Here is a 57671-nt window from a genome sequence, read left to right on the forward strand (position 1 = left end):
TTATTAAATATTTTAGTTCTGTATAATGGTTTATTATTAAATATTTTAGTTCTGTATAATGGTTTATTATTAAATATTTTAGTTCTGTATAATGGTTTATTATATATTATTTCTTGTTTTAAAATTTATTTTTTTTTTTAGAAATTTTTAAAAAAATTATATCATATTTATTTGAAAAGTCAATATAATTTGATTTTTTTTTTTATTTTCTAAACAATTTAGAAAAATTTTTTATTGTATTAAATAATTAAATTTATCTAGTATGTTTATTAGATTTAATTAATAAAAGGTATTGTATGAATTGTAAATATAATTATTTTGATGTGATTGTAGTAGGTGGTGGGCATGCAGGTATTGAAGCTGCTTTAGCATCATCACGAATGGGTTATAAAATTTTGTTATTAACTCAATCAATGAATGATTTAGGAACCTTATCTTGTAATCCTGCTATTGGGGGAATTGGGAAAAGTCATTTGGTTAAAGAAATAGATGCGTTAGGTGGTATGATGGCTATTGCAGCTGATTATTCTGGCATTCAGTTTCGTACTTTAAATGCTTCGAAAGGTCCTTCAGTTCGTTCGACCAGAGCACAGGTTGATCGCACAATTTATAAAAAATTTGTTATTAATACTCTAATGAATCAAAAAAATATATTTCTTATTTTAGAAGAAGTACATGATTTAATTATAAAAAATGATACTATTTTAGGTGTACAAACAATAAATAATAATTTTTTTTACTCTTCTGCAGTAATATTAACAACTGGTACTTTTTTAGGTGGTAAAATCTATTTAGGTTTAAAAAAATATTCTGGTGGTAGAATAAATGATAAATCATCTATTAAATTATCTGATAGGTTAAAAGAATTACCTTTAAAGATTGGAAGATTAAAAACAGGTACACCTCCTCGAATTGATATTCGTACTATTAATTTTCAACTTTTAACTAAACAATGTGGGGATTCTTTAGAATCAGTATTTTCTTTTATTGGTAATAAATATCATCATCCTCCACAAATATCTTGTTATTTAACTCATACTAATGAAAAAACACATAATATTATTAAAAAAAATCTTCAATATAGTCCTATGTATTCCGGTATTATATCTGGTATTGGTCCTAGATATTGTCCTTCTATTGAAGATAAGATTATCAGATTTCCAGACAAAAAATCTCATCAAATTTTTATTGAACCAGAGGGTTTGAATTGTATAGAAGTTTATCCAAATGGTATTTCAACAAGTTTACCTATTAATGTACAACAACAATTAGTTAATTCTATTAAAGGTTTAGAATATGCTAAGATTATTAAACCTGGTTATGCTGTAGAATATGATTTTATAGACCCTACTGGATTAAAGTTGACTTTAGAAAGTAAATTTGTTAGTGGATTATTTTTAGCTGGTCAAATTAATGGTACTACTGGGTATGAAGAGGCTGCTTCTCAAGGATTATTAGCAGGATTAAACGCTTCTTTATATGTTTCTAATATGGATGGTTGGTATCCAAGAAGAAATCAAGCTTATTTAGGTGTTTTGATTGATGATCTATGTACTAAAGGTACTAGTGAACCATATCGTATGTTTACAGCTAGAGCAGAATACCGTTTATTATTAAGAGAAGATAATGCTGATTTAAGATTAACAAAAATTGCGAGAAATTTTGGATTAATTAATAATTTAAGGTGGGAAATATATAATAAAAAAATTCTTAATATTCGTAAATTAAAAAAAAAAATAAAAGATTTTTTTATTTATCCTAATAGTCAAATTTCTAATGTACTGAATGATGTTTTTCATATTAAAATACACAAGAAAACTTATATATCTGATGTAATTAAGCGTCCTGAAATGAATTTTTTAGACATTTTAAAATCAGAAATTTTTTCTATTTTTCATACCAATTATGATGCATTATATGAAGTTATTACACAAATAAAATATCAAGGTTATATTTTAAAACAAAAAAAAGAAATTATTAAACATATAAAAAATGAACATAGTATTTTACCTATTTCATTTGATTATAGTAAAATAATAGGATTATCCAATGAGGTAATTGTACAATTAAATTTATATCAACCGTATTCTATTGGGCAAGCTACTCGAATTCCAGGAATTACTCCCGCAGCAATATCTATTTTATTAATTTATTTTAAAAAACATCATCTATTAAATTATTGTATTTAATGTTTTTGCTTTGATGAAAATATTTGTATAATAGGAAATTATTTTAGTATTTCATATTAAGACAAAAATATTTTATTTTTTTTTATACTGTGTTATTGTAATAGATAAAGGTAATTATTATTATGTTTTTAAAAGAAATTTTTGATTCTGGAAAATATATTAGTCATCATTTACATCATTTACAATTTGATATTAAGCATTGTACATTTGTACATACACCACATATTTTCAATTATTGGGTGATAAATTTAGATTCTATTTTTTTTTCCTGTACTTTAGGTGTTTTATTTTTATTTTTTTTTTATACAATATCTAAAACATTATCTATTGATAAGCCTAATAATTATCAAATTTTTATTGAATTAATAGTAGATTTTGTCAATCAAAATGTAAAAGATATATATAAATCTAATAGTATATTAATTGCTCCATTATCTTTAACAATTTTTATTTGGATTGTGTTAATGAATTCTATGGATTTAATTCCGATAGATTTCATACCTTATTTTTTAAGATTAATATTTGGAATTAATTTTGTTCGAGTTGTTCCTTCAGCAGATATTAATATTACTATTTCTATTGCTTTATCAGTATTTGTATTAATTATCTATTATTCTATTACAGTTAAAGGTATTTTAGTTCTGATAAAAGAATTATTTACAATTCCATTTAATAGTATTTTTTTTTATCCAATTAATTTTTTATTAGAATTAATATCTTTATTATCTAAACCCACTTCTTTAGCATTACGTTTATTTGGAAATATGTATGCAGGAGAAATGATTTTTATTTTAATTGCTGGTTTTGTACCATGGTGGTTACAGTGGGTTTTAAGTGTTCCTTGGGCTATTTTCCATATTTTTATTATTTTATTGCAAGCTTTTATTTTTATGATTTTAACTATTGTTTATTTATCTTCTGCTTCAAGCAAACATTAATGTTAAAATTTATTATTAATAATTTTAATAAGTGAATATATTATGCATAATTTGAATATTTTATATTTATCAGCTAGTTTATTAATTGGTTTTGCTGCTATTGGTGCAGCTGTTGGGATTGGTATTCTAGGTGGAAAATTTTTAGATGGTGCAGCTCGTCAACCGGATTTGATTCCTATTTTACGTGCTCAGTTTTTTATTGTTATGGGTTTAGTAGATGCTATTCCTATGATCGCTGTAGGTATAGGTTTATATATGATTTTTGGATTATCTAAATAATAATATTGTTTTTTTGAATTATTGTATATTGATATGTAAGGATAAAGATTTTATGGATTTAAATGCAACTATATTAGGTCAATGTATTTCTTTTATTTTGTTTGTTTGGTTTTGTATGAAATATATTTGGCCGAAAATTATTTATGTTATCGAGTGTAGAAAAAAACAAATTATACAAATACATTCTAATTTAGAAAAAGTCAAACAAGATATAAAATTAGCGAAATTAAAATCATTAAATATTATTAAAAAGTCTAAAAAAAAAGCTGATTTAATTATACAAGATGCAGAACAGAATAAATATTTACTTTTAGAAGAAGCTAAAAGACATGCTCAAGAAGAAAGAAAACGTATTTTAGAATATACATTATCTGAAATTAATATACAAAAAGAAAAAATTAAAAATGAATTAATTGATCAAACGAATCATTTAGCTATTGAAATAGCTAATAAAATTATTAAGCATTCTTTTAAATATAAAGATTATGATGGTGATTTTTTTAATAAATTAGTAAATAATTTTTAACTATGGGAGATAAAATTGAGTGCAACAAGATATAATGATTATATCTAGATCGTATGCTAAAGCTATATTTGAATTTTCATTACAATATAATACTTGTAATGAATGGAAAATATTTCTTAAAAAATTTGATAACTTTGTGCATGATAAAAGAATGCAAATATTTTTTTATGGTATTTATTCGGAAAAAACAATATTAAATTTATTTATAATATATGCTAAATGTAAAATTAATGTATATGAAAAAAATTTAATTAAATTATTAATTTTTTATAAAAGATTTAAAATTATAAAGTATATTTTTATGTTTTTTATGGAATTATATAATAATTATTTCAATATTATGAATATTGAAATAATTTTTTCTAGAACAATCAGTATAAATAATATTAAGAAAATTTGTTTACTTTTACAAAATATATGTCATAAAAAAATTCATTTAACATATAAAATAAAACCATCTATTATTGATGGAATAATAATTCGTTCTAATGATGTTATAATTGACGACTGTATTTTAAGTCGTATAAATGAATTATCTACCTATCTATTATCTTGAGAGAGAAAATAAATAAGATATGCAATTAAATTCTATTGAAATTAGTGAATTAATTAAACAAAGAATAAAGAAATTTAATGTTATAAAAAAAATATCTAATCAAGGAGTAATTATTTCTGTCAGTGATGGTATTATACGTATTCATGGTATTAATCAAGCGATGTTAGGAGAAATGATTTTTATATCAGAAAACTTATATGCTTTAGCTTTAAACTTAGAAAGAGATGTGATTAGTGCAGTAGTTATGGGTGTATATATCAATCTTGTTGAAGGGATGTTTGTTTATTCTACTGGTAGAATCCTCGAAGTTCCTGTTGGATTATGTCTCTTGGGTCGTGTTGTTAATGCTTTAGGTGAATCTATTGATGGCAAGAATAAAATTGTTCCGAAACAATTTTTTCCTATAGAACAAGATGCTCCAGGTGTAATTGAACGTATTTCTGTTTCTGAACCTATGCAAACAGGTTATAAAGCAATTGATGCTATGATTCCTATTGGTAGAGGTCAAAGAGAATTAATTATAGGGGATCGTCAAACTGGTAAAACAGCATTAGCAATAGATACAATTATTAATCAAAAACAATCGGGTATTTTTTGTATTTATGTAGCTATTGGGCAAAAACAATCTACAATTTTACATATTATTAATAAGTTAGAACAGTATAATGCTTTATCTAATACTATTATAGTTGTTGCATCAGCTTCCGAATCTCCTGTAATGCAATATATTGCTCCTTATGCCGGTTGTGCCATGGGTGAATATTTTCGTGATCGTGGAGAAAATGCACTAATAGTATATGATGATTTATCAAAACATGCTATTGCATATCGCCAAATTTCTTTATTATTACGTAGACCTCCTGGAAGAGAAGCTTTTCCTGGTGATATTTTTTACCTCCATTCAAGGTTGTTAGAGAGAGCTTCAAGAATTAATGTAGAAAGTGTTAAAAAACGTACTAATGGATCAATATGTAATAAAACTGGTTCTTTAACTGCTATACCTATTATAGAAACACAATCTGGAGATGTTTCTTCTTTTATACCTACAAATGTTATTTCTATTACTGATGGTCAAATTTTTTTAGAATCTAATTTGTTTAATAAAGGTATTCGTCCTGCTATTAATCCTGGTATATCAGTATCTAGAGTAGGTGGATCTGCACAAACTGATATTATTAAAAAACTATCTTCTAAAATTAGAACATCTTTAGCACAATATCGTGAATTAGCTGTATTTTCTCAATTTTCCTCTGATTTAGATCAAATTACTAAAAAACAATTAAATCATGGGGAAAAAATTACTGAACTTTTAAAACAAAAACAATATTTTCCAATGTCTGTAGCAGAACAAGTATTAATTTTATTTTCAGCAGAATATGGTTTTATTGAGGATATTGCTTTAAATGATCTTCTTGTTTTTGAGCAAAAGATTATCAATTATTTTAATAAATATCATAGTGATTTAATAGAAGAAATTAATAATTGTATTAACTATAATGATATTTTGAAAATGAAATTACAAAATAGTATAATTGAATTTAAAAAAAAATATTATTAAGAAATAAAATATATATTTTATTAATATTGATTAAGGTTCTAATATGTCTAATATTAGATTGATAAAGAATAAAATTGAAAGTATTATGAGTACAAAAAAAATTACACGTACTATGGAAATGATTGCCATTTCTAAAATGCGTAAAGCGAAAAGTAGATTATTATCTAGTCAACCATATTTAACTATTACTAAAAAAATATTTTTTAATATTATGCAAGCAAATTCTAAATATCAACATTTCATTTTTAAAAATAGAATAATTATTAAACATGTTGCGATTATAGTTATTTCTTCCAATAAAGGATTATGTGGAAATTTAAATAACCATATATTTCATGAAGTAGTTAATATGGTGCATGATTATAATATTAAAAATATTCAATGTAGTTTATATATTTTTGGTTTAAAAGGTTTTTTATTTTTTCGCAATAAGAATTTATTTTGTAAAAAAAAATATATTAATCTTCATGAGGAAATTAAACATGATGAATTAGTAGATTTTGTTAATAATTTATTAAAAAAATATAAAAATACCAAAATTGATAAATTATTTATATTAAATAATTTACTATATACAACAGCAGATAAAAAGATTAATATTTTACAATTATTGCCTATTTCTACACAAGATTTAAATAATCACACAAATCTTTATTATAAAAAGTGGGATTATTTATATGAACCTGATTCTGTATTAGTCATTAATATATTATTAAAAAAATATATTTTATTTCAGATTTTTCAATGTATATTAGAAAATATCACATGTGAACAATCTACTCGTATGATAATTATGAAAAATGCTACAGAAAATAGCACATCTGTCATTCAAGAATTGAATCTTATATATAATAAAACACGTCAATTCAATATTACACAAGAATTAATTGAAATTATATCAGGATCTTCTGTAGTGTAGTATAATATATATTAAATTTAGATTATGATATTAAGGAATGTATATGCATACTGGGAAAATTATACAAATTATTGGAGCTGTAATTGATGTTGAGTTTAATAAAAAATATATACCTAAAATATATTATGCTTTAGAAGTACAGTTATTGAATAAAAAGGTATTAATTTTAGAAGTACAACAACAATTAGGATCAGGGATTGTACGAACTATTGCTATGGGTTCATCAAATGGATTGCAAAGAGGATTATCAGTAATTAATTTAGGTACTTATATTAAGGTACCAGTTGGCAGTGCTACTTTAGGTCGTATTATAAATGTGTTAGGTGAACCTATTGATATGAAAGGTATGATTCAAAATAAAAACGGATCAAAAGTAGAATATTGGCCTATACACAGAGCAGTTCCTACATTTCAAGAACAGTGTAATTCACAAACAATTTTAGAAACTGGAATTAAAGTTATTGATTTAATTTGTCCTTTTATCAAAGGGGGGAAAGTTGGATTATTTGGTGGTGCTGGTGTAGGTAAAACAGTAAATATGATGGAGTTAATACGTAATATTGCGGTACAACATTCTGGTTATTCTGTTTTTACTGGTGTGGGTGAGCGAACAAGAGAAGGTAATGATTTTTATTATGAAATGCAATCTTCTAACGTGTTAGATAAAGTTTCTTTAGTGTATGGGCAAATGAATGAACCTCCAGGGAATAGATTACGTGTTGCTTTTACTGGATTAACTTTAGCAGAAAAATTTCGAGAAGAAGGAAAAGATGTATTATTATTTATTGATAATATATATCGGTATATATTAGCTGGTACAGAAGTTTCTGCTTTATTAGGCAGAATACCTTCTGCTGTTGGATATCAACCAACATTATCAGAAGAAATGGGAATACTACAAGAACGGATCACTTCTACTAAGTCTGGTTCTATTACTTCAATACAAGCAGTATATGTTCCAGCGGATGATTTAACTGATCCAGCACCAGCAATTACTTTTTCTCATTTAGATTCTACAATTACATTAAGTAGACAAATAGCTTCTTTAGGAATTTATCCAGCAGTTGATCCTTTAAATTCTAATAGTAGGCATTTAGATATTTCTTTAGTAGGAGAAGAACATTATAATACAGCTAGGAAAGTACAATTTATATTACAAAAATATCAGGAATTAAAAGATATAATAGCTATTTTGGGTATGGATGAGTTATCTGAAAATGATAAATTGTTAGTTTCTAGAGCTCGAAAAATACAAAGATTTTTATCACAGCCTTTTTTTGTTGCAGAGGTGTTTACTGGATTTCCTGGGAAATATGTTTCTTTAAAAGATAATATTAAAGGATTTAAAGGTATTGTAGAAGGTTTATATGATGATCTTCCAGAACAAGCATTTTATATGAATGGAACTATTGAAGAAGTAATACAAAAATCTAAAAAATTATAGTTTTTCCATTTAGTATATTGATATAGGGTATTTTATGAAATGTTTTTTATATGTTGTAAATATTGAGAAATATGTTTTTCAAGGATATATGAAAAAAATTTTTGTACACGGTATTGAAGGTATGTTAAATATTTATCCTGGACATTCTCCTTTATTAACATTAATTAAACCAGGCCTTTTACATATTACGACTGAAGATATGAATGATATTTTTTTTTATATATCTAATGGTATTTTAGAAGTACAACCTGATATAGTTCATGTATTATCTGATATTATTATTCATACAAATGATTTAAATTATTTAAGTATGATTCGAGAAAAAAAAAAAATCATCAAAAAAATGGATTTGTGTACTTCTATTGTAGAAAAAAAATTTTTGAAAAATCAATTATTACAAATTTCGCAAAAGATACGAATTAGTAAAATAATAAATAGTAAACCATAAATATAAATAAATATTATTTTATATTATATTAAAAATAGACATTTTCTACCATTAATGCATGATCTTCAATAAATTTTTTTCTTGGTTCAACTAAATCACCCATCAGGGTATTAAATAATTTATCTGCAGTAATAGCGTCTTTTATTGTGATTTGTAACATATTTCTAGTTTTTGGGTTCATAGTAGTTTCCCATAGTTGTTTTGGATTCATTTCTCCTAATCCTTTATATCTTTGAATATGTATTTCTTTTTGAGCTTCTTGTACTAACCAATCAATAATTAATTGTAAGTTATTTGTACTATGTACTGTATTATTTATTTTTAGAAAATATTTTATGTTAGTTATATTTTCCCATTTTTTTTTTATTTTTTGTATTTTTTGATATGTATTACTTGTTAAAAACTTTCTTGTAATATAATAACTATTTTTTTTTGCATTCCATTGATCACATTTAATAATTATTATTTGAAGTATTTGATTGTTTGTATTTTTTATTATTGTATACGAATATTTGATATATTTATTATTTTTATTTAAATTATTTATAATTTGGTCTATCCATTTTTTTATTTTGTTTATTGTATCATTTATGCAAATACTGTTTTGGTATATTAGTTGGTGAATAATTTGATTAGAAAAATTGTATTTTTTTTTTTTTAAGGTTTGTTTAATATTTATATATTTTAAAATAAGTGTTTTAATATTTTTTAATTTTTTTGTATCATGATTGTTGTTTTCAGTATAAAAATGTAATTTTTTTAAACCAATAGTGATTTGTTTGTGGTACAATGCTTCATAATTTTGAATATAAGTTTCTTTTGTTCCTTGTGTAATTTTATATAAAGGAGGTTGTGCTATATATATATGTCCTCTTTCAATAATTTCCGGCATTTGTCTATAAAAAAATGTTAATAGTAGTGTACGGATATGTGATCCATCAATATCTGCATCAGTCATAATAATAATATTATGATATCTTAACTTATCTGGATTATAGTCTGTTTTTTTAATTCCACAACCTAATGCAGTAACTATGGTTTTTATTTCTTTTGATGAAATAATTTTATCAAATTGTGCTTTTTCAACATTTAATATTTTACCTTTTAATGGCAAAATTGCTTGATTTTTACGATTTCTCCCTTGTTTAGCAGACCCCCCAGCTGAATCTCCTTCTACTAAATATATTTCAGATAATTTTGGATTTTTTTCTTGACAATCTGATAATTTACCAGGTAATCCATTTAAGTCAAATAATGCTTTTTTTTTAATGATATCTCTAATTTTTCTTGCTGATTCTCTAATTTTAGTAGCTTGAATAATTTTAGTAATAATGAGTTTACTATCTTGTGGGTTTTCAAGTAAAAAATTATACAAGTATTCTGTTATGACAGATTCTATAACTGGTTTAATTTCTGAAGAGATTAATTTTTCTTTTGTTTGAGAGGAAAATTTTGGATTGGGCATTTTAATAGATATAATTGATGTTAATCCTTCTCTAATATCATCTCCATTGGTTTGAATTTTATGTTTTTTATTATATCCTTCTTTATTTAAGAAATTATTTACTGTACGAGTGAGAGCGCTTCTAAAACTTGATAAATGTGTTCCTCCATTGGTTTGAGGTATATTATTTGTAAAACAATAAATTCTTTCTTTAAAAGAATTATTCCAATGCATAGCAATTTCTACTGTAATATAATTTTTGGTAGTATAAAAGTATATAATTTTTTTATGAATTTTAGGTTGATTGATGGTTAAAAAGTTAATAAATTCTTTTATACCTCCTGTATAATTATATTTATTGTATATGTTTTTTATTTTATTTTTAAGTGATATAGTAATATTCGGATTTAAAAAAGATAGTTCTTGTAATCTTGTAGATAATATGTCGTATTGAAAATGAATTATATTTTTAAAAATTGTATAACTTGGTAAAAATTGAATTTTTGTTCCTGTTCGATGAGTTTTTCCGATAATTTGCAATTGATTAGTAGGTTTTCCATTAGAATATGTTTGTTGGTATATTTTTCCATTTCGGTATACTGTCAATGTTAATTTTTGAGATAATGCATTTACTACAGAAATACCTACTCCATGTAATCCACCTGATATTTTATATGTGTTATTGTCAAATTTACCCCCAGCATGTAACATAGTTAAAATTACTTCTGCTGCCGAGATCCCTTCTTCTGGATGTATATCAACAGGTATACCTCTTCCATCATCTTTGATAGATATTGAATGATCTGTATGGAGAACAACTTTAATTTTTTTACAGTACCCTGCTAATGATTCATCTATTGCGTTATCTATTACTTCAAATACCATATGATGTAATCCAGTTCCATCTTCTGTATTCCCTATATACATTCCCGGTCTTTTACGAACAGCATCTAACCCTTTGAGGATTTTTATATTAGATGAATTATAAGAATTCAAAATTTTTATTTCCTTATATAAATATTATATGTTGATATATTATTTGGAATTGAAAAAAAGTATTTATTTTTTTTATATTTTATCAATACTATATTTTATAAAATTAGAGGCATGATAATATATAATGAATGAGCTTCTTGATTATTTTCTATATATATACTAGATTTATATTTTGATAATGAAATTTTTATAGTATCGTTTTTAATCATTTTAATAACATCTAATATGTAGTTAATATTTAATGTTAATTCTATAGGTGTATGATAATAATTGATTGAGAATTTTTCTCTTACTTGATCATTATTTTCGTTATTTGTACTAATGGTACACTGTCCGTTATTAAGATATAATTTTATTCCTTGAAATTTTTTATGTACAAGTATAGAAGCTCTATTTAATGCTTGATATAGTAAATCACGGTTGATTTGTATAATAGTATGAAATTTTTTAATTAATAGATTTTTATAGTTTGGAAATTCGTTATCAATTAATTTACTTGATATAATATATTGATTAATATAAAATTTTATTGTTTTTTTTCCAATGATGATGTGTAATACTTTATCAGTATTATCTAATAATTTTATTAATTCAAGAATTGTTTTTTTTGGTATAATTATTGTCGGAATGTTGTTTATTGTTGGGATTTTGATTTTAGATATTGCCATTCTATAGCCATCTGTTGCTACTGCATAAATTTTATTTTTTTTAATTTTAATATATATTCCATTTAAGTAATTCCTAATATCTTGATTTGCAATACAAAAATGTGTATTATAAATAATATTTTTAAATTTTTGATGCGAGATATGAAAATTTATTGTTTCTTTTTCTTTTTTAAAAATAGGAAAATGTTTTGCATTAAAAATATTTAATATAAAATAAATATTTTTATAAAATATACGGATATGATTATTATTAATAGAAACTTGAATTTCAGAATTATTAGGAAAGCTATGAATAATATGTAATAGTTTTTTCCCGGGTATCACTGCTTTTCCATTTTGATATATTTTTATACATGTAATTTTTGTGATAAATTCTATTTCTAAGTTTGTACTGATTAAAAATACATTATTTTCTTTAATTATTAATAAAATATTATTTATAATAGGTTTTTCATGATTAATAGAAATAATATGGTTTAATTTTTGTACTGGTTGTAGAAAATTTATTTTTTTTATTATAAAGTTCATTTTTCAATAAATATACTATTAATTATTTTTTTAATCTTGGTATAATAATCATATTAATAAAAATTTTTTCAAAAAAAATTTATTTTATTATAAATATTTTTTTTTAAATATGATATATTAATTTTTTATTTAATAAATATTTGTTTATATAATTAAATTTTAATATTTTTATATTATTTATGATATAAATAATATTTATGATATTAGAACATAAAAAAATTTTTATAAATTGTATATTATATTATTTTTTAATTATAACATTATTATTTATGAATAAATTTTATATTATAAGGGTGGAACAATATGAAACGTACCTTTCAACCATCTCGATTAAAAAGAAGTCGAGTACATGGATTTAGAAAGAGAATGTCTACTAAAAATGGTCGTAATATTATTGCACGTAGAAGAAATAAATTAAGAATTCGTTTAACTGTTGCTAGTTATTAATTTTACTATGGATCGTAGGTTTTTTTTTAAAAAAAAAATGCGTTTATCAAATACAGATTTTATGAAATTGTTTAAAAAATCTACTAAATTTGAAAATAATCAATTAATTGTTTTGAGCTGTTTAAATAGTTTGTCTTTTGCGAGGTTAGGAATAATAGTTTCAAAAAAGGTTTCTAAACATGCATATAAACGTAATTTAATTAAAAGGATTATTAGAGAAAGTTTTAGATGTGTGAATTATAATTTATTATACATGGATTTCATTATAATAGTAAAATATATCGTTTCCAAGTTGGATAAAACCAGAATGCATAAAATATTTCAACATGTATGGATGCGTTATTGTAAGTAATATTTTGATATTTGTATATATTTTTTAATAATATTTAAATAAATTTTTAAAAAAATTTTCATGTGTTGTACAATGAAAAACAAATGACATAGAATATTTATAATGATTTGGAAACGTATTTTTCTATTTTTTATATTTTCTTTATTTGCTTGTGTAATATGTAAAAGTATTTTTTTATATTATAGTGAATTAAATTCTGTGCAAATGCTTTTACAAAACAATGAAAATGTAAGGTATATTGCAAAACAATATAATCAAGATATTATTAATGTTAAAACCGATACTTTAGATGTTGTAATTAATTTACATAATGGAGAGATTGAACAAACAAAATTATTAAAATATAAAAATAAATTAAGTAGTTTTAAAAAATTAACATTATTTAGTAAATATGATAACTCAGGATCTATGCATAGTGGAATAGTTCAAAAAAATGATATAAATCATATACATATTAAGAATAAAATACATTTTTTTACTTATAAAAAATATTTTGAATTAATTAACGGGGAAAAGATATTATATGTTCCAATTTTTTCTAATCAAAATAATGGAATTCGTTTAATTAAAACTTTTGTTTTTAAAAAAGGTGCTTATGATATTGGAGTTGAATATAATATTAAAAATATGAGCTCAAAAAAAGAATCTTTTTATCTGGTTGGTTCGTTAAAACATCAAAATATGCCTTATAATATATTTCAGATGTTCAATAGGAATATTACCAAAGATAATTTTCATGATGTTGCATATTCTTGTGATAATTGTAAATATCATAAATTATCTTTTAATTCTATCTCAAATAAGAAAAATTTATCTTTTCATTCATATACTGGATGGATTTCTATGATGCAAAAATATTTTACAATTGCATTCATATTAAATCATTCTATTCATAATACTATTCATATTTATAAAAATCATGATAATCAAATAGTAATTGGATATAAGTCATCTGCTTTTACTATTTTACCACATCAGGAAAAAGTTTTAAGAACTACTTTATGGATTGGTCCAAAAATACAACAAGATATGTTATTAGTGGCACCTTCTTTAAATTTAACTGTAGATTATGGATTATTTTTTTGGCTATCTGAATTTTTTTTTAGAATGTTAAATATTTTACATATATTATTAGGAAATTGGGGTTTTTCTATTATTTTTATTATATGTTTAGTACGTTTTATAACATATCCTTTAACTAAAATGCAATATATTGCAACTGTTAAAACAAAAATGTTACAACCTACAGTAAATAATATAAAAGAAAAATTTAAAGGAGATAAGAAAAGAATTAATGCAGAAATATTAAAATTATATAATAAAAATAATATTAGTCCATTAGGTGGTTTAATTCCTATTTTAATTCAAATGCCTATTTTTCTATCTTTATATTATATGTTGGTTAATGCTGTTGAATTAAGACATGCTCCATTTATATTTTGGATTGATGATTTATCGAGTCCAGATCCTTTATGTATTTTACCAATTTTAATGGGAATTAGTGGTTTTTTAATACAAAGAACATTACCATCATACCATTATTCTAGTTCTTTAAAAGATATTATCATTAATTTTACCCCTCTAGTATTTACTTTATTTTTTTTATGGTTTCCTTCTGGTTTAGTACTTTATTATATTTTTAGTAACATCGTAACAATAATACAGCAGTTAATTATTTTTTATGATTTTAAAATAATAGACTAATATAATATAACATTATTGATTATTTTTAAAAAAAATTATAATAAGTATATTATATGATTAATGATACTATTGTTGCACAAGCTACTCCTTACGGGCGATCAGGAGTAGGTATACTTAGAATATCGGGTTCTAAAGTTAAAAATATTGCTATGAAAATATTAGGGATTTTACCTAAACCAAGGTATGCTTCCTATTGTTCTTTTTTAGATAATAAAGGGTGTGTTATTGATATAGGGATAGCCTTATTTTTTCCAAAACCACATTCTTTGACTGGAGAAGATGTATTAGAATTGCAAGGACATGGTAATCCGATTATTTTAGATTTGCTTATTAAATCTATTTTATCTATTAACCATGTTCGGATTGCTCACCCTGGAGAGTTTTCTGAACGTGCTTTTTTAAATGGTAAAATAGATTTAATACAAGCAGAATCTATCATGCAATTAATATCTGCTAACTCTGAAATAGGAGTTAAATCTTCTATTAGATCATTACAGGGTTTATTTTCAAAACAGATTAAAAATTTAATTAGTAAAATTATTAATATTAGGTCTATTATAGAATTAATAATTAATTTTCCAGAAGAAGATATTGATTATAATCTAGATAAAATAGGAAAAGAATTATATAAAATTAAAGATCTTACAGATATTATTGATAACACAGCTAAATTAGGTTGTATATTATATGATGGTATTAAAGTTGTTTTAGTTGGTCCCTCTAATTCTGGAAAATCAAGTTTATTTAATAAATTATTATTTAATAATTCTGCTATAGTTACTAATATTGAAGGAACAACTCGTGATTTATTACATGAAAGTATTTATATTGATGGTATGTTATTTACTTTAACTGATACAGCAGGTTTTCGATCTACTAATGATGTTATTGAGAAAATAGGAATTAGAAAAACTTGGGAACAAATTAATATAGCTGATCATATTTTATTAATTATTGATGATAGTCTATTGTTTTCTCATAAACAAAAAATAATTTATAATTATATATCTCAGTTTCCCAAGAAAACGAGAGTGACAATATTATTTAATAAAATAGATATTTCTGGTAATAAATTAGGAATAAAAAAAAACGAATCAGGACATACTTGTATTAACATTTCTACAAATACCGGAGTGGGTGTACAATTATTAAAAAAACATCTACAAGAATCGGCTATAGGCAAAGAAAATTATGATGTTGAACCTGTATTTTTAGCTCGTAATCGTCATATAAATATTTTAAGTTTAATAATAAAAAGATTAAATATTTGTATAAAACAATGGAATGTAAGTAAAAATATTGAATTTTTATCAGCAGATTTACAAATTATACAAGATTTATTAAATACAATAGTTGGTGCAGTGACTTCGGATACTATATTAGATAATATTTTTTCTAATTTTTGTATTGGAAAATAATTTTTTATAGGAAAACAATATATTATGCCCGAAGGCGGAATTGAACCACCGACACGGGGATTTTCAGTCCCCTGCTCTACCGACTGAGCTATTCGGGCATAGTTACTAATATTAAAACATATAATCTTATTTTATGTCAAATATTTTATGAAATAAATTGTTTATATGCATTAGTTTTATAAGATTATTGAATTAATTAATTATATTATGCTTATTATTTATTCTTGAATATTTTTATATATATCCATATAATTAAAAATGTACTTCAATAGAACGTTTTTTTGCTTGCAATAAATTAATTTTTATCAAATATTGTTTTTAAAGAAATTCATGTATAATGAATTTGCGAGGTATTATAATATGAAAATTCGTCCTTTGCATGATAGAATCATTGTAAAAAAACAAGAGGTAGAAGCAAAATCAGCGGGTGGTATTGTTTTAACTGGTTCGGCAGCTGGTAAATCAACTCGTGGAATAGTTCTTGCTATTGGTAATGGTCGCATTTTAGATAATGGAAAAATTCGAGCATTAGATGTAAAAATTGGCGATGTAGTGATTTTTAATGAAGGCTATGGTGCGAAAACAGAGAAAATTGATAATGAAGAAGTATTAATTTTAACAGAAAGTGATATATTAGCAATTGTTGAAAATTAATGTATTTTTATTATATGATAACAATATCTTTATATTTTAAGGAAGGATAACCATGGTAGCGAAAGATGTAAAATTTGGAAATGAAGCACGTGTTAAAATGCTTAGAGGTGTCAATGTATTAGCAGATGCTGTTAAAGTTACTTTAGGCCCCAAAGGGAGAAATGTTATTTTAGATAAATCCTTTGGAGCACCTAGTATTACTAAAGATGGTGTTTCTGTTGCAAGAGAAATAGAATTAGAAGATAAGTTTGAAAATATGGGTGCACAAATGGTAAAAGAAGTAGCTTCAAAAGCGAATGATGCTGCTGGTGATGGTACTACTACTGCTACTTTATTAGCACAATCTATTGTAAATGAAGGATTAAAAGCTGTTGCTGCTGGTATGAATCCTATGGATTTAAAGAGAGGGATTGATAAAGCTGTTATTCAAGCAGTAAAAGAATTAAAAAATATGTCTGTACCTTGTTCTGATTCTAAAGCAATTACTCAAGTTGGTACTATTTCTGCTAATGCCGATGAAACTGTTGGTACATTAATTGCTGAAGCAATGGAAAAAGTTGGAAATGATGGGGTGATTACTGTTGAAGAGGGTACTGGGTTACAAGATGAATTAGAAGTTGTGAAAGGTATGCAATTTGATCGTGGTTATTTATCTCCATATTTTATTAATAAATCCGAAACGGGTTTAGTAGAATTAGATAATCCTTATGTTTTAATGGTAGATAAAAAAATTTCTAACATTCGTGAATTATTACCAATTTTAGAATCTGTTGCAAAATCTAGTAAACCTTTATTAATTATTTCTGAAGATCTTGAAGGGGAAGCTTTAGCTACTTTAGTAGTGAATTCCATGAGAGGTATAGTAAAAGTTGCTGCTGTAAAAGCTCCAGGTTTTGGTGATAGAAGAAAAGCTATGTTACAAGATATTGCTATATTAACTTCTGGAACAGTAATTTCTGAAGAATTAGCAATGGATTTAGAAAAATCTACTTTAAATGATTTAGGTCAAGCTAAAAAAGTAGTAATTACTAAAGACACAACCACGATTATTGGTGGATTTGGTAATAAATTAGAAATTAAAAATAGAATACAACAAATTAGACAACAAATGCAAGATGCATCCTCAGAATATGATAAAGAAAAATTAAATGAAAGATTAGCAAAATTATCTGGCGGAGTTGCAGTTTTAAAAGTTGGTGCTGCTACAGAAGTAGAGATGAAAGAAAAGAAAGCTAGAGTAGAAGATGCATTACATGCTACTAGAGCTGCTGTAGAAGAAGGAGTAGTTGCTGGAGGGGGTGTGGCTTTAGTAAGAGTAGCTGGTAAAATTGCTAATTTAGTTGGTCAGAATGAAGATCAAAATGTTGGTATCAGAGTAGCTTTAAAAGCAATGGAAGCTCCTTTACGTCAAATAGTTGCAAATTCCGGAGAAGAACCATCAGTAGTAACAAATAATGTTAAAGATGGTATAGGGAATTATGGATATAATGCAGCTACTGATCAGTATGGAGATATGATTCATTTCGGTATATTAGATCCTACTAAAGTCACTCGATCAGCTTTACAATATGCTGCTTCTGTTGCTGGATTAATGATTACAACAGAATGTATGGTGACAGATCTTCCAAAAGATGAAAAAAATGATTTAAATACTCCAGCACCAGGAGGTATGGGTGGTATGGGTGGAATGATGTAAGGTTATATTAATTTTATCTCGGATGACGAGGTATATATTAATAATTACCCCGAAAAATTTTTCCTTTGGTGTAGGGGTAATTATTAAAATATATTTATTATTAATGAAATGTGAATAAAATTTTTATGAATATGTATTATAGTAATGATTTTAAAGTAGGATTGAAAATCCTATTTGAAAAAAAACCATTTTGTATAGAGTCAGTAGAATTTGTTAAACCAGGGAAAGGAAGAGCTTTCTCTAGAGTCAAATTGAGAAATTTATTGAATAATCAATTAATAGAAAAAACATTTCGTACTACAGATTATTTATTGAGTGCTGATGTTATAGATGTAAAATTAACGTATATTTATCATGATAGTCAATATTGGTATTTTATGGATCCGGTGTATTTTAATCAATTTGTATTAAATAAGTTTATTATGGGGGAGAAATACAAATGGATTATAGAAGGAAAGAATTACTTAATTACTTTATGGAATAATCTTCCAATATCAATTATATTAGATAATTTTGTTGTTTTTAAAGTTATTAGTATTCTTTCAGAAAAAGAGTTAAGTAATAATTTATTTATTGATAATAAATATAATTTTTGTAAATTACATACTGGAACAATATTAAAAGTACCAGTATTTATTAAAATTGGAGATATGATTAAAGTAGACACTAGAACAGGGGAGTATGATTCTCGATTTAAAAAATAGATTATGATGAATAATATTTTCTATAACTCTTCCAATTGAAATGTAACCATAGTGTATTTTTTAAATTAATTCTATCCATAATTCTCCTTCCTAACAATTGATAAATTGATTGAGTATTTAAATTAGATAGTATACCAGTTGATTTATTAGAAGAGTATCTTTTATCTATAATTTGATGTAGTATCATTTTTTCATATTGTGATTTAGTTTGTATTCCAATTTCATCTAATATTAGTAAATCAATATTACTAAGGTAATGGATAAATTTTTTTTCTGTTATTTTATTATTTGTATTTTTAAATGTAGATTTTATTTTTAACATTAATTCTGATATTGTGATAATACATACTTTTTTTTTTTGTGATATTAAATATTTTGCTATAGCTGTTGCAAGATGATTTTTACCTGTTCCGGGTAGACCTAAAAATACAAAGTTGGATTGATTTTTATTAAAATTTTTTGCATATTGTATAGATTTATTTAATACATATTTTTGTTCTTTATATTTTAAGTTATAATTACGAAATGAACAATTTATATGTAATGTTTGAATGCCAGAGTTTTTGATAAGATTGTTTTTTTTTATTGTATTGTTTTTTTGAATAATATTTTTAGATGATAACTGCCCTTGTTGTTGATTCCATTTTAGTAACTCTGTATCTTTAGTAAATTTGGGTTTTATATGATGTGGGATAATTTTTTTTAATCTTTTTAATATATACATATTATTTATATTTTATGAAGACGAAATATGAATTATATTATATTATTTTTTAATAATGTTATTTATTGATCAAATATATGGAAAAATTAATATTTTTTGTGTTTTTATTTTTATATAGAGTCCAATTTGGTGGATATTGAATATTATTTTTTTTATATGTCTCAATATATATATATCCATTTTTTTTAAGTAAATTGTTTTTATTAATTAAATAAATGGTTTTTTGTAGAATATTTGCATGATAAGGTGGATCTATAAAAATAATATCATATTGATATTGATTTTTTTTTAACCACATTAATGTATTCGTATGAATAATATGTATATTTTTTATATTTAATCTAGTAATATTTTTTTTTAGATGTCGTATAATGTAATAGTTTTTTTCTAATGAAACAACATATTTTGCATACCTTGATATTGCTTCAATACTAATTGATCCACTTCCAGCAAAACAATCTAAGCATTTGGCATTATGTACTTTATTTGATACCCAATTAAATAATGTTTCTCGAATTCGATGTAGTGTTGGTTTTAATTTGTTACTTTGAACAATATTAATTATTTGACCTTTTAAATATCCAGATATTATTTTAGTACTATTTTTTTTTTTGCTTTTTATATTATTAATTTTCATTAATTCATTATTATCTTTTATGATTGTAGTACATATTGTGTTTTTAAAATTTTTAGGAATTGTATTTTGTGTACAAAACATAGTATAGTATATTTTTTAAATCAAAAAAGTAATGATACTTTATATTTTCCTATTAATTCATTAAATGATATCAAGAAATACGATAATAATTTTATCATACCAGGTAATTCGGAAATTAAATTCGTAAAAAACATTTTTGTAAATAATTACTTTAGCTCTATAAGTTTAATAAAAAATTTTCAAACAAAATTGTTACAAAAGAAAAAAAATTTTTTTGGTAAAATAAAAAATTTTTTTTTAAAAAATAAAATTGATGATATTTTTTTTCAAAAATTAGAAAAAAATTTATTAATGTATGATTTTGGTTTAGAAACAACTAATAAAATTGTTAATCATCTAATATGGAAATATAAAAATAATTTTTTTAAAAATGAAAGTGATGTGTATTGTGAATTAAAAAAATTTTTATTATCAATATTAAATATACCATCCTCAAAGATATCAAATATAACAACCGATTATCCTTATATTATTTTTGTTACAGGAGTGAATGGAGTTGGTAAAACAACTACTATTGCTAAATTAGCATATTTATATAAAAATATGGGGAAATCAGTAGTGTTATGTGCTAGTGATACTTTTAGAGCTGCTGCAATTGAGCAATTGAAGATATTAGGGGAACAAATTTCAGTACCAGTAGTGACTGGTGTTTATGGAACTGATCCATCAGCTGTTATTTTTGATGCTATACAATATGTACAGTCTAGAAATTATGATATTTTATTAATTGATACTGCTGGTCGTTTACATAATCAATTACACTTGATGGAAGAATTAAAGAAAAATTTAAGTGTAATTAAGAAACAAGTATTATATGCCCCTCATGAAATACTATTAGTGTTAGATTCTTGTAATGGTCAAAATTCTTTTGTACAAACAAAATTATTTTATAAATATTTAGGGGAAATTCATGGTTTAGTATTAACTAAATTAGATAGTACTGCAAAAGGAGGAGTAATTTTTTCTATATCAGATAAATTATCTATTCCAATAAAATATATAGGTGTAGGAGAAAATTTAATCGATTTATATTTATTTGATCCTCAAAAGTTTATACTAGATATTTTTCCTTAAATACTTAGTATTATTTTATTTTTTAATTTTTTTTTATTGTATAATATTTTTTTTACATAAATGGTATTATGATATATTCTATTTGGTTAAGTATAGATGAGCACTTGAAAAAGTATTAATTTTATAAGGAAAGAAATGTTTTATAATATACAATGTTTAAAAAAAATTTTTTTAAAAGATGTATCATCTTATATACGTAGTGTTAATGCATTTAGTATATTATCTGATGTAGAAGAAAAAATATTAGCTAAAAGAGTATATTATCACTCTGATGTTTTTGCTGCTCGCCATCTTGTTATATCACATTTACGATTTGTTGTACATATTACTCGTACTTATTCTGGTTATGGTTTACCTCGGTCAGATTTAATACAGGAAGGAAATATTGGATTAATGAAATCTATTTTTCGTTTTAATCCAAATATTAATGTTCGTTTTATATCATTTGCTGTATATTGGATTAAATCAGAAATTCATGAGTATATATTAAAAAATTGGAGAATGATTAAAATTGCTACTACCAAATCACATAGAAAATTATTTTTTAATTTAAAAAAAAAAAAAACACACATAGGATGGTTTAATGAACATGAAGTAAAATTAGTAGCGAAATCATTAGGTGTAACTAATTATGATGTCAAGAATATGGAATCAAGAATGTTATCGCAAGATATTAGTTTATTTTCGATTTCTAATGTAGAAAAAGATGGTATACAAGAAAGGAATGTTAAGGATTATAAATCAGATTTTTCGATGTATTTTGAATTATATAATTGGGATAAATATAGTTTAGATAAATTAAATAATGCAATATTAGATTTAGATCCTAGAAGTCGTTACATTGTACGATGTAGATGGTTATATTGTAAAAAAAAAATTAAATTAGAAATCCTTGCAAAAAATTATGGTCTTTCTTCTGAGAGAGTTAGGCAAATTGAACAAAGAGCAATAAAAAAATTAAAATTGCAATATAAATTGTGAATGTGTTAGAAAAAAGTTAATCGTTATTTTATTTATACATCGAGATAGTTATTTTTTTATTTTTATCAATGCTATTGTATATATTATGTAATTTATATAATTATATTTTTTAAATATTTCAATATTTAATTATATCATATTATATTAATTAAATGTTATATTATATAATAGAATGATATTTTTTATTTTGGAATATATTATATAAATTATTAATGTTTAATAATAGTATAAATATTTTTATGATTTTTATATAATTAATAAAAAACATTATATAATTTGATCATGTAGATCATAATATTTATTGAATATTTAGGATGTATTTATGACTATTTTTAATCACACGTTAGGATTTCCTAGAATTGGTGCACATCGAGAATTAAAATATGCTCAGGAAAGTTATTGGTCTGGTATGATTTCACAAGAGCAAATATTAAAAATAGGATCAAAATTACGTTTTAAACACTGGAAACAACAACACGATTTAGGAATTAATTTTATTCCTGTTGGTGATTTTGCTTGGTATGATCATGTTTTATCAACTAGTATGTTAATAGGAAATATCCCAACAAGACATCGTACTGCAAATGGTTCTATAGATTTAGACACTTTATTTTATATAGCAAGAGGAATTGCTCCGAAAAAAAAACCTGTTTTAGCATCTGAAATGACTAAATGGTTTAATACAAATTATCATTATATTGTACCGGAATTTATTGAAAAACAAAATTTTAATTTATCTTGGTTTCAACTGTTTGATGAGATTGATGAAGCGTTAAGTTTAGGTTATAATGTTAAACCTGTGTTATTAGGTCCGTTAACTTATTTATGGTTAGGAAAAGTTAAAGGTAAAAATTTTAATAAATTAGATTTGTTAAGTAAATTAATTATTGTATATAAAAAGATATTATTAAAAATTAAGAATAAGGGTATTAAATGGATTCAAATTGATGAGCCTATTCTATCTCTTGAATTACCTACTCCATGGTTACATGCATTTCAAGTAACTTATAAAGTTTTATCTAATTATAGTAAAGTATTATTAACTACTTTTTTTGATAGCATTAATCATAATTTAAAGACTATTGTTAAATTACCAGTACATGGTATACATATTGATACAGTAGATGGTAAATATAATTTATTTGATTTAAATAATGCTATACCAGAAGATTGGGTATTATCTTTAGGTGTTATTAATGGCCGTAATATTTGGAAAGCAGATTTAAATCATTTGTTTAATATGATTTATCCTATTACTAAATTAAGAAAAAATGTTTGGATTGGTTCTTCTTGTTCTTTATTACATTGTCCGGTTGATTTAGATCTTGAAACAGATATAACTGTAGAAGTGAAAAATTGGTTTTCTTTTGCTTTACAAAAATGTTATGAATTAAATTTATTAACTACTGCTTTAAATAGTAATAAACCGAATATTTTAAATTCTTGGAGTAATTTATTATATACTCATAATTATTCTAATGCAGTACATAATGAGAGTGTTAAAAATTCATTAGACAAGATTACTCATACTGATACTATTAGAAATTCTGAATACATGCATCGTGCTAAATTACAGAAGAATAAATTTAATTTTCCTATTTTACCAACTACTACAATAGGTTCTTTCCCCCAAACTAGTGATATTAGAAAGTTACGTATTGATTATAAAAGTGGTAAAATTACTTCTTGTGACTATAAGAATTATATTAAAGAACATATCAAAAAAGTCATATCTGAACAAGAGTTACTAGATATTGATGTTTTAGTACATGGGGAATGCGAACGAAATGATATGGTTGAATATTTTGGAGAAAATTTAAATGGATTTGTATTTACACGTAGTGGATGGGTACAGAGTTATGGTTCTAGATGCGTTAAGCCACCTATTATTATTGGCGATGTGTATAGATCGAATCCAATTACTATAGAATGGTTAAAATATGCACAGTCTTTAACTAATAAGCCAGTTAAGGCTATGTTAACTGGCCCAGTGACTATTTTATTATGGTCTTTTTTGAGAGAAGATTTATCAAAAAAAAATATCTCTCAACAAATTGCTTTAGCTTTACGGGAAGAAGTATTACATTTAGAGAAAGAAGGGATTCATATTATCCAAATTGACGAACCAGCTCTAAGAGAAGGGTTACCATTAAGAAAATCAGACTGGGATGAATATTTATTATGGTCTACTGAATCTTTTAGATTATCTTCTTCTGGAGTAAATGATACTACTCAAATTCATACACATATGTGTTATTGTGAATTTCAAGATATTATGCATGCTATTGTAAAATTAGATGCTGATGTAATTACTATTGAAACCGCTAGATCGGATATGGAGTTATTAGAATTTTTTAAAAAATTTAAGTATCCAAATGAAATTGGTCCAGGAGTATACGATATACATTCTCCTAACATTCCAAGTGTTGAGGAAATTGAAAAATTATTAGAAGTGGCTATTCAGTATATTCCGATACAGCGTTTATGGGTGAACCCTGATTGTGGATTAAAAACACGTAGTTGGGAAGAAACTAAATTATCTTTACATAATATGATGATTGCAACAAAAAATATTAGAAAAAAATATAGTTAATAATATTTTTAACAAAAGGGATGTTATTTCCCTTTTGTTGTATATTAAGTAATTTTTATATATTTAATGTTTAAATATTCTTTGATTGGTAAAAATCATGCACAAATTATAATCATTTGCTGCTTGTATTACCTCATTATCTCTAATTGATCCACCTGGTTGTATGATACAGGATATATTTTTTATATATGATATTTCATCAATACTGTCTCTAAAAGGAAAAAAAGCATCAGATGCGATAGTTATTTTTTTATTTTTTAAATTTAATATTTTTTTATTATTAAAATATTTTTTATTAGCTATTTTTACAGATTCTATTCTATTTGTTTGCCCGGAACCAATACTAATCGTATTTAATTCATTACTATATACAATAGCGTTTGATTTGACAAATTTAACTATATTCCATGCAAATAATGCGTGTTGTATTTCTAATTGTGTTGGTTTTTTTTCACTGACTACTAACCATGTTTTGGGATTACTATTATTGATATTGGATTCTTGTATTAGTAAACTATGATTAATACTTTTTATTTCTATATTAGAAATATATTTTTTATTATATAATTTACAAATTAATAATTTTATTTTTTTATTTTGTTGTATGATAGATAAGGCTTCTTGAGTGATTTGTGGTCCAATAATTACTTCTACAAATTGATTTTTTATAATTTGTAATATGGTTATTTTATCAATTAATTTATTAAAGCCAATAATTCCACCAAATGCTGAAATTGGATCAGTTCTATAAGCATATAGATACGCATTAAGTATATTAGATGATGTAGATACTCCACAAGGGTTTCCATGTTTTATTATTACACAACTTGGATCATTAAATTGGTTTACACATTCATATGCTATATAAGCATCATATATATTATTATAAGATAATTTTTTTCCATTGAATTGTTGGATAGATTCAAAACAATTGTTATTGTGATTATATTGTTCGGGTATATAAAGAGCTGCTTTTTGGTTTGGATTTTCTCCATATTTTAGGTTTTGTTGTTTTGTATATGTTAAATATAGTTTTTTAGGGAATATATAATTTTGATCATTTTGATCATATTTTTTTTTGTTTAAGTATTTTATTATAGAAATATCATATTGAGTAGTATATTCAAATGCTTTAATAGCCAGTTTTAATTTTTTTTTTTTACTTACATATCCATTAATATTTATTTCATTTAATACATCTTGATAATCATGGTAATCAACTATAACAATAGTATTTTTATAATTTTTAGCTGCTGCTCTTACCATAGCTGGTCCTCCAATATCAATATTATTAGAGATATTGGCATGATTTTTTGTATTAATTGGATAAAAATTTACTATAACTAAATCAATTAAAGTCATATTATATTTTTGAATAGTATGAATATCTTTTTCTTTATTTCCTAATATTCCTCCAAAAATTTTTGGGTGTATAGTTTTAATTTTTCCATTCATAATTTCTGGATATTGAGTCAGTTCTGAAATATTATTGACTTGAATATCATGATTTTTCAATTCTAAAGCTGTATTGGTAGTAGAAAATATTTTAATATTATTTTTTAATAACCCTCTTGCTAATATATCAATATTTTTTTTATTAAAAACACTAATAATAGCATTTTTAATATATTTTTTTTTTATTGTCATATTATACTCATGAAAATTATATTTTAAATATAAATTGTCTTTTTTGTGAGCACATGACATGATTTTTTCAATATGAGTATGTTTTCTTTGTCAGTATTTATTTTTTTATTCATGGTATAATACCAAATACGAATATATTTACTATCAACGTATTATATGAAAATATTTTCATGAGGTTTTACGTGGACAAAAAAATTGAAAAAACCATATATGCTTCTCGTTGGTTAATGTTTCCCGTATATTTTGGGTTATCTTTAGGTTTTGTACTATTAACTTTAAAATTTTTTCAGCAAGCTGTTTCTATTATACCAGAAGTGTTCATGATGTCTGAATCTGGTTTGGTTTTAGTTGTATTATCGTTAATTGATATTGCTTTAGTAGGTGGATTATTAGTTATGGTCATGTTTTCAGGTTATGAAAATTTTATTTCTAGAATGGATGTTAATGATAATAAAGAGCGTTTAAGTTGGATGGGTACAATGGATGTTAATTCGATAAAAAATAAAGTGTCTTCTTCTATTGTTGCGATTTCTTCTGTACATTTATTAAGATTATTTATGGAAGCAGAAAAAGTGTTAGATGATAAAATTATGTGGTGTGTTGTTATTCATTTAACATTTGTAATTTCTGCATTTGGAATGTCTTATATTGATAAAATGTATAAAAAAAACATAAAAAATATATATATTATAAAATAATATTCTATATATGAAAAATATTTTTTATTTAAATTAATATCTTAAATATTATCATAATATGTATTATTATATATATTATATATATTAATATAAATAATAATTATATATTTTTCTTTATATGATTATCATTTTTATTTTTTAATTTTTTTTTTATTTTTTTATTTTGTTTATTATTTATTTTTGATTTTGTTGTGTGATAAATATATCCTGTCCCGGCCGGTATTAATCTTCCAACTATTACATTTTCCTTTAATCCTCGTAAATGATCATGTTTTCCTGATACGGCAGCTTCTGTTAATACTCTAGTAGTTTCTTGAAATGAAGCAGCAGATATAAATGATTCAGTTGCTAAAGATGCTTTTGTAATACCTAATAAATTGTGTGAAAATGTAGCTTGTTTTTGATTTAATTTTTTGAGTTTTTTGTTTTGTGTTTTGATTCGTGAGTATTCTACTTGTTCTCCAATTAAAAAATTAGAATTCCCTGGATCTACAATAGTTACTTTCCTCAACATTTGTTTGACAATAACTTCAATATGTTTGTCATTAATTTTTACTCCTTGTAATCTATATACTTCTTGTACTTCACGTACTATAAATTCTGTTACAGGTCCTATTCCTCTTAATCTTAATATATCATGTGGTGATTCTAATCCTTCTGATATTATATCTCCTTTTTCTACTTTTTCTCCTTCAAAAACATTAAATTGTCTATATTTTGGTATCATTTCTTCATATATTTCTTGTTTTTTGTTATTAGGAGTGATAATTAATCTTATTTTCCCTTTTGTCTCTTTTCCAAATGTAATAGTTCCACTAATTTCTGCAAGAATTGCAACTTCTTTAGAAAAACGAGCCTCAAATAAATCTGCTACTCTTGGTAATCCCCCGGTAATGTCTTTAGTTCCTCCTGTACTTTGTGATATTCTTGCAATTATATCTCCGGAATGGATTTTTGCTCCATTATGAAATTGTATTATTGATTGACCTGGTAAAAAATATTGAGCTGGAATATTTGTATCTGGTATGCACACTTCATTTCCATTAGAATCTACTATATATATTGTAGGTCTTAATTCTTTCCCTGTATTTGTACGTTCTGATGTATCTAGTACGACTATGGATGATAAACCAGTTAATGAATCGTGTTTTTTAATGATATTTTGGCTTTCTATCATATCTGTATATTTTATATATCCACTGACTTCAGTAATAATTGGAATAGTATGTGGATCCCATGTGACTAATGTTTCTCCTATATTGACTTGTTCTCCTTCTATTTTTTTTAATGTAGATCCATAAGGTATTTTATGTTTTTCTTTTATTTTACCAAATTGGTCTATTATATGTAATTGCATTTTTTTTGATATAACAATTTTTTTATTATATTGGTTAATAACAAATTTAGAGTTATTAAATTGTATAATTCCTGTATTTTTTGTGATAATACTAGATTCAGAAACTGATCGAGAAGCAGCTCCACCGATATGAAATGTACGCATAGTTAATTGTGTTCCAGGTTCTCCGATAGATTGTGCTGCTATTACCCCAACTGCTTCTCCCTTATTGATTAATTTTCCTTTTGATAGATCTACCCCGTAGCAGTATGCACATACTCCAAAGTTTGTTTCACAATTTACTACTGATCGTACCTTAACAGAGTCTATAGCATGTTTTTTTAACATGTTATATTGTTCTTCATTAATTAATGTATTTTTTTGTATTAATATTTTTTGAGAATTAGGGTATAAAATATTTTCTGATGTTACTCGTCCTATAATTCTTTCTTGTAATGATTCTTTAACATTACTTCCTTCTATAATTGGATTCATGATAATCCCATTTTTAGTTCCACAATTGTATTCTGTGATTACTAAATCTTGAGCAATATCAACCAGTCTTCTAGTTAAATAACCAGAATTTGCTGTTTTTAATGCAGTATCTGCTAATCCTTTTCTAGCCCCATGAGTAGAAATAAAGTATTGTAATACATTTAATCCTTCTCTAAAATTTGCTGTAATTGGTGTTTCTATAATAGATCCATCAGGTTTAGCCATCAAACCACGCATACCACCTAATTGTCTTATTTGAGCTGCAGAACCTCGCGCTCCAGAGTCCGCCATCATAAATATATTATTAAATGATTTTTGTGTTTTTATGTTGTTTTGATTGTTTTCTATATTTTCTATAGATAAAGTTTGCATCATTAATTTGGATAGTTCTTCATTAGTATTAGACCATATATCTATTATTTTATTATATCTTTCTCCATCTGTAACTAGCCCTAATTGAAATTGTTCTTGTATTTTAGATACTTTTTTTTCTGATTCGGTAATAATAACATTTTTTTGCTTTGGTATGATCATATCTTCAATCCCCACTGATGTTCCAGATAATGTAGAGTATTTAAAACCAGTATACATAATTTGATCTGCAAACAATACTGTTGCTTCGATACCCAAATTTTGTGCTATAAAGTTTAATATATTTAAAATATTTTGTTTTTTTAATGTAGTATTAAACATTTTAAATGGTAATCCTTGAGGGGTGATTAACCATAATATTGCTCTTCCAACACTAGTTTTTATTACTGTTTCTTTTGCTATAAACTCATTTTTTTTATTTTTCATGTATTCTGTAATTTTTACGTGTACTAAAGAATGTAAATCGACTAAATCCAACTGGTATGCTTTTTCTGCTTCTTTGGGATTTTTAAAAATCATACCTTCTCCCTTTCCATTGATTTTAGTGCGTGTCATATAATATATACCTAGTACAACGTCTTGTGAAGGTGCAATAATAGGTTCACCATTTGCTGGAGATAATATATTACTTGTAGACATCATTAAAGTACGTGCTTCTAATTGTGATTCGTTCGTTAGAGGTATGTGTACAGCCATTTGATCTCCATCAAAGTCTGCATTATATGCTGCACATACTAATGGGTGTAGTTGAATAGATTTTCCTTCTATTAATATAGGTTCAAAAGCTTGTATACCTAATCTATGTAATGTGGGTGCTCTATTCAATAGAATAGGATGATTATATACAATGTCTTCTAATATATCCCATACAATTGCTTCTTCTTTTTCGACTATTTTTTTTGCTGTTTTAATTGTTGTGGCAAATCCTTTAATTTCCAATTGTCCATATATAAATGGTTTAAATAATTCTAATGCCATTTTTTTTGGTAATCCACATTGGTGTAATTTTAAATAAGGGCCTACAGTAATGACTGAACGTCCAGAATAGTCTACTCTTTTACCAAGTAAATTTTGCCTAAATCTACCTTGTTTTCCTTTTATCATATCTGCAAGAGATTTCAGTGGTCTTTTATTTGATCCTACAATTGCTTTTCCTCTTCTTCCATTATCTAATAATGCATCTACTGCTTCTTGTAGCATTCTTTTTTCATTTCTGATAATTATATCTGGAGCAAATAATTCTAATAATCTTTTTAATCTATTGTTTCTATTTATGACTCTTCTATATAGGTCGTTGAGATCTGAAGTAGCAAATCTACCTCCATCTAATGGTACTAGTGGTCTTAAATCAGGTGGTAAAATTGGTAAAATAGTTAAAATCATCCATTCTGGTTTATTTTTAGATACGATAAAAGATTCTATAATTTTTATTCTTTTAATGATTTTTTTTTTTTTAGTTATAGAATGTACTTCTTGTAATGTAGTATGTAATTTTTCATGTTGCTCAGATAAATCAATTTCTTTTAATAATAATTGAATTGCTTCAGCTCCCATTTTAGCTATAAATTCATCACCAAATTCTTGGAAAGCATTTAAATATTCTTCTTCTGTTAATATTTGTTTTTTTTCTAAGTTTGTTAAACCGGGTTCGAGTACTATATATGATTCAAAATATAATATTTTTTCTATGTCTTTTAATGGCATATTTAATAGTAAACTAATTTTTGATGGTAATGATTTTAAAAACCAAATATGGGCAGTAGGGGCTGCAAGTTCTATATGCCCCATTCTATCTCTTCGTACTCGACTTTGTGTAACTTCTACTCCGCATTTTTCACAAATTACTCCTCTATGTTTTAATCTTTTATATTTTCCGCATAAACATTCATAATCTTTTGTTGGTCCAAAAATTTTTGAGCAAAATAATCCATCTCTTTCTGGTTTAAATGTTCTATAGTTTATAGTTTCTGGTTTTTTAACTTCTCCATATGACCATGATTTAATAGTTTCAGGAGATGCTAATCCTATTTTAATTGAATTAAATTCCTTATGTTTATTATTGTGTTTAAGAAAATCAATTAAATCTTTCATTAATAACCTCATAATGTAGAAATTTTTTATTATAAATTTATAAAAAATATTTGTGTGTTAGATGGATAAATTTAATTATTCATTAAATTCTATATTAATCCCTAGTGACCGAATTTCTCTTAATAATACATTAAATGATTCGGGCATCCCTGGATTCATTTGGTATTTTCCTTTAATAATGTTTTTATATATTTTAGTTCTTCCATTGACATCATCTGATTTTACAGTTAACATTTCTTGAAGTGTATATGCCGCTCCGTATGCTTCTAATGCCCATACTTCCATTTCTCCAAATCTTTGTCCTCCAAATTGTGCTTTTCCTCCTAATGGTTGTTGGGTAATTAAACTATATGATCCAGTTGATCGAGCGTGCATTTTATCATCAACTAAATGATTTAATTTCAACATATACATATATCCTACTGTAATAGGTCTTTCAAATTTTTTACCTGTTTGTCCATCAAATAATTCTATTTGTCCTGATGCAGGTATTCCGGATAGTGTTAATAAATCTTTAATTTCTTGTTCATTAGCACCATCAAAAACTGGTGATGCGATTGGTAATCCATTTTTATAATTTTTTGCTAATGTCAGAATTTCTTGATCAGAAAAATTATTAAAATTAATATTTTGTGTTATATTATTTCCTAAATTAAATGCTTTTTGTATAAATGATCTTATATGTGATATTTGTTTTTTTCTTTTTAGCATTTTATTAATTTTGTTTCCTAAACCTTTTGCAGCCATTCCTAAATGTGTTTCTAATATTTGACCAATGTTCATACGAGACGGAACTCCTAATGGATTAAGGACGATATCAATTGGTATTCCGTATTTATCATATGGCATATCTTCTATGGGATTTATTTTTGATATTACTCCTTTATTTCCGTGTCTTCCTGCTATTTTATCTCCAGTTTGAACTTGTCTTTTTACTGCTATGAATACTTTAATTGTTTTTAAAACTCCTGGAGATAAGTCGTCTCCTTGGACAATTTTCTTTTTTTTAAAATCTACTTTTTTTTCAAATTGTTTTTTTAAAATTGTGTATTTTTGAAAAATTTCACATAACTGGTTAGATATTTTATGATTATATAAGTTTATTTTGTGCCATTGTTCTTGCTGTATACTTTTAAGGTGATTTTCAGAAATACCTAATTGTATTAAAATATTTTTAGATCTTTCGAATAAATGCCATTTAAATATTTTAAATTCTTTTATAAGTTCTGTTTTTATTTTCTTAATTTGCATATTTTCTATTGCTAATGTTCTTGTGTCTTTTTCCACACCTTCTCTAGTAAATATTTGAACGTCAATGACTGTTCCTGATATTCCACTCGGTACTCTAAGTGAAGAGTCTTTTATATCAGATGCTTTATCTCCAAAAATAGCGCGTAATAATTTTTCTTCAGGAGTTAATTGATTTTCATTTTTAGGTGTGACTTTACCTACTAATATATCCCCTTCTGTTATTTCTGCCCCGATATACACAATACCTGATTCATCTAATTTGGATAATGATGATTCTGTGATACTTGGTATATCAGCAGTGATTTCTTCAGGTCCTAATTTCGTGTCTTTAGCAATGCAGGATAATTCTTGGATGTGAATGGTAGTAAATTGATCGTTTTGTATAATTTTTTCAGAAATTAATATAGAATCTTCAAAATTATATCCATTCCAAGACATAAATGCTACTCTTAGATTTTGCCCTAAAGCTAATTCTCCTAAATCTGTTGCTGGTCCATCTGCTAATACGTCATTTTTGTTTACTTGTTCACCTAAATTAATACATGGCATTTGATTAATACAAGTATTTTGATTCGATCGAGTATACTTTATTAAGTTATAAATATCAATGCCTGCTTCTGCTGTATGTAATTCTGATTTATTTACTTTAATAATAATTCTGGAAGCGTCAATGTATTGTACTATTCCTCCTCTTTTAGCTAGTATGGTAACACCAGAATCTGTTGCTACCGCTCTTTCCATACCTGTCCCTACTAATGGTTTTTCTGTTTTTAGCATAGGTACAGCTTGTCTTTGCATATTAGCTCCCATTAAAGATCGGTTAGCATCATCGTGTTCTAAGAATGGGATTAGAGAAGCTCCTACAGAAACTATTTGTTGAGCTGAAATATCTATGTAATTTACTTGATTTTTGTTAAATAAATTTGATTCTCCTTTATATCTACATACTACTGAATCATGTATAAAAGATTGTTTTTTATCAATATGTATATTAGCTTGTGCAATAATATTGTTATATTCTTGGTTGGTGGTGAGATAATGAACAGTATCTGTTAATACTCCATTGTTAACTTTGCGATATGGTGTTTCTAAAAAACCATATTTATTTATTTTAGAATATATTGCTAATGAATTAATTAATCCAATATTTGGTCCTTCAGGTGTTTCTATTGGGCAAATTCTTCCATAGTGTGTAGGATGTACATCTCGTACTTCAAAACCAGCTCTTTCTCTTGTTAAACCCCCTAAACCTAACGCAGAAATACGTCTTTTGTGTGTAATTTCAGATAGAGGATTATTTTGATCCATGAATTGTGATAATTGACTAGAGGTAAAAAATTCTTTAATAATTGCTGAAATAGGTTTTGCATTGATAACATCTTGGGGCATAATAGTATCTAAATCCCCTAAAGAGAGTCTTTCTCGAATGGTTTTTTCTACCCTAATAAGTCCTATTTTAAATTGATTTTCTAGCATTTCTCCTACTGATCTAATTCTTCTATTTCCTAAGTTATCAATATCATCGATTGTATCTTTACCATTACGGATATCGAGTAATTTTTTTATTACATCTAAAATATCTTTTTTACTTAATACATTTTCTCCTGTGGGTTTGTTTCTAGATAATGAGTAATTGAATTTCATTCTCCCTACCGGTGATAAATCATATCTTTCTTGTGAAAAGAATAGATTTGCAAAGAAATTTTCTGACGATTCTTTAGTTGGTGGTTCACCTGGTTTCATAATACGGTATATTTCGATTAATGCACTAGTTTGATCAGATGTAGTATCTATTTCTAATGTATCAGAAATATACGATCCGCAATTTTTATCGTTAGTGTAAATAGTTTCTATGTATTTAATATTGTTTTTTTGAATTTTTTGAATGTGTTCAAAAGTAATTTTTGTATTAGTTAATATAATAGGTTTTTTATTTTTAAGATTAATGTAATCTTTATATACAACTTTATTAATTAAATATTTGGCATTTACTTCAATAAATTCTATTTTATTTTTTTGGAAATGTTTGATATGATGAGAAGTAAATTTTTCTCCTTTGTTCATATATAAAATATTATTAATATATATATTACATTGTGCTGTTTCGTGTATTAGATTTTCAGAATTAATTTGAATATATATTTTTTTATTAATAAATTTATATATATTTTTTTGGTAAAAAATATCTAAAATATTTTTCTTGTTATAACCTAAAGCGTATAGCATTGTTGTAACTGGAATTTTTCTACGTCTGTCGATACGTGTGAATAAATGATCTTTATGGTCAAATTCAAAATCAATCCAAGAACCTCTATATGGTATAATTCTTGCGTTATATAAAATTTTTCCTGATGAGTGATTTTTACCTTTATCGCTGTCGAATAAGACTCCTGGACTACGATGTAGTTGAGATACTACAACCCTTTCTGTACCATTGATAATAAATGTTCCATTATTTGTCATTAATGGAATTTCACCCATGTATACTTCTTGTTCTTTAATATTTTTAATACGAAAATTATTGTTTTTATTTTCATAAACGATTAATCTTAATTTAACTCTTAATGATGCTGAATAAGTTGCTCCTCGAATTTGACAGTCTCTTGCGTTAAATAATGGACTTCCTAACCTATAAGTAATGTATCTTAATTCCGCATTATCGTGATAATTTTTAATGGGAAATATTGCTTTTAAAATAGATTCTATTCCTTTTTGTTCTTTTTTATCTTTTTTTATAAACTGCTTAAAAGAATCTATTTGAATAGAAAGAAGATATGGAATATACATTATTTTTGCATATTTGCCAAAATCTTTACGAATTCTCTTTCTTTCAGTCTTAGAGTACACTATAAAGTTCCTAAAACAGGCTGAAATATATCTTTTATAAATTTATAAAAAATATATTAATTGTATGAAATAATTTAGATTATTATATTATATATATTATAATTTATAGATTTATAAAATATAAATTATATAATTTTTATTTTTTATGTTAAACAAAAAATCATTTATTTTGCTGGTGAATTATTATCACCAGCTTATATGTGAATACATGATGTTAATAATTACAAGGGGTTCAAAATAGTTTTATTTCATTTCCACTATAGCGCCAATTTTTTCTAAAGTATCTTTTAAAGATTCAGCATCTTTTTTGTTCATTTTTTCTTTTAATATTGTTGGAGTTGATTCTACTAGATCTTTAGATTCTTTTAAACCTAAGCCAGTAGCACTACGTACAGCTTTTATAACAGCTATTTTATTTTTTCCTATTTCTTTTAGAAATATATCAAATTCTGTTTTTTCTTCTTTTTTTTCTTGTTCTAGGTTTTGATTTGGTATATTGATAGGTGTAGCAGAAACGCCAAATTTTTTTTCCATGTTGGAAATGAGTTCAACGACTTCCATGACAGACATATTTGATATTGCTTCTAATATCTGTTCCTTTGTAATTGACATAATAAAATTATCCTAATAACAATTCACATTATTTTCAGTAAATTGTGTTATATATTATTTATTTTTTTTATTGTTATTTATTGATAATAAAATATTTAATATTTTTCTGATTGTTGCATTATGTATTGTTATCATGAATCTTATTATAGCTTCTTGATAAGTTGGTAAATTTGATAAGTCATTAATTTCTTTTATAGATAATATTTTTTTATTATAACATGCTGTGATAATTTTAAAATTTTTGTTTTTTTTAGAAAATTGTGTAAATAATTTTATAGCACTTTCTGGTGTTTGTATTGAAAATCCAATTAGTATTGGTCCTTTTAATTGTTTATTTAAACATTCTATATTAGTGTTATTAATTGCTATTTTTAATAATGTATTTTTAATCATATATATTATTACATCATTTTTACGACTATTTTTACGTAATTGGTTTAACAAATTAGAACAAATATTTTTTGGGTTTGCGATAATTGCTGAAACAGAAGATTTAGATATTTTACTTATTTTATTAATAATATTTTTTTTACTTTGTACATTTAAAGCCATTATTATTTTCCTGGATATAATTAATTACTTATTATAATATCTAATGATATGTATTTTCAGAACAGATATTTATGTTTCATATATACTATTTATTTTAATTATAATACCGCAACCCATGGTAGTTGATAATATTAATTTTTTTATAAAAATACCTTTTGATGTAGATGGTTTTAATTTTTTAAGTTCTATTAATAATTGTATAATATTTTCTTTTAATTGTTGATTTGTAAAATTTATTTTTCCAATAGCAGTATTGAGAATACCATTTTTATCATTTTTATATGTTATTTGTCCTTTTTTTGCATTTTTTACTGCTTCTTTAATATTTGAAGTTATTGTTCCTGTTTTAGGGTTTGGCATTAATCCTTTTGGTCCTAAAATAGGTCCTAATTTACTTACTATATGCATAGTATCTGGAGATGATATAATGATATCAAAAATTTTTTTTTTATTTTTAAAATAGTGAATTATTTCTGCTCCTCCAGCAATTTCTGCTCCATACTTTTTTGCTATTTTTATATTTTCACCTTGTGTAAATACTGCTATTTTTATTTTTTTACCAGTTCCGTTGGGTAATATTGTAGATCCTCTAATGTTTTGATCAGTTTTTTTTGGATTAATACCTAAATGAATAGATACATCTACACTTTCAGTAAATTTGGTACTTTGAAATTTTTTTAATAAATTAAGAGCAGAATTAATCGTATATTCTTTATGAAGATTTATTTCTTTTTTAATTTGTTTTATTTTTTTTGATATTTTTGGCATTTATTCCTCTATTTTTATACCTATAGAATAAGCTGTTCCTTTAATTGATGATTTTATTTTTTCAATATTTGATCCTGTCATATCTACTTTTTTCATTTTAGCTATTTCTTCTATTTCTTTTGTAGTAATAGTACCAACTATTTCTTTCTTTGGTTTACTAGAACCTTTTTGTATTTTAGAGTATTTTTTTAATAAAAAAGATACTGGAGGTGTTTTTTGAATAAATGTAAATGTTCGATCTTGATATACAGTAATAATAACTGGAATTGGTATTCCTTTTTCTAAATTTTCAGTAGATTTATTAAATGATTTACAAAATTCTACAATATTAATTCCTTTTTGTCCTAAAGCTGGTCCAATAGGGGGGCTTGGGTTTGCCATACCAGCAGGAATTTGTAATTTAATATATGATTGTATTTTTTTATTCATAAATTCTCTTGTTAATATAAAATTATTTGATATATTTTTAAATATTTAGGTATTTTTTTCAATTTGATTAAAATTTAATTCTAATAAAGTTGATCTTCCAAATATTAATACTGAAATTTTTAATCTATTTTTATTATAATCTATTTGTTCTACTGTTCCCTGAAAACCAGAAAATGGACCGTTATTAATTCTTATTCTTTCTCCTATATTAAATAATATTTTCGGTCGAGTTTGGTTTCCAATTTTATTTAATTTATTAATTATTTTATTGATTATTTTTTTGTGCATTGTTTTTGGTCTTTCTGATATTCCTCCAATAAATCCTATTATTTTGGGTGTATTGCGTATTAATTGCCAACTTTTTTCATTCATATACATATTAATTAAAATATAACCTGGGAAAAATTTACATTGGCTTGTTTTTTTTTTTCCATTTTTAATTTCTAATACTTTTTCACTGGGTACTATTATTTCTCCAAAATATTGTATTAAATTACTATTTTTTATATTTTTTTGTATTTTTTTTACTATTTGATTTTCTTGTCCGGATAAGGTTTGCAAAATATACCAATTTTTTTTTATAATATCGTACATTTTAAAACCTTTAATTAATTAAGTGGGATATAATATATAATATTATTTTATCTAAAGTAAATAATGCAATAGATATTAATGTACTAATTATTAGTATAATTATTGTAATTTGTATTGTTTCTTTTTTTTTTGGATATGTGATAGTTTTGATTTCTGATTTAATTTTTTTTTTGCAGAAGATAATTTTTTTTTTAAGTATTTTTATATATTGAATAAAAATAATCAGTGGTTTGAATTTATATAGTATTTTTAGCATTTTTTATATAGGAATTGATTGTTAAGTATTATTTATTTATAATGTAGCATTTTTATTTTTTATATATTATTTAATAATAAAATGTAACAGTTATATTACGTGATTAGTATAATGAAAATATTTTTAATACTTGTGTGCTGATACCCAGAGTTGAACTGGGGACCTCACCCTTACCAAGGGTGTGCTCTACCTAACTGAGCCATATCAGCTCTATTTTAGCGGGCAGTGGGAATCGAACCCACATTATAAGCTTGGAAGGCTAATGTAATAACCATTATACCATGCCCGCTTGATATTATGGTGGAGGAAGGATTCGAACCTTCGAAGTCAATAGACGACAGATTTACAGTCTGCTCCCTTTAGCCACTCGGGAACTCCACCTTATTTTTGCCGGCTACCGGAATCGAACTGGTGACCTACTGATTACAAGTCAGTTGCTCTACCTGCTGAGCTAAGCCGGCTATAATTTAATACTATTCTTTTATATATTACTGTTAGATTATGAATTATGCAACATGAAATTTAAAAAATTTTTTAAAATATAGTTTAATCTTATAAGATATAATATATTTTTTTTAAAATGTATAAATTTTTATTTTTAACATTTATAATATAGAAAACTATAAAATAATGGGAATTGAGAGTATTTATGAATTTTTTATGTGATATTTTAGGTAATATAAAAGAAAATTTATCTATGTTCCGAAATGACATAAATGTTTCTTTTGAATTTTTCCCACCAAAGTCTGTTGATTATGTAAATAGTAATTTTTTAAATTCAATTGAAAAATTAAGTGTTTTTCATCCTAAGTTTATTTCTATTACATGTACTGCTAATTTAGATAGTATACATGATTATACTGCGCAAGCAATAAAAAATATTCCTACAAGATTAAATTTAAATATTGCTCCTCATATTATTTATGTTAATTCTAATAAAAAAAAAATACAAGATTTAGCTCGTATGTATTGGAATAATGGAATTAAAAATATTATTGCTCTTAGGGGGGATATACAAAAAAATAATACTAGTACTCAATTATATGCTTCAGAGTTAATTTTATTATTAAAACAAGTTGCTGATTTTGATATTTCTGTTGCTGCATATCCTGAAGTGCATCCTACATGTCACAATTCTTATATTGATATAATTAATTTAAAAAATAAAATTAATTGTGGAGCCAATCGCGCAATTACACAATTTTTTTTTAATGTAGATCATTACCTGAGATTTAGAGATCGTTGTTTTTGTGTGGGTATAGATAAAGAAATTATTCCCGGTATATTACCTATTACTAATTTTCAACAAATACAAAAGTTTACTAATATGACTAATGTAAACCTTCCGAAATGGATATGTAATCTTTTTTCAAAAATAGAGTGTGATGAAGTTAATATTAGTAAAATGTTTGGCTTATTAATTTGTCTTGATATGGTAAATCAATTATATAAAGAAGGTATTAGGGATTTTCATTTTTATACTTTGAATCAATTTGATATTGTTTATACTCTATGTTGTTACTTAGGTTTAAGTGTTCAAAAATAATTTTTTTATATTTTATAAATATAATTATATAAAATAAATAGATATGAAGGAATGGTTATTATTTTACATTGATATTTGTATTATAAAATATGTTTTATATCAGTATAGATTTTTTATAAAATAGGTAAATATTTATAATGAACATTTTGTAATCATATTTGTCATTTTTTTACATATATAATATGTTTAATATATCATATAATATAAAATATATTTTTTGGAACAATAGAACATTATGGATTTTGTATATATGTAAATTCGTACAATGTTTAAAAAATATTTTTCTTAATAGATATACATTAAAATAAACTTAATAATGGAAATAAAAAATGATATTATTAAAAAATAGAAAGATAGTTGTTTTAGCTTATTCAGGTGGTTTAGATACTTCTGCAATTATACCATGGATTAAAGAACATTATTCTTTAGATGTAATAGCATTTGTCGCTAATATTGGACAATCTAAGTCTGATCTATTCGGTATTGAAGAAAAAGCTATACAATCAGGTGCAAAAAAATGTTATGTTATTGATTTAAGAGAAAAATTTATTAAAAATTATATTTTACCTGTTTTAAGTACTGGTGCATTATATGAAGGTAATTATTTACTAGGAACAGCCATGGCTAGACCTATTATTGCTAAGGAACAAATTAAATTAGCTTTAAAAATTCAAGCACGTGCAATATGTCATGGAGCAACGGGAAAAGGAAATGATCAAGTTCGTTTTGAGACGGCATATGCGGCATTATGTCCAGAATTAAAAGTGATTTCACCTTGGAGAGAGTGGAAATTTTCTTCTCGAGAAGATTTAATTAAGTATTTGCATCAAAAAAACATTCCAACTACTGCTACAATTAAAAAAATATATAGTAGGGATGAAAATATTTGGCATATTTCTACAGAAGGAGGGATTTTAGAAAATCCTTGGAATCAAGCTAGTAAAGATTGTTGGGTGTGGACAACTGATCCCTTGAATGCTCCTAATATAGAAGAGTATGTGAATATATCTTTTAAAGAAGGATATCCTATTTCTGTAAATCATAATAAATTAAATGTATTAGAAATTTTGCAATTATTAAATAAAATTGGTTCTAAACATGGAGTTGGTCGTATTGATATTGTTGAAAATAGGTTAATTGGAATGAAGTCTAGAGGTTGTTATGAAACCCCAGGAGGTACTATTTTAATGAAAGCGATGCGAGCTATAGAGGAGTTAGTACTAGATAGAAATAGTTTTCAATGGAGAGAACAACTTGCATTGTATATGTCTAATTTAGTATATAATGGATTATGGTTTTCTCCAATGCGTAAATCTATACAAAATGCTGCAAGTATATTTTTTAAAATGTTAACTGGAACAGTAGTATTAAAATTATATAAAGGAAATATTACTGTGATCCAAAAAAAATCTGATAATTCTTTATATTCAGAAGAATTTGCTACTTTTGGAAAAGATAGTGTATATAATCATCAAGATGCTCAAGGTTTTATCAATTTATTTTCTTTATCTTCTAAAATTAGATATTTAAATAATAAGAAATGATATTTGTGCATAATTTATTATAATATTTATACTATGTTGTAATATTTTTATAATTATATTTTAATTTTATAAGGTGTTTTATTTATGAATATTGATAATAAATTATGGGGTGGTAGATTTTTAAAAAAATCAAATCAGTTATTTACTAAATTTAATTGTTCATTAAAAATTGATTATCATTTAGTGGAACAAGATATCTTTGGATCTATTGCTTGGTCGAAGTCGTTATTAGAATGTAATGTATTAACTACTAAAGAACAAAAAAAAATTGAACTAGCATTATGTATTTTAAAACAAGATGTTAAAAAAAATAAAGAGAAAATTCTAAATAGTACTTCAGAAGATATTCATAGTTGGGTTGAATCTCAATTAGTAGATATGATTGGACCGTTAGGTAAGAAATTACACACTGGGCGTAGTCGTAATGACCAAGTAACAACAGATTTAAAGTTATGGTGTAAAGATACAATTCCAAATATATTATTTTCTTTAAAAAAGATACAATGTGATTTACTTAGAAAAGCAGAATTGTTATATGATTGTATTATGCCTGGTTATACACATTTACAACAAGCACAACCAATTACTTTTGGATATTGGTGTTTAGCTTATCTACACATGTTTAAGAGAGATACAAATAGATTGTTAGATAGTTTAAAAAGGTTAGATGTTAGTCCTTTAGGATCAGGTGCTTTATCAGGAACTTTTTGTTCTATTGACCGTGATGCATTAGCTAAGAGAATGAATTTTAACAGTTCTACTGAAAATAGTTTAGATGCTGTTTCTGATAGAGATTATGTTTTGGAATTATTATCTGTGGCTTCTATTAGTATGATACATTTATCTAGATTTTCTGAAGATATAATATTTTTTAATTCTGTTGAATGTAATTTTATAGAATTATCTGATTCTATTACTTCTGGTTCTTCTTTAATGCCCCAAAAAAAAAATCCTGATGCTTTAGAATTGATTCGAGGCAAAACAGGTAGAGTACATGGTTACTTGTTAAGTATGTTAACTATATTAAAAGGTTTACCTTTATCATATAATAAGGATATGCAGGAAGACAAATATCTTTTATTTTCTGCTATGAATATTTGGATGAATTGTTTAAATATTACTATTTTAGTATTAAGAAATATGATAGTTAATAAATCCATATGTTTACACTCTGCTAAGAAGGGTTATTCTAATGCTACCGAAATAGCAGATTATTTAGTTAATAAAGGTGTTTCTTTTAGAGAAGCACATTTTATTGCAGGTAAAATTGTTTTAGAAGCAATAAATCAAAAATGTGCTTTAGAAGAATTAAATATTTCCACTTTTAAGAAATATCATTTTATTTTTGAAGAAGATATATATAACAAGTTAAGTTTAAATTCTTGTTTGAATAGTAAAAATTCTAAGGGAGGTGTTTCTTTAAGACAAATTTTACAGTCTATATATAATATTAAAAAAGAATTATATTAATTTAGATCATTAAGTAAATATTTTCAAATTTATAAAAATTGTTAGATAAGCTTCCTAATATTCATTTAAGAAGCTTTTTTTATTATTTTAATATAATGGTGATATTAACTAATCATCTAAAAAATTTTTTAATATTTCAGATCGACTAGGATGTCTTAATTTTTTTAAAGCTTTAGCTTCAATTTGTCTAATTCTTTCTCTGGTAACTGAAAATTTTTTTCCTACTTCTTCTAAAGTATGATCACTGTTCATATCAATTCCAAATCGCATTTTTAATACTTCTTCTTCTCTTGGAGTCAATTCAGATAAAATAACTTTAGTTATTTTTCTTAAGCTTTCTAAAGTTGCAGAATTAATTGGTAATTCTAAACTGACATCTTCTATAAAATCACTTAATTGAGAATCTTCGTCATCTCCTACAGGAGTTTCCATAGAAATTGGTTCTTTAGATATTTTTAGTACTTTTCTAATTTTTTCTTCTGGCATTAACATGCGAGTTGATAATTCTTCTGGTGTGGGTTCTCTTCCAATTTCTTGTAAAATTTGTCTTGATATTCTATTTAGTTTATTAATTGTTTCAATCATATGTACAGGGATTCTAATTGTTCTAGCTTGATCAGCTATGGATCGTGTAATTGCTTGTCTTATCCACCATGTTGCATAAGTTGAAAATTTATATCCTCGTTTATATTCAAATTTATCTACTGCTTTCATTAATCCAATATTTCCTTCTTGAATTAAATCTAAAAATTGCAATCCTCTATTAGTATATTTTTTTGCTATAGAAATAACTAGTCTTAAATTAGCTTCAATCATATTTCTTTTTGCATTTTTTGTTTTTGATTCTCCTAATAAAATTGATTTATTAATTTTTTTTATTTCACTGATACTTAATCCAGTTTCTTTTTCAATTTGTTTTAATTGTTGTGTAATTGTGATGATAGTATTTTGTACTTTATATAAATTTCTATTCCATATGGTGTTCATTTTTTTTAATTTATTTAACCATTTTTTATTATTTTCATTTCCAATAAATACTTCCATAAATATTTTTTTTGGTATTTTACAATCAACAGTACATAATTGCATAATTTTTCTTTCTTTTTTTCTGATTCGATAAATTATGTTACGCATATTATTAATGATATTTTCATATTGTTTAGGTACTAATTTGAAACTTTTAAATATTTTAGATAATTTTTCTATTTCAATGATTGCATCTTTATGTGATCTTTTTTTTTTATCTATTATATAAACAGTTTTTAAGTATTGTTGTTTTAATTGTTGAAATTTTTCTTTAACTAATTCTAAATCTATATTATTTTCTGCAGATTTTTTTTTCTTATTTTTTTTTTTATCAAGTATGTCTTCTAATGTATTGGGTGGTTTTTCAATCACAAAACCTGCTATTACATCTGATAATCTTATTTGTCCTGATTGAATTCGAGAATATTGGTTAAGGAGATAAACAATAGATTCTGGGTATTGTGAAATAGATAATTGTACTTGATTAATTCCTTCTTCTATTTCCTTCGCTATATTGATTTCACCTTGTCTGGTTAATAGTTCTACTGTTCCCATTTCTCGCATATACATGCGTATTGGATCTACTGTGCGTCCTAATTCTGTTCCTGTATTTGATATTTGTGTTTCATTATTCAGTTCTTTGTCTTGTATATCTGTATATTTTTTGTTTGCTATTTTTATAGTTCTTTTTTTTTCTATTATTTTAATATCCATTGTACGAAGGATATGAATAATATTTTTTAATTTACTTGTATCAATAATTTTCTTTTTTATTAACTTGTTGATATCAGCATATGTTAAATATCCTTGATTTTGACCACGTTCTATTAAAATATCTATTTGAAAACTAGCATTTTTTTTCATAATTATTCCTGTTTTAATTATATAAATAGATGAATATCATCTAACATTTATTATATAATTTTATTATTATATATGTGATTTTTTTGATAATTGTTGATTAATTTTCCATAATATTTTTTTTTCTGTGATATTTAAACCATAATAACGATCTTTATGAATTAAAGTATTATATTTTTTTTCTAAAGCTATTTGATATATTTTTTTAATTAAATGAATAAATACAATTTTTTTTTTTTTAGTATCAATCATATTATTCCAACTTGCTAATTTGTTAATTATATTAAGTTTTTTTTTTTTTGTTCTATAAAATTCAAGAATTTGTCCAGTATTAATATGATTATATTGTTTACATAGTGAAAATATTTCCATAAATAATGATAGTCCGGGTATATGCATTTTTTTAAATTCGTAAATAGAACATGGAATAATTTGATGTAGGTTTGGTTTTTGTAAAATTAAACTTATTAATATACGCATATTAGTTGGTTTAATATCTAATATATTATAATGATAGTATTTTTTTTCTTGAAACAGTTTATTTAATTCATAATGATCTATAATTCCAATTTGTATTCCTAATTTTTTTTTTAGATGCATTCTGATAAATTTGTCAGGTATTTTGTTAATTAGTGGTATAGCTTTTTTGATTAATTGTATTTTTTTGTATATAGAATCTATTTTATTTTTTTGATTTATTATATTCATTAAAAAAAAATCGAATATATTGACGGAATTTTTTATCCTTTTTTTAAATTTTTTTGTTCCCTCTTTATGTATAATGCTATCGGGGTCTTCTCCTTGAGGTAAAAAAATAAATTTTATACTTCTATAGTTTATAAGGTATGATAATGCTATTTTCAAAGTTCTCCAAGCTGCTTTGATTCCTGCTACATCTCCATCATAACAATATATAATATTATCAGTTTTTTGAAATAGTACTTTAATTTGATTCTTTGTAGTTATCGTACCTAATGATGATACTGTATCTTTAATATTATATTGTACTAATGATATAACATCAAAATATCCTTCTACTACTAGTATATATTTTATTTTATTTTTTTTTTGATAAATTTGGTAAATTCCGTATAAAATATTACTTTTATTAAAAATATATGTATTAGAAGAGTTAATATATTTTGGATTATTAGCATTGATGGTTCTTCCCCCTAAAGCGATAATTTTACCATATTTATTTTGTATAGGAAAAATAATTCTATTTTTAAATCTTTCATATTGTGTATTGTTTGTATTGTTATATAGTATACCTAATTTTATTAAACTATAAATATATTTTTTATTTTTTTTGATTATCGGGTTTGATAATAAAGTATTTATTTGTGCAAATCCAATTTGAAAATATTTAATCATTGCATTGTTTATTTTTCTTTTTTTTAAGTATTTTTGTGCTATGTGAGAGTTTTTATTTTGTAAGTTAAAGTAATATAATTTTGATGCTATTTCTATAATTTTATATAATTTTTTTTTTTTACAGTATTGTTGTTGAATCTTTTCATTAAAAAATTTGTATGGTATGTGAATATTAAATACATTAGAAATTGTTTGAATACTATCTAAAAATGATGATTGGTTGTATTTCATTAAGAAATCTATTATATTTCCGTGCGCATTACATCCAAAACAATGAAAATATTGTTTATTTTCATTAATAGAAAAAGAAGGTGTTTTTTCATTATGAAAAGGGCAAATACTATAGTAATTTTTTCCTATTTTTTGTAATTTAATATACATTTCAATTAATTGAACAATATTTGTTTGATCTAGTATGTTTTTTATAATATCTGGAGGTATGAAATAATTCATAATTTTATTATTTATATATATATGTAAAGTGACCGTGCTGAAAATATTAGTACGGTCTCAAGTTAATATTTTATATTCTTGAATGTGTTTTAATACATTTTGATACGTTTAGTATTTTCTCTTAAAATTTTTTTAGATAATCTTTTAACAGCTGATGCTTTTGCTCTTTTTCGTTGTGTGGTTGGTTTTTCATAAAATTCTCTTCTTCTCATTTCCGATAGTATACCGGATTTTTCACACGCTCGTTTAAATCTTCTTAATGCAACATCAAATGGTTCATTTTCTCTTAATTTAATTATTGGCATATTATATTTTCTCATTATTGAAAACAGTTTAATATATAATTAATTATATATTATATAATTCTTTTATTATAAATATTTAAATATATTATTTTTTTTGTATATATGCGTATATTAGGAATTGAAACTTCATTTGATGATACAGGAGTGGCAGTTTATGATAGTGATTCAGGTTTATTAATAAATGAATTATATAGTCAGTCGATGCATAATCAATATGGAGGAGTGGTACCTGAATTAGCTGCTCGAGATCATGTAAACAAATTAGCTCCTTTAATATTTAGTATTATGGAAAATAAAAAAATATCTTTTAATACTATTAATGCTATTGCTTATACAGCCGGTCCTGGTTTAGCTGGTTCTTTGCTTGTTGGTGCTGCGCTAAGCTGTTCTTTAGCTTATTCTTGTGGTATTCCTGTAATACCAATTAATCATATGGAAGGACATTTATTATCTCCTAGGTTAACGAATAATATTTTTAATTTTCCAGTGGTGGTATTATTAATTTCAGGTAAACATACGCAATTAATTTTTGCTAGTAAATTTGGAAAATATGATTTATTAGGTGAAACTTTAGATGATGCTGTAGGAGAGGTTTTTGATAAGATTGCTAAGGCTTTAAATTTAGGTTATCCAGGAGGATCAAAATTATCGCATTTTGCTAAAAATGGAAGAGGTGGAACATTTCGTTTTCCAACACCAATGAAATATAGTAATAATTTTAATTTTAGTTTTTCTGGTATTAAAACATTTACTTTAAATTTAATTAATAAAAATTTTGGTGATATTAATATATGTTATGATATTGCTTATGGTTTTGAACATGCTATTGTAGATGTATTAATTTATAAATGTCACCAAGCATTAAAAAAAATGGGAGTCAATAGATTAGTGATTGCTGGGGGGGTAAGTGCTAATATGACATTAATAACAAAAATGAAAGATATGTTAAAATTACATAATGGAATCTTGTATGTTCCTGACCCCATTTTTTGTACTGATAATGCTGCTATGATTGCGTATGCTGGTATGTTACGTTTTAAAAAAAAAAAATATACTAATATAGATATTATGGTAAATCCGAATTGGGTAATTACAGATATTTAATGTAAATATGAAATTATTATATTTTATTGTAAATATAATATTAAATCTTCAATTGTTATTATTGGCATTTTATATAATTTAGAAAACTGTATGATTTCTTTATTTTTAGACATGGTACCATTTTTATTTGTTAATTCACAAATAACACTCATAGGTTTGTATCCAGCTAAAATCATTAATGTAATAGATGCTTCTGTGTGCCCCGGTCTGGATAATATCCCGTTTTGATGTGCACATAATGGAAAAATATGTCCAGGTCGATTTAGATCTTGTGGTATTACTGTTTCAGAAGTAGCTGTTTGGATAGTTTTTAATCTGTCTTGTGCAGATACACCACTAGAAACTCCTTGGGCAGATTCAATACTAACAGTAAAACCTGTTTGGTATTTACTGGTATTGTTTTTTACCATCATAGGTAAATGTAATTGTTTTCTTTTTAATTCTGTAATACATAAACATATTATTCCGCTACCATATCGGATTGATAATGCCATTTGCCGTACTGTCATGTTTTCACAACAAAATACTAAATCGCCTTCATTTTCACGATTTTTATTATCTATAATGATAATTCCTTTATTTTTTTTTAATGAATATATTGCTTGTTTAATTCTGTTTTTATAATTTCCATATTTTGATAATATTTTTTTATTCATAAACACCTTTCATTATTAATGCATATCATGTTAATAATGTACTAATTTACAGTATTGGACATATTTTTTATATATATTATTAAAATACTTATTATTCTATAATTGGTTATTTCATATTTTGTTTGTATAAGTATATTTTAAAGAAAATATTATATTTCACGGTACTAAAAGACTAGCACCGTGTGTTATATGTTATTTATTTTATAACTTCCATTATTATTGTTTTTCCAGATATGGTAGTTCCTGAATATTTTTTAATTTTTTTTACTTGATCCATATTAGATATAACAATAGGTGTTATTGTAGATTTTGCATACTTTTGTAAAAATTTTAAGTCGTACTCGATAATTGTTTCGCCCATCGTAATATTCTGATTATCTTGAGCTATTTGTTTAAATCCTTTTCCTTTTAGTAATACTGTATCAATGCCAAAATGTACAAATAATTCAATTCCATCTTTGGTCATGATGGAAAAAGCATGCATGGTTTTAAATATTATTCCAATTTTTCCTGTGATGGGAGCTACGATTCTTTTTCCGTTAGGTTGAATAGCTATTCCATCACCTACTATTCTTTCAGAAAATACTTTATCTGGTACAGAATCAAGCGTGACAATTGTTCCTGATATTGGTGCTATGATATTTGTTTTTTGTTGTGGTGTTTTTTTGAAAAAATTATATAATATATTCATAATATATGATTCATTTGTATATTAATAATAGATTTTTATACATTTTATTGTTTTATAAAATCATTAATAGTTTTTATTATTTGTGTTGATGTTTTTTGGGATAGTACTAATTTTGCTAATTTTTGTGCATATTTAAATTTATTTTCTCTAATAATTTGTTTTATTTCTGGAATTGATGATGGATTCATACTAAATTCATTTAATCCCATACCTAATAGTAAAATAGTAGCTTGTGTATTACTGGCTAATTCACCACACATACCAGTCCATTTATTGTGTGCATGAGAATTATTAATTACTTTTTGAATTAATTTTAAAACTGATGGACTCATGGGATTATATAGGTGAGATATTAAATCATTTCCTCTGTCTACTGCCAAGGTATATTGTGTTAAATCATTTGTTCCAATACTAAAAAAGTCTACTTCTTGTATTAATAGATTAGAAATAATGGCAGATGCTGGTGTTTCTATCATTATTCCTACTTGGATATTTTTATCAAATAATATTTTTTTTTTTTTTAGATTATATTTTATTTTTTCTATTTCTATTTTTAATTTTTGTATTTCTTCTAAAGAAATAATCATAGGAAATAATATTTTTAGTTTTCCAAAAATAGATGCTCTAAGAATTGCTGTTAATTGTGTATGCAAAATTTCTTTTTTCGTCATACTAATTCTAATAGCTCTACAACCAAGGAATGGGTTTTCTTCTTTTGGTAGATTTAAGTATGGAAGATTTTTATCTCCTCCTATATCCATTGTTCTAATAATGATAGATTTGTTTTTCATTATTAGTGCTGCTTGTTTGTATGCTTGAAACTGTTCTTCTTCTGTAGGTAATGTATTGCGTTGCATAAATAAAAATTCTGTACGATATAATCCAATGGATTCTGCTCCGTATTTTTGAGCGTTATTTATATCGTTTATATTACTTACATTTGCACTAATTGTTATTTTGTGATTATCTATAGTAATAGCATGGAATTTTTTTAATTTACATAATTCTTTTTTTTTTAATTCGTATTGTATTTTTTTTTTTTTAAATATTTTAATATTCTCTTGATTTGGATTGATTAATATTTTGTTTTTAATACCATCAAGGATGACATAATCTCCTTTTTTTACTTTTTTTGTAATGTTTCCTGTTCCCACAATAGCAGGAATTTCTAATGATCTTGCTATAATAGAAGTATGAGATGTTTCTCCTCCTAAATCTGTAATAAAACCTAAAATATATTTAAAATTTATTTGAGCAGTTTCGGATGGAGTTAATTCTTTAGTTATTATTATTACTTTTTTTTTTATATTTTGTAAATCTATATTTTGTAAGTTTAATAAATTTTTTAATAATCTATCTTGTATATCTTGCATATCTATAATTCTATTTTTTAGATATGTATCATTTATTTTATTCATTTGTTGGATTTGTTCAGAAAAAATTTTGTGAATTGCAAAATCTGCTGTATGAAGATTGTTTTTTATAAAAAAAATTATTTCTTTTTCTAATTCAATATCTTCTAATATCATAATATGTCCGTAGAAGATATTATTGGTTTTTTTATTTAATATAGTATTTGATTTTTCTTGAATTGTTTTTAGTTGTTTAATTGTTTTATTTTTTGCATGAAGAAATTTTGTTATTTCTTGATGAATATTTTTTTGTATTATTTTTTTTGGATTTATTGTAATCGGTTCTTTTTTTAATAGAAATGTTTCTCCGTAAGCAATACCTGTAGATGCTAAAATACCTGCAATCATAATATTACCTTTAATTTGAGTATTATTTTGTTTTTTAATATGTTTATATTATTAAAATAGAATTTATTAATATATTTATATAATAAATATTTTATGATACATGAATTATTTCATTTGTGAAATAAATTGTATAATTTTTTCTACAGTTTCTTGTTCATCTTCTCCATTGGCAGATATCGTAATAATGGAGTCTTTAGAAATTCCTAATGTTTGTAGTTGGAATAAACTTTTTCCATTTACTGTCTTGTCGTTATATGTAATGTTAATTTCTGACTTAAATTGTTGAGCATATTTTATTAATTGTGCTGCTGGTCTAATATGTAAACCATGTTTACAATTAATTTTGATTTTTTTTTGAAACATTTTTATTTTTCTTAATATAATTATTTAGTTTTTAATATACCATTATTATGGTATTTTTTTAAATATTTTTACAATTTTAGTATTTTGATAATGATGTTATTTAATTGATTTTTTATCAATTTGGTTTTGTGATACTATATATGTATTTTTTATAATTATTGCAATAGTATTTTTTTGATTTTATATAATTAAAATAATATTTAATCAATATCTTGTTATACATTGTATGAAAAAAAAAAAAAAAATTTTTTCTATATTACAAAAAATTATTAGTTATCATGATTATTTGTATTATGTTTTAGATCACCCTTTAATTTCAGATGTAGAATATGATTTTTTAGTAAGTAAATTAAATAAAAAAAAAAAAAATAATTTTTTATTTGTTAAAAATATAAGAAATGATTATGACCGTGATAAATTATTGCAACAATTAAAATGGGGTAATCATTTATATCCTATGTTATCATTAAAAAGTATTTTTCAAATCAATAGTTTTTTAAATTTTTATAATAAGATAACAGAAAGATTAAATCATTATAAAAAAATAAATTTTTTTTGTGATGTTAAATTTGATGGATTAGCATTAAGTTTATTATATAGAAAAGGATTTTTAGTTCGTGCTTTAACTAGAGGGGATGGAATATGTGGAGAGGATGTGACTGAAAATGCTAGAATGATACAAAATATTCCTCAATATTTATTAGGTGATGATTACCCGGAATTATTAGAAGTACGAGGTGAAGTATGTATGTTAAAACAAGATTTTAATAGATTAAATTTATCTCTTAAAAAAAAAAAAAAAAAAACATTTTCTAATTCTAGAAATGCTGCTGCAGGTTCTATACGACAAAAAAATCCTATAGTTACTAAAAAAAGAAAATTATTTTTTTATTGTTATAGTGGTTATATTTTTGATAATACTTTGATTATGTATAATCATTCAGATCAATTAAAATATTTACACCAATGTGGTTTTCATATAAGTAAATATATTTTATTATCTTGCGATTGCAAATCTATATTAGATTTTTATTACTTTATTGAAAAAATTCGTAATCTTCTTGCCTTTCATATTGATGGTATTGTAATTAAATTAGATTCAATAGAATTACAACAATTAATAGGTTATAATACTAAATTTCCTAAATGGGCTATTGCTATAAAATTTATTTCTAAAGAATCGAAAACTCAATTAATATCAGTGCATTATCAAATTGGGAGAACAGGCATTGTTACTCCTGTAGGGTATGTAAAACCTGTTATATTATCTGGTGTGATTATTAAAAAAGTTTCTTTATATAATAAAAATGAACTGAATAAACTAGATTTACATATGTATGATACTGTATTAATAAAACGAGTAGGTGATGTTATACCTAGAATATGTTCTGTTTTTATAAAAAAAAGATTACATAATACTAACAAGATTTGTTTTCCTCAATATTGTACTTCATGTAATTCATTACTACAATATAATAATAATACAAATATTATACAATGTATTGCTGGGGAAAATTGCATATCGCAATGTGTGAAAAATATTGAACATTTTTTTTCTAAAGAAGCTTTATATGTACAAGGATTGGGTTATAAAATTATTAAAAAATTATTTGATAATAAATATATTAAAAATGTTTTAGATTGTTTTAAATTAGATGTGATAATTTTATCTAAATTAAAATTTTTAGGGTATCAATCTGCTATTAAATTAGTTTATGAAATTGAAAAATGTAAGCATACTACTTTAGGTAGATTTATTTATGCTTTAGGTATTGATTCTATTGGTTTAGAGAATGCTACTTTTATTGCTGATTATTTTGGTTCTATAAAAAAAATTATGAATTGTAGTATACATGAATTAAGAGATATTAGAAATATTGGTTCTATTACTGCTAATAATTTTTTACATTTTATTAGAAATAATAAAAAAAAATTATATATTAATCAATTAATTAATGAAATTGGAATTACTTTTCTTAACAAAATAAAAATTGTACACCAGGAAAAAAGTATATTTTTTTTAAATAAAAAAATTGTTTTAACTGGTAAATTTTTAAATTGGTCTAGGAAAGAAATCACTACTCATATAGTTCATTTGGGTGGTATCGTGTGTAGTAGTGTATCTAGTAGAATTAATTATTTAATAGTTGGTCAAAATCCTGGATCTAAAATACAAAAAGCATTAAAATATAATGTTAAGATTATAAAAGAATCTGAAATATTAGATTTAATATTGAAAAAAAAATAATTTTAATATTGGTGGGTCGTGCAGGATTTGAACCTGCGACCAATTGATTAAAAGTCAACTGCTCTACCAACTGAGCTAACGACCCAATGTTTATCATGGGTAATGACGGATTTGAACCGCCGACTTCCTCCGTGTAAAGGAGGCGCTCTACCAACTGAGCTAATCACCCGTAATATTATACTACTTATACTATTGTAAGTATCAAAAAAAACTAGTCAACACTTTTTTTAATAAAAATTTTTATATGTTTGTTTTTAATAACATAACAACTAAAGAATAATTTGATTTATATTAAGATTATAACATTGATTTAAGGAAAATATAAAATATGCATATTAAAACTAGATTTGCTCCTAGCTCGAGTGGGTTATTACATATAGGTAATATACGTACAGCGTTATATTCTTGGTTATTTGCTAAAAAACATGGCGGTTCTTTTGTTTTAAGAATAGAAGATACCGATATAAATCGTTCTAATATTCACTTTATACATGATATTATTAAAACATTAAATTGGTTAGGTATACATTGGGATTGTGGTCCATATTTACAAAGTGAAAGATTATTAATTTATAAAGAAAAAATTGATTCGATGTTAGATTCAGGTCATGCATATAAATGTTATTGTTCTGTAGAACGTTTAGAGAAATTACGTTTGTATCAAATATCTCAAGGTCAGAAACCTCAATATGATAGAGTATGTAGAAATAGTAAAGTACAGAGTATTGGAAAAGATTATGTGATAAGATTTAAAAATCCATTATCTGGTCAAGTATGTTTTCATGATCAAATTAGAGGTAAAATAATATTTAATAATTTGGAATTAGATGATTTAATTATTCAACGTAGAAATGGTATGCCTACGTATAATTTTTGTGTGGTAATTGATGATTTATTAATGGGTATTACTCATGTTATAAGAGGAGAAGATCATATTAACAATACTCCTAGACAAATTAATATTTTAACATCTTTACATGCTTTTATTCCACATTATGCGCATGTTTCTATGGTAATTGATCATGATAAGAATAATTTATCTAAAAGAAAAAGTGCAATGAGTATTTTAAAATATAAAAATAGTGGTTTTTTAAAAGAAGCAATTTTAAATTATGTATTAAAATTAGGTTGGTCATATGGTGATAGAGAAATTTTTAATATTTTAGAGATGAAAAAATTATTTTCTATAAGAAATATTAATAAATCAGCTAGTGAGTTTAATTTTAATAAGTTACTTTGGTTTAATAATTATTATTTAAATAATTTACCGATTAATGATTATTTAATTAATATTTTTAAAAAACGTTTAATACATGATAAAATTTTTTACAAAAATGGTCCTAAATTATCTAGTATTATCAGTTTATTAAGAAGTAGATGTAATACTATCAATGAAATGTCTATTCAATCATTATTTTTTTTCACCAGAATAAAATATTTTCATAATAATTTAATTAAAAAATATTGTATTAAGGAGAATATATTGTTATTAAGTATAATTTATAAAAATTTATTTTTTATAAAAAATTGGAGTGCTGAAAATATTATTTTGATACTAAAAAAAATATCTATTAAATATAACTGTTTAATTAAAAACATATGTATGCCGGTAAGAATTGCAATTACTGGAATGGAGAACACTCCCAGTATTAATCATATTGTTGAAATTATAGGTAAAAAAGAATCATTAATTAGAATAAGAATTTTTTATTCTTTTATTAAAAAGAATTTTTTTTAAGATAATATATTTTGTACAATATTATTTAATTTTTTATTTACATTATTTTATAAATATTTTGTAATATAATAATATTTTATTACTTGATATATTAAAATATATAATATTATTTTTGTGTATTAATAGTACTTAATTTAAATTTTATATGTTATAAAGTTGTAAAAATTTTTTTATTATTTTTTAACTGTTTATATGATTTTTTTATAAAATATTTTATTACGATAGTATAAAATTATTTTTTTTATAAGTAGGAAAATAACATGAGTATAAATTCTATCAAAGATAGTAATACAGAATCAGAGATGAAAAATTATAACTTTAATAATTCATTTTTTAAAAATTTTAGTATGTATTTTATGGTTTTATTTTTTATTATTTTGATAGTAATATTACGTATTTTTTATTTTCCGAATATTAAATATCAATTAATTTGTAATAATTTATCACATAATGATAGTATGTTAATTATATCACATTTATCGGATATGAAAATTGCTTATCGATATAATATGGATACTAGAGAGTTATCTGTTCCAGAAAAGAATATCAGTCAAGTAAATAATATGTTATTATTAGAGGGATTACCTAGAGATAATAATATTGGTTTTGAGTTATTTGATAAAGATCAATTTGGAATGAGTCAATATAATACCAATATAAATTATCAGAGAGCTTTAGAGGGTGAATTAATTAGATTAATTCAAAAAATTCATTTTGTTAAATTTGTTACATTACATATAGTAATTCCTAATTCTTCTATTTTTATGCAGGATCAAATATCTCCTTCTGTTTCAGTAGTATTAGGATGTAAAGATGGAAAAGTTTTAAGTTCGGAACAATGTTTTGCTATTCTGAATTTAATTCGTGCTAGTATTCCAAATCTTCGTTTAGAAAATATAGTGATATTAGATGAAAATGGAAATTATTTAAATCATGTAAATAATGATCATAATAATATTAGTATTACGAAATAATAATATTTTTTAATTTTTTCAGAGTAAATTATGATATTTAAATGGAATATTG

At 24.1% G+C, this 57671-nt stretch carries 47 protein-coding genes and 7 tRNA genes; 27 read left to right on the forward strand and 27 right to left on the reverse strand.

The genetic code is table 11. The annotated features are described in order from the left end of the window. The first annotated feature begins 296 nt into the window (after positions 1 to 296). The 9 genes from mnmG to atpC all read left to right on the forward strand — a co-directional run bounded on the left by mnmG (position 297) and on the right by atpC (position 8857). Positions 297 to 2189 (forward strand): tRNA uridine-5-carboxymethylaminomethyl(34) synthesis enzyme MnmG, encoded by a 1893-nt coding sequence (gene mnmG / locus AB4W54_RS00005; protein WP_367674451.1) that lies wholly within the window; start codon positions 297 to 299, stop codon positions 2187 to 2189. Positions 2190 to 2311: 122 nt separating this feature from the next. Next, positions 2312 to 3127 (forward strand): F0F1 ATP synthase subunit A, encoded by an 816-nt coding sequence (gene atpB, locus AB4W54_RS00010; RefSeq protein ID WP_367674452.1) that lies wholly within the window; start codon positions 2312 to 2314, stop codon positions 3125 to 3127. 42 nt (positions 3128 to 3169) lie between these two features. Beyond that, positions 3170 to 3406, forward strand: coding sequence for a F0F1 ATP synthase subunit C (atpE, locus tag AB4W54_RS00015; protein WP_367674453.1), 237 nt, complete (start codon positions 3170 to 3172; stop codon positions 3404 to 3406). A 52-nt stretch (positions 3407 to 3458) separates the two neighbouring features. After that, positions 3459 to 3932, forward strand: a complete 474-nt coding sequence (gene atpF, locus AB4W54_RS00020) for a F0F1 ATP synthase subunit B (RefSeq protein ID WP_367674454.1) — start codon at positions 3459 to 3461, stop codon at positions 3930 to 3932. A gap of 19 nt (positions 3933 to 3951) precedes the next feature. Next, positions 3952 to 4488 carry an ATP synthase F1 subunit delta gene (gene atpH, locus AB4W54_RS00025; protein ID WP_367674455.1) on the forward strand — a complete coding sequence of 179 codons (537 nt, stop codon included), beginning with the start codon at positions 3952 to 3954 and terminating at the stop codon, positions 4486 to 4488. A 19-nt stretch (positions 4489 to 4507) separates the two neighbouring features. Continuing rightward, positions 4508 to 6046 (forward strand): F0F1 ATP synthase subunit alpha, encoded by a 1539-nt coding sequence (gene atpA / locus AB4W54_RS00030; RefSeq protein WP_367674456.1) that lies wholly within the window; start codon positions 4508 to 4510, stop codon positions 6044 to 6046. Positions 6047 to 6089: 43 nt separating this feature from the next. After that, positions 6090 to 6965 (forward strand): ATP synthase F1 subunit gamma, encoded by an 876-nt coding sequence (gene atpG / locus AB4W54_RS00035; RefSeq protein ID WP_367674457.1) that lies wholly within the window; start codon positions 6090 to 6092, stop codon positions 6963 to 6965. Between the two features lie 43 nt (positions 6966 to 7008). Then, complete coding sequence (gene atpD / locus AB4W54_RS00040; protein WP_367674458.1) at positions 7009 to 8409, forward strand: F0F1 ATP synthase subunit beta; 1401 nt, start codon at positions 7009 to 7011, stop codon at positions 8407 to 8409. A 34-nt stretch (positions 8410 to 8443) separates the two neighbouring features. Then, positions 8444 to 8857, forward strand: coding sequence for an ATP synthase F1 subunit epsilon (gene atpC / locus AB4W54_RS00045; protein WP_367674459.1), 414 nt, complete (start codon positions 8444 to 8446; stop codon positions 8855 to 8857). Between the two features lie 28 nt (positions 8858 to 8885). Here the strand turns inward: atpC and gyrB are convergent, their stop codons facing one another. Together gyrB and dnaN are read right to left on the reverse strand one after the other, a co-directional pair. Then, positions 8886 to 11300, reverse strand: a complete 2415-nt coding sequence (gene gyrB / locus AB4W54_RS00050) for a DNA topoisomerase (ATP-hydrolyzing) subunit B (protein WP_367674635.1) — start codon at positions 11298 to 11300, stop codon at positions 8886 to 8888. A gap of 92 nt (positions 11301 to 11392) precedes the next feature. After that, positions 11393 to 12493 carry a DNA polymerase III subunit beta gene (dnaN, locus tag AB4W54_RS00055; RefSeq protein ID WP_367674460.1) on the reverse strand — a complete coding sequence of 367 codons (1101 nt, stop codon included), beginning with the start codon at positions 12491 to 12493 and terminating at the stop codon, positions 11393 to 11395. Positions 12494 to 12796: 303 nt separating this feature from the next. On the opposite strand from dnaN, the gene rpmH reads away from it, so the two are divergent. The 4 genes from rpmH (at position 12797) to mnmE (ending at position 16414) form a co-directional block, all read left to right on the forward strand. After that, positions 12797 to 12940 (forward strand): 50S ribosomal protein L34, encoded by a 144-nt coding sequence (gene rpmH / locus AB4W54_RS00060; RefSeq protein ID WP_367674461.1) that lies wholly within the window; start codon positions 12797 to 12799, stop codon positions 12938 to 12940. A gap of 7 nt (positions 12941 to 12947) precedes the next feature. Next, complete coding sequence (rnpA, locus tag AB4W54_RS00065) at positions 12948 to 13292, forward strand: ribonuclease P protein component (protein ID WP_367674462.1); 345 nt, start codon at positions 12948 to 12950, stop codon at positions 13290 to 13292. A 102-nt stretch (positions 13293 to 13394) separates the two neighbouring features. Continuing rightward, positions 13395 to 14996 (forward strand): membrane protein insertase YidC, encoded by a 1602-nt coding sequence (yidC, locus tag AB4W54_RS00070; RefSeq protein WP_367674463.1) that lies wholly within the window; start codon positions 13395 to 13397, stop codon positions 14994 to 14996. 53 nt (positions 14997 to 15049) lie between these two features. After that, on the forward strand, positions 15050 to 16414 hold the full coding sequence (mnmE, locus tag AB4W54_RS00075) for a tRNA uridine-5-carboxymethylaminomethyl(34) synthesis GTPase MnmE (RefSeq protein WP_367674464.1): 1365 nt from the start codon (positions 15050 to 15052) through the stop codon (positions 16412 to 16414). Between the two features lie 25 nt (positions 16415 to 16439). Here mnmE and AB4W54_RS00080 read toward each other — a convergent pair. Further along, a tRNA-Phe gene (locus AB4W54_RS00080) sits at positions 16440 to 16512 on the reverse strand. 262 nt (positions 16513 to 16774) lie between these two features. Here AB4W54_RS00080 and AB4W54_RS00085 point away from each other — a divergent pair. The 3 genes from AB4W54_RS00085 to AB4W54_RS00095 all read left to right on the forward strand — a co-directional run bounded on the left by AB4W54_RS00085 (position 16775) and on the right by AB4W54_RS00095 (position 19468). Continuing rightward, the gene (locus AB4W54_RS00085) at positions 16775 to 17068 is read left to right on the forward strand and encodes a co-chaperone GroES (protein ID WP_367674465.1); all 294 of its coding nucleotides are present in this window, start codon (positions 16775 to 16777) and stop codon (positions 17066 to 17068) included. Between the two features lie 52 nt (positions 17069 to 17120). Then, a complete protein-coding gene (gene groL, locus AB4W54_RS00090; RefSeq protein ID WP_367674466.1) occupies positions 17121 to 18764 on the forward strand; it encodes a chaperonin GroEL in 1644 nt (547 codons plus the stop codon). Positions 18765 to 18874: 110 nt separating this feature from the next. Beyond that, on the forward strand, positions 18875 to 19468 hold the full coding sequence (locus AB4W54_RS00095; protein ID WP_367674467.1) for an elongation factor P: 594 nt from the start codon (positions 18875 to 18877) through the stop codon (positions 19466 to 19468). A gap of 1 nt (position 19469) precedes the next feature. Here the strand turns inward: AB4W54_RS00095 and AB4W54_RS00100 are convergent, their stop codons facing one another. Both AB4W54_RS00100 and rsmD read right to left on the reverse strand, forming a co-directional pair. Beyond that, positions 19470 to 20192 (reverse strand): ATP-binding protein, encoded by a 723-nt coding sequence (locus tag AB4W54_RS00100; RefSeq protein ID WP_367674468.1) that lies wholly within the window; start codon positions 20190 to 20192, stop codon positions 19470 to 19472. Positions 20193 to 20250: 58 nt separating this feature from the next. Continuing rightward, positions 20251 to 20829: a 16S rRNA (guanine(966)-N(2))-methyltransferase RsmD gene (gene rsmD / locus AB4W54_RS00105; RefSeq protein ID WP_367674636.1), complete on the reverse strand. Its 579-nt coding sequence runs from the start codon at positions 20827 to 20829 to the stop codon at positions 20251 to 20253. 66 nt (positions 20830 to 20895) lie between these two features. Between rsmD and ftsY the strand changes: the two genes are divergently transcribed. The 3 genes from ftsY (at position 20896) to metE (ending at position 25558) form a co-directional block, all read left to right on the forward strand. Beyond that, positions 20896 to 21984 (forward strand): signal recognition particle-docking protein FtsY, encoded by a 1089-nt coding sequence (gene ftsY / locus AB4W54_RS00110; RefSeq protein WP_367674469.1) that lies wholly within the window; start codon positions 20896 to 20898, stop codon positions 21982 to 21984. A 135-nt stretch (positions 21985 to 22119) separates the two neighbouring features. Continuing rightward, positions 22120 to 22965 carry an RNA polymerase sigma factor RpoH gene (rpoH, locus tag AB4W54_RS00115; RefSeq protein WP_367674470.1) on the forward strand — a complete coding sequence of 282 codons (846 nt, stop codon included), beginning with the start codon at positions 22120 to 22122 and terminating at the stop codon, positions 22963 to 22965. Positions 22966 to 23287: 322 nt separating this feature from the next. Next, complete coding sequence (metE, locus tag AB4W54_RS00120) at positions 23288 to 25558, forward strand: 5-methyltetrahydropteroyltriglutamate--homocysteine S-methyltransferase (protein ID WP_367674471.1); 2271 nt, start codon at positions 23288 to 23290, stop codon at positions 25556 to 25558. Between the two features lie 63 nt (positions 25559 to 25621). On the opposite strand, the gene purH is transcribed toward metE, so the two are convergent. Continuing rightward, entirely contained in the window at positions 25622 to 27205 is a 1584-nt protein-coding gene (purH, locus tag AB4W54_RS00125; protein ID WP_367674472.1) for a bifunctional phosphoribosylaminoimidazolecarboxamide formyltransferase/IMP cyclohydrolase, read from the reverse strand. Positions 27206 to 27387: 182 nt separating this feature from the next. Between purH and AB4W54_RS00130 the strand changes: the two genes are divergently transcribed. After that, the gene (locus AB4W54_RS00130; RefSeq protein ID WP_367674473.1) at positions 27388 to 27903 is read left to right on the forward strand and encodes a TIGR00645 family protein; all 516 of its coding nucleotides are present in this window, start codon (positions 27388 to 27390) and stop codon (positions 27901 to 27903) included. Between the two features lie 100 nt (positions 27904 to 28003). Here the strand turns inward: AB4W54_RS00130 and rpoC are convergent, their stop codons facing one another. The 12 genes from rpoC to AB4W54_RS00190 form a co-directional block, all read right to left on the reverse strand. After that, positions 28004 to 32197, reverse strand: a complete 4194-nt coding sequence (gene rpoC, locus AB4W54_RS00135; RefSeq protein WP_367674474.1) for a DNA-directed RNA polymerase subunit beta' — start codon at positions 32195 to 32197, stop codon at positions 28004 to 28006. Positions 32198 to 32272: 75 nt separating this feature from the next. Beyond that, the gene (gene rpoB / locus AB4W54_RS00140; RefSeq protein WP_367674637.1) at positions 32273 to 36298 is read right to left on the reverse strand and encodes a DNA-directed RNA polymerase subunit beta; all 4026 of its coding nucleotides are present in this window, start codon (positions 36296 to 36298) and stop codon (positions 32273 to 32275) included. A 240-nt stretch (positions 36299 to 36538) separates the two neighbouring features. Continuing rightward, positions 36539 to 36907 (reverse strand): 50S ribosomal protein L7/L12, encoded by a 369-nt coding sequence (rplL, locus tag AB4W54_RS00145; RefSeq protein WP_367674475.1) that lies wholly within the window; start codon positions 36905 to 36907, stop codon positions 36539 to 36541. 54 nt (positions 36908 to 36961) lie between these two features. Continuing rightward, positions 36962 to 37459 carry a 50S ribosomal protein L10 gene (rplJ, locus tag AB4W54_RS00150; protein ID WP_367674476.1) on the reverse strand — a complete coding sequence of 166 codons (498 nt, stop codon included), beginning with the start codon at positions 37457 to 37459 and terminating at the stop codon, positions 36962 to 36964. A gap of 69 nt (positions 37460 to 37528) precedes the next feature. Next, positions 37529 to 38227: a 50S ribosomal protein L1 gene (gene rplA, locus AB4W54_RS00155; protein ID WP_367674477.1), complete on the reverse strand. Its 699-nt coding sequence runs from the start codon at positions 38225 to 38227 to the stop codon at positions 37529 to 37531. Then, positions 38228 to 38656, reverse strand: coding sequence for a 50S ribosomal protein L11 (rplK, locus tag AB4W54_RS00160; RefSeq protein ID WP_367674478.1), 429 nt, complete (start codon positions 38654 to 38656; stop codon positions 38228 to 38230). A gap of 45 nt (positions 38657 to 38701) precedes the next feature. Beyond that, entirely contained in the window at positions 38702 to 39250 is a 549-nt protein-coding gene (gene nusG / locus AB4W54_RS00165; protein ID WP_367674479.1) for a transcription termination/antitermination protein NusG, read from the reverse strand. A gap of 10 nt (positions 39251 to 39260) precedes the next feature. Then, positions 39261 to 39506, reverse strand: coding sequence for a preprotein translocase subunit SecE (gene secE / locus AB4W54_RS00170; protein ID WP_367674480.1), 246 nt, complete (start codon positions 39504 to 39506; stop codon positions 39261 to 39263). 135 nt (positions 39507 to 39641) lie between these two features. Beyond that, a tRNA-Thr gene (locus tag AB4W54_RS00175) sits at positions 39642 to 39715 on the reverse strand. Positions 39716 to 39723: 8 nt separating this feature from the next. Further along, positions 39724 to 39795 (reverse strand) — tRNA-Gly (locus AB4W54_RS00180). Between the two features lie 9 nt (positions 39796 to 39804). After that, a tRNA-Tyr gene (locus AB4W54_RS00185) sits at positions 39805 to 39887 on the reverse strand. 7 nt (positions 39888 to 39894) lie between these two features. Continuing rightward, positions 39895 to 39967 (reverse strand) — tRNA-Thr (locus tag AB4W54_RS00190). Positions 39968 to 40155: 188 nt separating this feature from the next. Here AB4W54_RS00190 and AB4W54_RS00195 point away from each other — a divergent pair. The 3 genes from AB4W54_RS00195 to argH all read left to right on the forward strand — a co-directional run bounded on the left by AB4W54_RS00195 (position 40156) and on the right by argH (position 44066). Next, positions 40156 to 41052, forward strand: coding sequence for a methylenetetrahydrofolate reductase (locus AB4W54_RS00195; RefSeq protein ID WP_367674481.1), 897 nt, complete (start codon positions 40156 to 40158; stop codon positions 41050 to 41052). Positions 41053 to 41381: 329 nt separating this feature from the next. Further along, positions 41382 to 42596 carry an argininosuccinate synthase gene (locus AB4W54_RS00200; protein ID WP_367674482.1) on the forward strand — a complete coding sequence of 405 codons (1215 nt, stop codon included), beginning with the start codon at positions 41382 to 41384 and terminating at the stop codon, positions 42594 to 42596. Between the two features lie 84 nt (positions 42597 to 42680). Continuing rightward, positions 42681 to 44066, forward strand: a complete 1386-nt coding sequence (gene argH, locus AB4W54_RS00205; protein WP_367674483.1) for an argininosuccinate lyase — start codon at positions 42681 to 42683, stop codon at positions 44064 to 44066. 108 nt (positions 44067 to 44174) lie between these two features. Here the strand turns inward: argH and rpoD are convergent, their stop codons facing one another. The 3 genes from rpoD to rpsU form a co-directional block, all read right to left on the reverse strand. Then, positions 44175 to 45956, reverse strand: coding sequence for an RNA polymerase sigma factor RpoD (gene rpoD / locus AB4W54_RS00210; protein WP_367674484.1), 1782 nt, complete (start codon positions 45954 to 45956; stop codon positions 44175 to 44177). A 66-nt stretch (positions 45957 to 46022) separates the two neighbouring features. Continuing rightward, a complete protein-coding gene (gene dnaG / locus AB4W54_RS00215; protein ID WP_367674485.1) occupies positions 46023 to 47780 on the reverse strand; it encodes a DNA primase in 1758 nt (585 codons plus the stop codon). An 89-nt stretch (positions 47781 to 47869) separates the two neighbouring features. Next, positions 47870 to 48085 carry a 30S ribosomal protein S21 gene (gene rpsU / locus AB4W54_RS00220; protein ID WP_367674486.1) on the reverse strand — a complete coding sequence of 72 codons (216 nt, stop codon included), beginning with the start codon at positions 48083 to 48085 and terminating at the stop codon, positions 47870 to 47872. Positions 48086 to 48187: 102 nt separating this feature from the next. On the opposite strand from rpsU, the gene tsaD reads away from it, so the two are divergent. Then, positions 48188 to 49189, forward strand: coding sequence for a tRNA (adenosine(37)-N6)-threonylcarbamoyltransferase complex transferase subunit TsaD (tsaD, locus tag AB4W54_RS00225; protein WP_367674487.1), 1002 nt, complete (start codon positions 48188 to 48190; stop codon positions 49187 to 49189). 23 nt (positions 49190 to 49212) lie between these two features. On the opposite strand, the gene ribB is transcribed toward tsaD, so the two are convergent. The 4 genes from ribB to AB4W54_RS00245 all read right to left on the reverse strand — a co-directional run bounded on the left by ribB (position 49213) and on the right by AB4W54_RS00245 (position 52659). After that, positions 49213 to 49845, reverse strand: coding sequence for a 3,4-dihydroxy-2-butanone-4-phosphate synthase (gene ribB, locus AB4W54_RS00230; RefSeq protein ID WP_367674488.1), 633 nt, complete (start codon positions 49843 to 49845; stop codon positions 49213 to 49215). Between the two features lie 196 nt (positions 49846 to 50041). Next, positions 50042 to 50536, reverse strand: a complete 495-nt coding sequence (gene crr, locus AB4W54_RS00235) for a PTS glucose transporter subunit IIA (protein ID WP_367674489.1) — start codon at positions 50534 to 50536, stop codon at positions 50042 to 50044. A 44-nt stretch (positions 50537 to 50580) separates the two neighbouring features. After that, the gene (gene ptsI, locus AB4W54_RS00240) at positions 50581 to 52296 is read right to left on the reverse strand and encodes a phosphoenolpyruvate-protein phosphotransferase PtsI (RefSeq protein ID WP_367674490.1); all 1716 of its coding nucleotides are present in this window, start codon (positions 52294 to 52296) and stop codon (positions 50581 to 50583) included. Positions 52297 to 52401: 105 nt separating this feature from the next. Then, positions 52402 to 52659, reverse strand: a complete 258-nt coding sequence (locus AB4W54_RS00245; RefSeq protein WP_367674491.1) for an HPr family phosphocarrier protein — start codon at positions 52657 to 52659, stop codon at positions 52402 to 52404. A gap of 226 nt (positions 52660 to 52885) precedes the next feature. On the opposite strand from AB4W54_RS00245, the gene ligA reads away from it, so the two are divergent. Beyond that, the gene (gene ligA / locus AB4W54_RS00250) at positions 52886 to 54907 is read left to right on the forward strand and encodes an NAD-dependent DNA ligase LigA (protein WP_367674492.1); all 2022 of its coding nucleotides are present in this window, start codon (positions 52886 to 52888) and stop codon (positions 54905 to 54907) included. Positions 54908 to 54916: 9 nt separating this feature from the next. Here ligA and AB4W54_RS00255 read toward each other — a convergent pair. Both AB4W54_RS00255 and AB4W54_RS00260 read right to left on the reverse strand, forming a co-directional pair. Further along, positions 54917 to 54992: transfer RNA gene (locus AB4W54_RS00255), tRNA-Lys, on the reverse strand. Between the two features lie 11 nt (positions 54993 to 55003). Beyond that, positions 55004 to 55076 (reverse strand) — tRNA-Val (locus AB4W54_RS00260). 159 nt (positions 55077 to 55235) lie between these two features. Here AB4W54_RS00260 and gltX point away from each other — a divergent pair. Both gltX and fliF read left to right on the forward strand, forming a co-directional pair. Beyond that, positions 55236 to 56645 carry a glutamate--tRNA ligase gene (gene gltX, locus AB4W54_RS00265; RefSeq protein WP_367674493.1) on the forward strand — a complete coding sequence of 470 codons (1410 nt, stop codon included), beginning with the start codon at positions 55236 to 55238 and terminating at the stop codon, positions 56643 to 56645. 260 nt (positions 56646 to 56905) lie between these two features. After that, a complete protein-coding gene (gene fliF, locus AB4W54_RS00270) occupies positions 56906 to 57619 on the forward strand; it encodes a flagellar basal-body MS-ring/collar protein FliF (RefSeq protein ID WP_367674494.1) in 714 nt (237 codons plus the stop codon). Positions 57620 to 57671: the final 52 nt, after the last annotated feature.

It is taken from the genome of Buchnera aphidicola (Pterocallis alni) (assembly GCF_964059075.1).
In the GTDB taxonomy this organism is placed as follows: Bacteria; Pseudomonadota; Gammaproteobacteria; order Enterobacterales; family Enterobacteriaceae; genus Buchnera_L; species Buchnera_L aphidicola_AN.

Coding starts and splice junctions, on each gene's coding strand:
- secE (WP_367674480.1), bottom strand. CDS start 39,506: ATGCTAAAAATACTATATAAATTCAAACCACTGATTATTTTTATTCAA.
- fliF (WP_367674494.1), top strand. CDS start 56,906: ATGAGTATAAATTCTATCAAAGATAGTAATACAGAATCAGAGATGAAA.
- yidC (WP_367674463.1), top strand. CDS start 13,395: ATGATTTGGAAACGTATTTTTCTATTTTTTATATTTTCTTTATTTGCT.
- rpmH (WP_367674461.1), top strand. CDS start 12,797: ATGAAACGTACCTTTCAACCATCTCGATTAAAAAGAAGTCGAGTACAT.
- argH (WP_367674483.1), top strand. CDS start 42,681: ATGAATATTGATAATAAATTATGGGGTGGTAGATTTTTAAAAAAATCA.
- atpA (WP_367674456.1), top strand. CDS start 4,508: ATGCAATTAAATTCTATTGAAATTAGTGAATTAATTAAACAAAGAATA.
- rplL (WP_367674475.1), bottom strand. CDS start 36,907: ATGTCAATTACAAAGGAACAGATATTAGAAGCAATATCAAATATGTCT.
- rpsU (WP_367674486.1), bottom strand. CDS start 48,085: ATGCCAATAATTAAATTAAGAGAAAATGAACCATTTGATGTTGCATTA.
- purH (WP_367674472.1), bottom strand. CDS start 27,205: ATGACAATAAAAAAAAAATATATTAAAAATGCTATTATTAGTGTTTTT.
- atpD (WP_367674458.1), top strand. CDS start 7,009: ATGCATACTGGGAAAATTATACAAATTATTGGAGCTGTAATTGATGTT.
- rnpA (WP_367674462.1), top strand. CDS start 12,948: ATGGATCGTAGGTTTTTTTTTAAAAAAAAAATGCGTTTATCAAATACA.
- groL (WP_367674466.1), top strand. CDS start 17,121: ATGGTAGCGAAAGATGTAAAATTTGGAAATGAAGCACGTGTTAAAATG.
- atpG (WP_367674457.1), top strand. CDS start 6,090: ATGTCTAATATTAGATTGATAAAGAATAAAATTGAAAGTATTATGAGT.
- ribB (WP_367674488.1), bottom strand. CDS start 49,845: ATGAATAAAAAAATATTATCAAAATATGGAAATTATAAAAACAGAATT.
- AB4W54_RS00245 (WP_367674491.1), bottom strand. CDS start 52,659: ATGTTTCAAAAAAAAATCAAAATTAATTGTAAACATGGTTTACATATT.
- gltX (WP_367674493.1), top strand. CDS start 55,236: ATGCATATTAAAACTAGATTTGCTCCTAGCTCGAGTGGGTTATTACAT.
- ligA (WP_367674492.1), top strand. CDS start 52,886: ATGAAAAAAAAAAAAAAAATTTTTTCTATATTACAAAAAATTATTAGT.
- dnaG (WP_367674485.1), bottom strand. CDS start 47,780: ATGAATTATTTCATACCTCCAGATATTATAAAAAACATACTAGATCAA.
- rpoC (WP_367674474.1), bottom strand. CDS start 32,197: ATGAAAGATTTAATTGATTTTCTTAAACACAATAATAAACATAAGGAA.
- rplK (WP_367674478.1), bottom strand. CDS start 38,656: ATGAATAAAAAAATACAATCATATATTAAATTACAAATTCCTGCTGGT.
- atpC (WP_367674459.1), top strand. CDS start 8,444: ATGAAATGTTTTTTATATGTTGTAAATATTGAGAAATATGTTTTTCAA.
- rplA (WP_367674477.1), bottom strand. CDS start 38,227: ATGCCAAAAATATCAAAAAAAATAAAACAAATTAAAAAAGAAATAAAT.
- dnaN (WP_367674460.1), bottom strand. CDS start 12,493: ATGAACTTTATAATAAAAAAAATAAATTTTCTACAACCAGTACAAAAA.
- atpF (WP_367674454.1), top strand. CDS start 3,459: ATGGATTTAAATGCAACTATATTAGGTCAATGTATTTCTTTTATTTTG.
- rsmD (WP_367674636.1), bottom strand. CDS start 20,829: ATGAAAATTAATAATATAAAAAGCAAAAAAAAAAATAGTACTAAAATA.
- AB4W54_RS00195 (WP_367674481.1), top strand. CDS start 40,156: ATGAATTTTTTATGTGATATTTTAGGTAATATAAAAGAAAATTTATCT.
- atpB (WP_367674452.1), top strand. CDS start 2,312: ATGTTTTTAAAAGAAATTTTTGATTCTGGAAAATATATTAGTCATCAT.
- AB4W54_RS00085 (WP_367674465.1), top strand. CDS start 16,775: ATGAAAATTCGTCCTTTGCATGATAGAATCATTGTAAAAAAACAAGAG.
- atpE (WP_367674453.1), top strand. CDS start 3,170: ATGCATAATTTGAATATTTTATATTTATCAGCTAGTTTATTAATTGGT.
- AB4W54_RS00100 (WP_367674468.1), bottom strand. CDS start 20,192: ATGTATATATTAAAAAGATTAAAAAAAATTATCCCACATCATATAAAA.
- mnmG (WP_367674451.1), top strand. CDS start 297: ATGAATTGTAAATATAATTATTTTGATGTGATTGTAGTAGGTGGTGGG.
- crr (WP_367674489.1), bottom strand. CDS start 50,536: ATGAATATATTATATAATTTTTTCAAAAAAACACCACAACAAAAAACA.
- rpoH (WP_367674470.1), top strand. CDS start 22,120: ATGTTTTATAATATACAATGTTTAAAAAAAATTTTTTTAAAAGATGTA.
- tsaD (WP_367674487.1), top strand. CDS start 48,188: ATGCGTATATTAGGAATTGAAACTTCATTTGATGATACAGGAGTGGCA.
- rplJ (WP_367674476.1), bottom strand. CDS start 37,459: ATGGCTTTAAATGTACAAAGTAAAAAAAATATTATTAATAAAATAAGT.
- AB4W54_RS00200 (WP_367674482.1), top strand. CDS start 41,382: ATGATATTATTAAAAAATAGAAAGATAGTTGTTTTAGCTTATTCAGGT.
- rpoD (WP_367674484.1), bottom strand. CDS start 45,956: ATGAAAAAAAATGCTAGTTTTCAAATAGATATTTTAATAGAACGTGGT.
- ptsI (WP_367674490.1), bottom strand. CDS start 52,296: ATGATTGCAGGTATTTTAGCATCTACAGGTATTGCTTACGGAGAAACA.
- metE (WP_367674471.1), top strand. CDS start 23,288: ATGACTATTTTTAATCACACGTTAGGATTTCCTAGAATTGGTGCACAT.
- nusG (WP_367674479.1), bottom strand. CDS start 39,250: ATGTACGATATTATAAAAAAAAATTGGTATATTTTGCAAACCTTATCC.
- mnmE (WP_367674464.1), top strand. CDS start 15,050: ATGATTAATGATACTATTGTTGCACAAGCTACTCCTTACGGGCGATCA.